This window comes from Altibacter lentus, assembly GCF_000746845.1.
GTDB lineage: Bacteria > Bacteroidota > Bacteroidia > Flavobacteriales > Flavobacteriaceae > Altibacter > Altibacter lentus.
This window is the reverse complement of record NZ_KN050846.1, coordinates 1,169,482-1,227,152: the sequence shown is the minus strand read 5'-3', so window position 1 is coordinate 1,227,152 and position 57,671 is coordinate 1,169,482. Positions and strand designations below refer to the sequence as shown.

Annotated in this window: 35 protein-coding genes (2 of these 35 only partly in view); 23 read left to right on the top strand and 12 right to left on the bottom strand. The window is 43.6% G+C overall.

Annotated features, from left to right (window positions below):
- The 10 genes from JS40_RS15355 to JS40_RS05735 form a co-directional block, all read left to right on the top strand.
- Positions 1-6,149, top strand: the 3' portion of a protein-coding gene (locus tag JS40_RS15355) for a DUF7507 domain-containing protein (protein ID WP_152558140.1). Its footprint begins 2,062 nt before the window's first position; the window shows 6,149 of its 8,211 coding nt (coding positions 2,063-8,211); its start codon lies beyond the left edge, outside the window; its stop codon occupies positions 6,147-6,149.
- A gap of 56 nt (positions 6,150-6,205) precedes the next feature.
- Complete coding sequence (locus JS40_RS05775) at positions 6,206-7,159, top strand: PorP/SprF family type IX secretion system membrane protein (protein ID WP_034257555.1); 954 nt, start codon at positions 6,206-6,208, stop codon at positions 7,157-7,159.
- A gap of 17 nt (positions 7,160-7,176) precedes the next feature.
- Positions 7,177-9,078, top strand: coding sequence for an OmpA family protein (locus JS40_RS05770; RefSeq protein ID WP_034259065.1), 1,902 nt, complete (start codon positions 7,177-7,179; stop codon positions 9,076-9,078).
- 394 nt (positions 9,079-9,472) lie between these two features.
- Positions 9,473-21,247: an Ig-like domain-containing protein gene (locus JS40_RS15350; RefSeq protein WP_034259067.1), complete on the top strand. Its 11,775-nt coding sequence runs from the start codon at positions 9,473-9,475 to the stop codon at positions 21,245-21,247.
- Between the two features lie 56 nt (positions 21,248-21,303).
- Positions 21,304-22,257, top strand: coding sequence for a PorP/SprF family type IX secretion system membrane protein (locus JS40_RS05760; protein WP_034257555.1), 954 nt, complete (start codon positions 21,304-21,306; stop codon positions 22,255-22,257).
- 17 nt (positions 22,258-22,274) lie between these two features.
- Positions 22,275-24,176 carry an OmpA family protein gene (locus JS40_RS05755; protein ID WP_034259065.1) on the top strand — a complete coding sequence of 634 codons (1,902 nt, stop codon included), beginning with the start codon at positions 22,275-22,277 and terminating at the stop codon, positions 24,174-24,176.
- 105 nt (positions 24,177-24,281) lie between these two features.
- Complete coding sequence (idi, locus tag JS40_RS05750) at positions 24,282-24,800, top strand: isopentenyl-diphosphate Delta-isomerase (protein WP_034262137.1); 519 nt, start codon at positions 24,282-24,284, stop codon at positions 24,798-24,800.
- A complete protein-coding gene (locus JS40_RS05745; RefSeq protein ID WP_034259064.1) occupies positions 24,797-25,204 on the top strand; it encodes a 6-pyruvoyl trahydropterin synthase family protein in 408 nt (135 codons plus the stop codon). The genes idi and JS40_RS05745 overlap by 4 nt, the downstream gene beginning before the upstream one ends.
- A complete protein-coding gene (locus JS40_RS05740) occupies positions 25,167-26,174 on the top strand; it encodes a type I phosphomannose isomerase catalytic subunit (protein ID WP_233273941.1) in 1,008 nt (335 codons plus the stop codon). The genes JS40_RS05745 and JS40_RS05740 overlap by 38 nt, the downstream gene beginning before the upstream one ends.
- A 42-nt stretch (positions 26,175-26,216) precedes the next feature.
- Positions 26,217-26,483 (top strand): hypothetical protein, encoded by a 267-nt coding sequence (locus JS40_RS05735; protein ID WP_034259061.1) that lies wholly within the window; start codon positions 26,217-26,219, stop codon positions 26,481-26,483.
- On the opposite strand, the gene JS40_RS05730 is transcribed toward JS40_RS05735, so the two are convergent.
- From JS40_RS05730 to JS40_RS05720, 3 genes are read right to left on the bottom strand one after another with little or no spacing between them, the layout of a single operon-like run.
- Positions 26,484-27,191 carry a DUF4369 domain-containing protein gene (locus tag JS40_RS05730; protein WP_034259059.1) on the bottom strand — a complete coding sequence of 236 codons (708 nt, stop codon included), beginning with the start codon at positions 27,189-27,191 and terminating at the stop codon, positions 26,484-26,486.
- Positions 27,192-27,240: 49 nt separating this feature from the next.
- Positions 27,241-28,578 (bottom strand): DUF819 family protein, encoded by a 1,338-nt coding sequence (locus JS40_RS05725; protein WP_034259057.1) that lies wholly within the window; start codon positions 28,576-28,578, stop codon positions 27,241-27,243.
- Between the two features lie 42 nt (positions 28,579-28,620).
- Complete coding sequence (locus JS40_RS05720) at positions 28,621-29,550, bottom strand: alpha/beta hydrolase (protein ID WP_034259056.1); 930 nt, start codon at positions 29,548-29,550, stop codon at positions 28,621-28,623.
- 79 nt (positions 29,551-29,629) lie between these two features.
- Between JS40_RS05720 and JS40_RS05715 the strand changes: the two genes are divergently transcribed.
- Positions 29,630-30,403 carry a S1/P1 nuclease gene (locus tag JS40_RS05715; protein WP_034259055.1) on the top strand — a complete coding sequence of 258 codons (774 nt, stop codon included), beginning with the start codon at positions 29,630-29,632 and terminating at the stop codon, positions 30,401-30,403.
- 17 nt (positions 30,404-30,420) lie between these two features.
- Here JS40_RS05715 and JS40_RS05710 read toward each other — a convergent pair whose 3' ends face one another.
- From JS40_RS05710 to htpG, 5 genes are all read right to left on the bottom strand, one after another.
- The gene (locus tag JS40_RS05710; protein WP_034259054.1) at positions 30,421-31,032 is read right to left on the bottom strand and encodes an alpha-ketoglutarate-dependent dioxygenase AlkB family protein; all 612 of its coding nucleotides are present in this window, start codon (positions 31,030-31,032) and stop codon (positions 30,421-30,423) included.
- Position 31,033: 1 nt separating this feature from the next.
- Complete coding sequence (locus JS40_RS05705; RefSeq protein ID WP_034259052.1) at positions 31,034-31,384, bottom strand: DoxX family protein; 351 nt, start codon at positions 31,382-31,384, stop codon at positions 31,034-31,036.
- Positions 31,384-31,596 carry a hypothetical protein gene (locus JS40_RS05700; protein ID WP_034259051.1) on the bottom strand — a complete coding sequence of 71 codons (213 nt, stop codon included), beginning with the start codon at positions 31,594-31,596 and terminating at the stop codon, positions 31,384-31,386. Before JS40_RS05700 ends, JS40_RS05705 begins: the two co-directional genes overlap by 1 nt.
- Positions 31,597-31,701: 105 nt before the next feature.
- Positions 31,702-35,715, bottom strand: a complete 4,014-nt coding sequence (locus JS40_RS14780) for an HYR domain-containing protein (protein ID WP_084677444.1) — start codon at positions 35,713-35,715, stop codon at positions 31,702-31,704.
- Positions 35,716-35,904: 189 nt separating this feature from the next.
- Positions 35,905-37,791, bottom strand: a complete 1,887-nt coding sequence (gene htpG / locus JS40_RS05690; RefSeq protein WP_034259049.1) for a molecular chaperone HtpG — start codon at positions 37,789-37,791, stop codon at positions 35,905-35,907.
- Positions 37,792-37,994: 203 nt separating this feature from the next.
- Here htpG and JS40_RS05685 point away from each other — a divergent pair, with 203 nt between their 5' ends.
- Together JS40_RS05685 and JS40_RS05680 are read left to right on the top strand one after the other, a co-directional pair.
- Complete coding sequence (locus tag JS40_RS05685) at positions 37,995-38,657, top strand: TetR family transcriptional regulator C-terminal domain-containing protein (RefSeq protein ID WP_034259048.1); 663 nt, start codon at positions 37,995-37,997, stop codon at positions 38,655-38,657.
- 1 nt (position 38,658) lies between these two features.
- The gene (locus JS40_RS05680; RefSeq protein ID WP_034259046.1) at positions 38,659-39,966 is read left to right on the top strand and encodes an ABC1 kinase family protein; all 1,308 of its coding nucleotides are present in this window, start codon (positions 38,659-38,661) and stop codon (positions 39,964-39,966) included.
- A 167-nt stretch (positions 39,967-40,133) separates the two neighbouring features.
- On the opposite strand, the gene JS40_RS05675 is transcribed toward JS40_RS05680, so the two are convergent.
- Positions 40,134-42,587: a prolyl oligopeptidase family serine peptidase gene (locus tag JS40_RS05675; RefSeq protein WP_034259045.1), complete on the bottom strand. Its 2,454-nt coding sequence runs from the start codon at positions 42,585-42,587 to the stop codon at positions 40,134-40,136.
- Between the two features lie 139 nt (positions 42,588-42,726).
- Here JS40_RS05675 and JS40_RS05670 point away from each other — a divergent pair, with 139 nt between their 5' ends.
- The gene (locus JS40_RS05670) at positions 42,727-43,734 is read left to right on the top strand and encodes a 3-oxoacyl-ACP synthase III family protein (RefSeq protein ID WP_034259043.1); all 1,008 of its coding nucleotides are present in this window, start codon (positions 42,727-42,729) and stop codon (positions 43,732-43,734) included.
- Between the two features lie 182 nt (positions 43,735-43,916).
- On the opposite strand, the gene JS40_RS05665 is transcribed toward JS40_RS05670, so the two are convergent.
- Positions 43,917-46,355, bottom strand: a complete 2,439-nt coding sequence (locus JS40_RS05665; RefSeq protein WP_034259041.1) for a TonB-dependent receptor — start codon at positions 46,353-46,355, stop codon at positions 43,917-43,919.
- A 398-nt stretch (positions 46,356-46,753) separates the two neighbouring features.
- Between JS40_RS05665 and JS40_RS05660 the strand changes: the two genes are divergently transcribed.
- On the top strand, positions 46,754-47,113 hold the full coding sequence (locus JS40_RS05660; RefSeq protein WP_034259040.1) for a CoA-binding protein: 360 nt from the start codon (positions 46,754-46,756) through the stop codon (positions 47,111-47,113).
- Here the strand turns inward: JS40_RS05660 and JS40_RS05655 are convergent.
- Entirely contained in the window at positions 47,084-48,529 is a 1,446-nt protein-coding gene (locus tag JS40_RS05655; RefSeq protein ID WP_034259038.1) for a sodium:solute symporter, read from the bottom strand. The genes JS40_RS05660 and JS40_RS05655 overlap by 30 nt on opposite strands.
- 125 nt (positions 48,530-48,654) lie before the next feature.
- On the opposite strand from JS40_RS05655, the gene JS40_RS05650 reads away from it, so the two are divergent.
- From JS40_RS05650 to JS40_RS05630, 5 genes are all read left to right on the top strand, one after another.
- Positions 48,655-51,147, top strand: a complete 2,493-nt coding sequence (locus JS40_RS05650) for a T9SS type A sorting domain-containing protein (protein ID WP_034259036.1) — start codon at positions 48,655-48,657, stop codon at positions 51,145-51,147.
- 81 nt (positions 51,148-51,228) lie between these two features.
- Complete coding sequence (gene recR / locus JS40_RS05645; RefSeq protein WP_034259035.1) at positions 51,229-51,849, top strand: recombination mediator RecR; 621 nt, start codon at positions 51,229-51,231, stop codon at positions 51,847-51,849.
- A 3-nt stretch (positions 51,850-51,852) separates the two neighbouring features.
- Positions 51,853-52,968: a glycosyltransferase family 2 protein gene (locus tag JS40_RS05640; protein WP_034259033.1), complete on the top strand. Its 1,116-nt coding sequence runs from the start codon at positions 51,853-51,855 to the stop codon at positions 52,966-52,968.
- A 100-nt stretch (positions 52,969-53,068) separates the two neighbouring features.
- Complete coding sequence (locus tag JS40_RS05635; protein WP_034259032.1) at positions 53,069-54,406, top strand: dihydrolipoamide acetyltransferase family protein; 1,338 nt, start codon at positions 53,069-53,071, stop codon at positions 54,404-54,406.
- Between the two features lie 63 nt (positions 54,407-54,469).
- On the top strand, positions 54,470-55,387 hold the full coding sequence (locus JS40_RS05630; RefSeq protein WP_034259029.1) for a DUF6624 domain-containing protein: 918 nt from the start codon (positions 54,470-54,472) through the stop codon (positions 55,385-55,387).
- Between the two features lie 15 nt (positions 55,388-55,402).
- On the opposite strand, the gene JS40_RS05625 is transcribed toward JS40_RS05630, so the two are convergent.
- Positions 55,403-56,017 (bottom strand): thioredoxin domain-containing protein, encoded by a 615-nt coding sequence (locus JS40_RS05625; protein ID WP_034259027.1) that lies wholly within the window; start codon positions 56,015-56,017, stop codon positions 55,403-55,405.
- Positions 56,018-56,157: 140 nt separating this feature from the next.
- Here JS40_RS05625 and JS40_RS05620 point away from each other — a divergent pair, with 140 nt between their 5' ends.
- The 3 genes in view from JS40_RS05620 to JS40_RS05610 are tightly spaced (each overlapping or abutting the next) and all read left to right on the top strand, a layout consistent with a single transcriptional unit that may run on beyond the window.
- Positions 56,158-56,934: a 3'-5' exonuclease gene (locus JS40_RS05620; protein ID WP_034259025.1), complete on the top strand. Its 777-nt coding sequence runs from the start codon at positions 56,158-56,160 to the stop codon at positions 56,932-56,934.
- On the top strand, positions 56,934-57,545 hold the full coding sequence (locus JS40_RS05615; RefSeq protein WP_034259024.1) for a fumarylacetoacetate hydrolase family protein: 612 nt from the start codon (positions 56,934-56,936) through the stop codon (positions 57,543-57,545). Before JS40_RS05620 ends, JS40_RS05615 begins: the two co-directional genes overlap by 1 nt.
- Positions 57,546-57,671, top strand: partial view of an Hpt domain-containing protein gene (locus JS40_RS05610; RefSeq protein ID WP_034259022.1) — the 5' portion only. Its footprint extends 216 nt past the window's final position; only the first 126 of its 342 coding nucleotides appear in the window; the start codon lies at positions 57,546-57,548; its stop codon lies off the right edge, out of view.

Sequence of the window (57,671 nt, the reverse complement as noted above, 5' to 3'; positions counted from 1 at the left end):
AGGATTCTGAAACTGTTGTTTTATGTCAAAATGCTGAAATATCCATTACAAAAGCGAGTACGAGCGCCACAGGTAATTGTATCAATTTTGAAGAAAATGATATAATAGTATATACTTTCGAAGTTACTAATGAAGGAGATGTAGACATCACGAATGTTGTAGTGACCGATCCTGTTTTGGGTGGTGTCATTGCCGGACCTGCAAATGGTGATATCAATAATGATAACATTTTAAATGTTGGTGAGATATGGAATTATGCGGCAAATTATGCAGTGACTCAAGCAGACGTTGATAATGGTTCTGTAGTTAATATAGCTGAAGTTAATGGTAATACAGCACTGGGAGCAGTTAATGATCCAAGTAATCAGGTAACTGTTTTAATTTGTCAGGCTGCCGACATAGCCATTGTAAAGACAAACGATCAAATCCCCGGACAAGGCAACTGTGTTGATCTGGCGGAAGGCGATACGGTAACTTATACCTTTACGGTCACCAATGAAGGAAACCTGTCGATTGACAATGTAGTGGTGACTGATCCGCTGGCAGGTCTTTCGGCCATTGCCGGACCAAGCGGCGATACAGGAGCCGACGGGATCTTAGGTCTGACGGAAGTATGGACCTATACAGCTACCTATGTAGTGACACAGGCCGATGTGGATGCAGGACAGATCACCAATCAGGCGACGGTCAACGCACTGGCGATGAACCCGGGCAACACTCCGGTGAGCGATCTTTCAGGATCAACCACCACTACGGATGATGCTACGGTGATTCCTATTTGTCAGGCTGCCGACATAGCCATTGTAAAGACAAACGATCAAATCCCCGGACAAGGCAACTGTGTTGATCTGGCGGAAGGCGATACGGTAACTTATACCTTTACGGTCACCAATGAAGGAAACCTGTCGATTGACAATGTAGTGGTGACTGATCCGCTGGCAGGTCTTTCGGCCATTGCCGGACCAAGCGGCGATACAGGAGCCGACGGGATCTTAGGTCTGACGGAAGTATGGACCTATACAGCTACCTATGTAGTGACACAGGCCGATGTGGATGCAGGACAGATCACCAATCAGGCGACGGTCAACGCACTGGCGATGAACCCGGGCAACACTCCGGTGAGCGATCTTTCAGGATCAACCACCACTACGGATGATGCTACGGTGATTCCTATTTGTCAGGCTGCCGACATAGCCATTGTAAAGACAAACGATCAAATCCCCGGACAAGGCAACTGTGTTGATCTGGCGGAAGGCGATACGGTAACTTATACCTTTACGGTCACCAATGAAGGGAATCTGTCGATTGACAATGTAGTGGTCACTGATCCGCTGGCAGGTCTTTCGGCCATTGCCGGACCAAGCGGAGACACAGGAGCCGACGGGATCTTAGGTCTGACGGAAGTATGGACCTATACAGCTACTTATGTAGTGACACAGGCAGATGTTGATGCAGGACAGATCACCAATCAGGCGACGGTCAACGCACTGGCGATGAACCCGGCGAACACTCCGGTGAGCGATCTTTCAGGATCAACCACCACTACGGATGATGCTACGGTGATTCCTATTTGTCAGAATCCTACCATAGCTATCGTTAAAACTCATGATCAGAATCCAACTGGAGGTAATAATTGTATTGATCTTACAGTTGGTCAAGATATAGAATATACGTTCACTGTAACTAATGCCGGAAACGTAAGTCTTTCAGCAATTTCAGTTATCGACCCATTACCTGGATTGTCTGCTATTACTTTTGTAGGAGGAGATGCAGATAATGATACGGAGCTTGATTTAAATGAAACTTGGGTCTATACAGCGACTTATACAGTAACACAGCAGGATATTGATCTAGGCACTATTACCAATCAGGCAACTGCTACAGGAACACCTCCATTTGGCGCGAATGTTAGTGACCTTTCAGGAAGTACTGTTAGTACAGATGATCCGACTGTTATTGAAATATGTACCAATCCTGCTATTGCTATTGTAAAAGCAGCGAGCTATGATGATGGAGGTGATTGTTCCGATCCGGGAGAGCTGATCAACTATACGTTCACTGTCACCAATGAAGGAAATGTAAGCCTGTCAAGCGTTGTTGTGACCGATCCGCTCTTGGGTGGTGTTGTCGCAGGACCCGATTCAGGAGATACCGATAATGACGGCGAGCTGGATGTCACTGAAACATGGATCTACACCGGTAGTTATGCCATCACTCAGGATGACATCGACAATGGAGAGGTGCTTAACCAGGCTACGGCCACGGGTGTTGCACCGGATCAGACTCAGGTGATGGATCTTTCAGGAGCTACGATCACTACCGATGAAGTAACGACCACGACCTTGTGTCAGAATCCTGCTATTGCTATTGTAAAAGCAGCGAGCTATGATGATGGAGGTGATTGTTCCGATCCGGGAGAGCTGATCAACTATACGTTCACTGTCACCAATGAAGGAAATGTAAGCCTGTCAAGCGTTGTTGTGACCGATCCGCTCTTGGGTGGTGTTGTCGCAGGACCCGATTCAGGAGATACCGATAATGACGGGGAGCTGGATGTCACTGAAACATGGATCTACACAGGTAGTTATGCCATCACTCAGGATGACATCGACAATGGAGAGGTGCTTAACCAGGCTACGGCCACGGGTGTTGCACCGGATCAGACTCAGGTGATGGATCTTTCAGGAGCTACGATCACTACCGATGAAGTAACGACCACGACCTTGTGTCAGAATCCTGCTATTGCTATTGTAAAAGCAGCGAGCTATGATGATGGAGGTGATTGTTCCGATCCGGGAGAGCTGATCAACTATACGTTCACTGTCACCAATGAAGGAAATGTAAGCCTGTCAAGCGTTGTTGTGACCGATCCGCTCTTGGGTGGTGTTGTCGCAGGACCCGATTCAGGAGATACCGATAATGACGGGGAGCTGGATGTCACTGAAACATGGATCTACACAGGTAGTTATGCCATCACTCAGGATGACATCGACAATGGAGAGGTGCTTAACCAGGCTACGGCCACGGGTGTTGCACCGGATCAGACTCAGGTGATGGATCTTTCAGGAGCTACGATCACTACCGATGAAGTAACGACCACGACCTTGTGTCAGAATCCTGCTATTGCTATTGTAAAAGCAGCGAGCTATGATGATGGAGGTGATTGTTCCGATCCGGGAGAGCTGATCAACTATACGTTCACTGTCACCAATGAAGGAAATGTAAGCCTGTCAAGCGTTGTTGTGACCGATCCGCTCTTGGGTGGTGTTGTCGCAGGACCCGATTCAGGAGATACCGATAATGACGGGGAGCTGGATGTCACTGAAACATGGATCTACACAGGTAGTTATGCCATCACTCAGGATGACATCGACAATGGAGAGGTGCTTAACCAGGCTACGGCCACGGGTGTTGCACCGGATCAGACTCAGGTGATGGATCTTTCAGGAGCTACGATCACTACCGATGAAGTAACGACCACGACCTTGTGTCAGAATCCTGCTATTGCTATTGTAAAAGCAGCGAGCTATGATGATGGAGGTGATTGTTCCGATCCGGGAGAGCTGATCAACTATACGTTCACTGTCACCAATGAAGGAAATGTAAGCCTGTCAAGCGTTGTTGTGACCGATCCGCTCTTGGGTGGTGTTGTCGCAGGACCCGATTCAGGAGATACCGATAATGACGGGGAGCTGGATGTCACTGAAACATGGATCTACACAGGTAGTTATGCCATCACTCAGGATGACATCGACAATGGAGAGGTGCTTAACCAGGCTACGGCCACGGGTGTTGCACCGGATCAGACTCAGGTGACGGATCTTTCAGGAGCTACGATCACTACCGATGAAGTAACGACCACGACCTTGTGTCAGAATCCTGCTATTGCTATTGTAAAAGCAGCGAGCTATGATGATGGAGGCGATTGTTCCGATCCGGGAGAGCTGATCAACTATACGTTCACTGTCACCAATGAAGGAAATGTAAGCCTGTCAAGCGTTGTTGTGACCGACCCGCTCTTGGGTGGTGTTGTCGCAGGACCCGATTCAGGAGATACCGATAATGACGGGGAGTTGGATGTCACTGAAACATGGATCTACACAGGTAGTTATGCCATTACTCAGGATGACATCGACAATGGAGAGGTGCTTAACCAGGCTACGGCCACGGGTGTTGCACCGGATCAGACTCAGGTGACGGATCTTTCAGGAGCTACGATCACTACCGATGAAGTAACGACCACGACCTTGTGTCAGAATCCTGCTATTGCTATTGTAAAAACGGGAATGTTCGTGGACGGGAACGGAAACGATTGTGCAGATGTAGGTGAAGCGATTGATTATACTTTCACAGTAACGAACGAAGGGAATGTAAGTCTTTCCTTTATTGAAGTGTCAGATCCGTTGTTGGGAGGTTTGATCCCGGGGCCGGATAGTGGAGATGTCGATGCTGATGGTGAATTAGACGTAACTGAAACGTGGATCTACACAGGTAGTTATGCGATCACACAGGATGATATTGATGCGGGAGAGGTGATCAATCAGGCAACAGCTAAAGGTGTTGATACCAACGGCGGTACCGTCTTAGATTTATCAGATGATAACAGTGTGCTTGAAGACGATCCTACAGTAACCCCTCTATGTCAATCACCCGCTATTGCAATTATAAAAGTAGGTGTGTTCAACGATGACGACGGAGATAAGTGTGCGGATGTAGGTGAATCTATTGATTATACATTTAGTGTTAGTAACCTCGGAAACGTAAGTCTGTCAAACGTTGTTGTGACCGATCCGCTCTTGGGTGGCGTTATTGCAGGACCCGATTCAGGAGATACTGATAATGATGGAGAATTAGATGTAACTGAAACTTGGATATATACAGCAGAATATATGATCACACAGCCCGACATTGATGCAGGGCAAGTAACCAACCAAGCTACGACTGAAGCGACAGCTCCAGATAATAGTGTTGTGATGGATCTTTCTGATGAAAGTAGTGTGGATGGTGATGATCCAACGATTACAGATCTTTGTCAAAGTCCTGCCATAGCCATTATAAAAGTTGGAGTCTATAATGACGCCGATGAGGATGGATGTGCCGATGTTGGAGAAACTATTGATTATACATTCTCTGTCACCAATCAGGGTAATGTGAGTCTTTCTAATATAGTGGTGGACGATCCATTACTAGGTGGTTCAATCCCAGGTCCGGATAGCGGAGATACAGATGGTAATGGAGAGTTGGGAGAAACTGAAACGTGGATCTTTACTGCCAGTTATGTAGTGACACAGGACGATATTGAAGACGGAAACGTAACGAATCAAGCGATCGCGTCCGGAGATACTTCAGATGGTGATACAGTTACAGATCTTTCAGATGATGATAGTGTTACTGAAGATGACCCTACCGTGACACAATTATGTCAATTAGCATCGCTTTCAGTAGAGAAATCAGGTGTTTTCAATGACGAGAACGGAAATAATGCTGCCGATGTTGGTGAGACAATCACATACTTCTTCAGCGTTACAAACACAGGCAATGTAACTTTATACAATATTGTATTGACCGATGAGTTGCCGGGTATTGTGATCTCTGGCGGTCCTATTGCACAGTTGAACGTTGGGGAGACCGACAGTGATACCTTTACTGCGGAGTATCCTATTACGCAGGCTGACATAGACGCTGGCGAGGTTATTAATCAGGCTATTGCTACGGGTCAGACCATTGGAGGTTTGGATGTATCGGACACTTCGGATGATCCTAACGATCCTACCAATGTTGATCCTGATGGGGACGGAGAGCCGGATGATCTAACGGTTACGGTGCTTCCTGGAGTTGGTGGTGTTACCTTTGAGATTTATAATGGTGTGACCCCTGATGGAGATGGATTGAACGATTACTTTGTGATCGATGGTATAGAGGATTATCCTGAGAACAATGTTAAGATCTACAACCGTTGGGGTGTTCTTGTTTGGGAGACCGATGGTTATGATGATGGTGACAATGTCTTTAGGGGTGTTTCCAATGGTCGTTCTACCATACGTGAGGAGAAGGAGTTGCCTACGGGTACGTATTATTATGTACTGACCTTCACGGGTGATAATCCTGGAGAGAGCAGTTATGCGGGTTACTTATATATAAACAGATAGTGAATCAAAGAATTCCCGGGAGTGTTAAGGCTTCCGGGATCATAAAATACTTAACTATGAGACACAGTTATTTTACAGTCATGATCTTACTTTTGCTAGGTACCTTTACAGGTAGTGCGCAGCAGGATCCCCAGTACACACAGTACATGTACAATACGCAGGTGGTGAACCCGGGTTATGCGGGTTCTAGAGAGGCCTTGAGTTTTGGGTTGTTATACCGCACCCAGTGGGTTGGTTTGGATGGCGCTCCCAAGACGGGTACCTTTACGGTGAACTCTCCCATTGGTTCTTTGGAGAACATGGGTCTTGGTCTTTCCATTGTACGCGATGAGCTGGGTCCTTCGATCGAGTCGAACGTTACCATTGATTATTCCTATACGATCAACACCTCTGATGATGGTAAGCTTGCCTTTGGTCTTAAGGCTGGTTTGGATCTGTTGGATGTTGATTTTACCAAGCTTAATATCGCCGATCCGGGCGATGTCTTTGAGACCAATATAGACAATAGGATACAGCCACAGATTGGAGCTGGTGTTTACTACCATACCGAGAAGTTCTATGCGGGGTTATCGGTTCCCAACTTTTTAACGACCAAGCACTTTGATGAATCGACCTTGGATGATATTCAAAACGGAGGCTTCAATGGTTCTATTACGGCCGCGGAGCGTTTGCATTATTTCTTGATTGCGGGATATGTGTTCGATCTAAATGAGAACTTGAAGTTCAAGCCTGCCACGTTGGTCAAGGCAGTGAGTGGTGCGCCTTTGCAGTGGGATGTTTCTGCGAACTTTCTTTTGTATGAGAAGGTTACCTTGGGAGCTGCCTATCGTTGGAGTGCTGCTATGAGTGCGATGGTTGGTTTTCAGGCATCGGATGAGATCTTTATTGGTTTTGGGTATGATTACCAGACCACCGACATAGAGGATTTCAGTGACGGGTCTTATGAGCTTATGGTTCGTTTTGATCTGTTTAAGAAACCTGAACGTGTATTGACACCACGATTCTTTTAAATTAAAACATTTGGGGCATGAACACATTATTACAGAAAGTATTATTAGTAGCACTGGTATTTTGTTATACCGGTGCGTCTTTTTCACAGAAGAAGCAAGTAGAGCAGGCCAACAAGGAGTTTGACAAGTATTCGTACATCGATGCTCGTGAGATCTATTTGAAGGTAGTAGAGGATGGTTATACCTCTGCCCAGATCTACAAGAACTTGGGAGATACCTATTATTGGAACAGCGATTACGACAACGCTGCCAAGTGGTACCTTCGTCTTATCAATGAGTACCCGGGTGATGTGGACACGGACTATTACTACCGTGCCTCACAATCGCTCAAGAGTTTGGGTCAGCCTGAGGCTTCCAAGAAGTACATGGATATGTACATTTCCCGTGGGGGAGATCCGGGTATCGTTCGTGCGAGCTCTACGGATTTTTTGGAGTATCAGGTAGAGTTGGAGAAGGTCTCGATCAACACCGATGGGTCTGACTTTGGCCCTTCCTACTATATGGACAAGTTGGTGTATGCCTCTAGTTCACGTACGGAAGGCTCTAAGATCGCCCAGTGGACCGACCAGCCCTTTTTGGATCTTTTTGAGGCCGATATGGACGCTATGGGCAAGCTTTCCAATGCAAGTTCTCTAAGCGGGGATGTTAACACGCCCTATCATGAGTCGACTCCTGCCTTTACCAAGGATGGTAATACGATCTATTTTACGCGTAACAACTATATCGACGGTAAGAAGGGAAAGGACAAGAACAAAACGATCCGTTTGAAGTTATACAAGGCCACCAAGAGTGGTGACAACTACTGGACCAATGTTGTTGAACTTCCTTTCAACAGCAAGGAATATTCTGTGGCCCACCCGGCCCTTAGTCTGGATCAGAAGCGTTTGTACTTCTCCTCAGACATGCCGGGCACGATGGGGATGTCGGATCTTTGGTATGTGGACATACTGGGTGAGGATACCTACGGTACGCCTGTGAATCTTGGTCCTGGGATCAATACCGAGGCCCGGGAGTCGTTTCCCTTTATCAGTGAGCGCAACAACCTGTTCTTCTCCAGCGATGGTCGGGGCGGTCTTGGAGGCTACGATATCTTTATGGCACCCTTGGATGGTGAGACTGTGGGGAAGGTCTCTAATTTAGGGGAACCTGCCAACAGCAGTCAGGATGATTTTGGTTTTATTATTCAGGAAGACAAACGTATTGGTTATATGTCCTCGAACCGTGATGGTGGCCGGGGTAGTATCGACGATGAGATCTATCGTGTACAGGAGAAGTGTGAGGTTGTGATCACCGGCACGGTGTTCGATAAGGATAGCAAGGCGCTATTACCGGGTGCAGAGGTGACGCTTTTGGATGGTAACAATACAGTGGTGGAACAGGTGATCGTTGGTCAGGATGCTGCTTATAGTTTTACGGCCGACTGTGAGAAGCAATATTCGATACGGGGTAGCAAGCCTCAGTATGCTCCTTATGAGAAGGTGATCCTCACGCCCGCCGAATCGGGGAGGGTGGAAGTTCCTGTGCCGTTGGCATTGATCGATCCGTGTCCTCCAAATGATCTAGGTTGTCGATTAAAGCTTGAACCGATCTATTTTGATCTGGACCGTTATAACATTCGTCCCGATGCTGCTGTGGAGCTGGCCAAGATCTTGGCAGCGATGCGTCAGTACCCGGAGCTTGTCATCCACATAGAATCGCATACAGACTCACGTGCTTCGTTCAAGTATAACGAACGACTCTCTGAGAATCGTGCGCAGTCGACCCTAAACTGGTTGGTGGAGCGAGGTATTAGTAAGAGTCGATTAACGGCTAAGGGATATGGGGAGCGGCAGCTCACCAACCGATGTTCGGACGGGGTGGAGTGTACCGAAGAGGAGCACCAGCTCAACCGCCGATCGATGTTCATTATACAGAACTAACAACACTGTCTTACAAGAAACAAAAGCGTTCAAAATCACTTTGAACGCTTTTTGTTTTTAGTCGTTCGTAACTCGATTATTTCCCAAATACTATGCAACTAGAGAAGTTTTAGTTTTTAACAAAGTGAAAAGCGTTCTCACAAAAATTATTTTAAGGGCGCCTTACGTCATGGGGAGCTACGTGTATATACGTAGTTACTTTTCCTACAAAAAAAATCGTTAATAAATTGAATTTTTGGTAGTTCAACGAGAATACATTACTGTTCACCTAAAACATGAATTTTTGTAAGACTTTAACATTTTTTCCTACGTATATTTGATATTCCTAGTAAAGAAATTGATTGCAGTTGGGGCAAGATTTTCTTCGAGAAAAACGTATTAAAATTTAGAGTGTATGCAAAATATTACTTCTTTTTCAGCAAAAAAGAGAATAGCTAATGGGTTGATTTTAACCTTTTTGTTATGTTCTCTTACTTCGGTATTTGGTTATCCAATACCCGATTACGAATCAAAATTTACTCATACAAATAAACAACTGTCGTATGTTGCGTCAAGTTACAATACCTTCAACATGGAGAGTATTGCTTCGATGACAAATGATACATGGTTATTTGAATGTGGTGATGACAAGCGAGTAGATGAATACGGTTTTAATGCAAACTGTAATCAAACTACCACAGCTACCATTCCAAATTCCGGAAGCGTATTTCAGTATGCTGTTGAAATTGTTTATAAAGGAGGAAATCCTGGATCTAGCATACAAGTAAGAGATTCTAACAATGTGAATCACACATTGCAAAGATCGGTTCCTTTTGGTTCTAGTTCCAATATCTGGGTATATCGAAAGATAATCCAGGGAAATACCAACAGTATAACCTACACTAATAGCGATAATAAATGTAATCTCCAATCGGTAGTGATCTATGCGTTTAGAAATGCACCCGGATCACCCGGCAGTTCCGGAGTATTCACTAATAGAAGTGGGTATAACGATATTCAAACCATTAATATTTCCGTTCCTTCATTTCCGGTAGCAAGAGATCTTGTAATAGAGACTCCTATTTCTGAAATGACCACAGATGGAAGATACTTGTTATTAAAAGCTGAAGCTGGTGGCGTAACGGATCAAATTTTCCTGTATGGACCCGATGCGTCTTTGCCTCAAGCATCATGCTGTTTAACGATCCCGTCTTTAATCCTTAGAAATGTTCCCGGTAATGTAACACAAGTGACGCTAACTGTAGACACTCGTAACGGACAAAACGGTCAGAGTGTAAATGGTCAGTCATGGGTGATCGCTGCGGGAGTAAACGTTGATGCTTTATGTGGCAACGATCCAGATATTGCACTTATTAAGACCGGTGTTTTTAATGACTTGAACGGGAACGGTTCTGCTGAAGCTGGCGAGACTGTAAGCTATAATTTTACAGTTACCAATACCGGACAAACTCCTTTAAGTGACATTACAATCACCGATCCTTTGGTTTCGGTATCCGGCTCTTTAGCTTCTTTAGCCCCTGGACAATCCAATAACTCTGCCTTTACTGCTACATATACAATAACAGCCACCGATGTACTTAATGGATTCGTTGAGAACCAGGCTTTGGTGGAAGGATGTTATCAATATGAGCCCGTTGATCCCGATGGGAACTGCGATGGCCAAGTAAATTACCTTGAGCTACAATACTTAGGAAATACCTTCAATGCTCAAGTAAAAGTGGTTGAGCATGACGGTCAAACCGTTTTTAATAGTGTTGTACAACCTGGAGAGCGATTTGAGTTCTTCGGACAAGACCCGCCACAAAATACATTTGGACCGAAAATTGACATCTATATTAATAATGTACATGTTCAGGAAATCCATACTAGCTGTTCACAACCTATTGGGGTAGGTTCGGTTTTTGGTGATTTTGAAGTTACTGCAGGAAGTAGTAGAAATGGTGGTCCTTTTGTGCCCGTGACCGGAAGTGGTTGTGTGGGTATTGCAGACGATCTTTCAGACGATAACAGAAACGATCAGGATGATCCTACCGTGGTTCCCTTACCGGGACCGCCGCCAACAACAAGAGATTGTAACTGTTCGCCCCTATATAAAGACTCAGACTTTAACAACCCTGCACTTGTTTCAGGATCGAACCTGCAAGTGGGTGCTGTGTATAGGTTTTCGAATGTGTTTCCCGGAAACCCTCACGGAACTACCATCGATGCACTTGTTAAAATTGTAGAATTTACAGGTGGGGCTTCCCTTTTGAATATAGATGTGACCTCTTCGGGATTACCTGAAGCATTTCAGCCAAGAATTAATAGTACCAACAATTTAAATCAAAGTGTCCTATTCGACATCACTTTTGTCACGTCTGGTGGAAGCTATGGAGATGAAGTGGATATCTCTTTCTATGCGACACCTTTAGATATCGATGGCGATGGTCAATCAACTCGGGAATATGCCGAGGTTACCTTACCCGACGCTTATTTTGTGAGTAACAATACGGTTTTGGATCTGGCACAAACAGCCACCGTGGTTCGTGGAACTGCGAATACGGTTGTTACAGCTCCAGGAGGAGATGTTTCACTGGATCCTCGATTTACCTTTAGTACCTATTATGAAACAAAATCATCGGTTCAATACCGAATCGGTAAGATTGACGGTAACGATGACCGCTATTACTCGCTTAACATTAGTTGTGCAGAGTATACCGATCCAAATTCAGTAATTGTTACCTATCCTGTGATCTGCGGAAATGTAAGCGATGACAATGGAAATCCGTTACAAAATGTTGAGATTGATGTAACCGGAAATGATGGAAGCGCACAAACGGTTTTTACAGATTCCAACGGAAACTATAAGGCAATTGCTCAAATTCCTGAAGCATTGGTTGATGTAACCTACGAGATACGTGAGAACGATCCTGCAGGCTACATATCAATTTCTGATGTGGATGGTGCAAATGATAACTTAATCACCAGAACTATTGATCTGGAATCTTCCTGTGGAAATGATTTCGTGGATGGTATTGAAGTGGTTCTTACCCTTCAGTCTAAAACAGACATCTTATGTAATGGAGACACAACCGGATCAATCACCGTTGCTGCTTCCGGAGGAATTCCACCCTATACTTATACCTTAAATGGAGGAATACCGCAAAGCTCGCCAACTTTCAATAACCTTGCGGCAGGTGTTTATACAATTGGAGTATCCGATTCTCTTGGAAACACAGATGCTATTAGTGTTACCTTGACGCAACCCGAACCGATTAGTATTCAGATTACAAAAATGAATGCAACAGCTACGGGTGGCTGTATTAACGGACAAGCAACTGCTAATCCGTCGGGAGGTATTCCACCGTATACCTACCAATGGAGTGCGAGTGCCGGAAACCAAACGACTCAAACGGCAACTAACTTACCTGCCGGAACACATACAGTGGTCGTAACCGATGCTAATAACTGTACGCTTCAGCAGGGAGTGGTAATTGACTGTGTTCCAAATTGTGACGCTGTAATTACCGTTGATGAAGTGGTAAATGTATTGTGTACTAACGATATGACAGGTAGTGCTACCGTAAGCGCAAGTTCTGTGATGAATCCGGGAGCTACATTTACCTTTACGTGGAATACCGTTCCTCCTCAAGTAGATGCAGGTGTGAGCACCAGTACTGTTTCAAATTTAGCAGCCGGTGTATATACTGTAAGCGTTACTATTGATGGAACCTTGTGCCAGCCGGTACAACAAAGTGTGACAATCACACAACCTTCCACCGCACTTAATGTAACCGCTACATCCACAGATGAGACCGGTCCAACAACAGGTGACGGAACAGCTACTGCGAATCCAACAGGCGGAACACCTCCTTATACATACTCATGGAGCCCCGGAGGTGCAACAACACAAACAATCACCGGACTTAGTGCCGGAACCTATACCGTTACGGTAACCGATGCGAACGGCTGTACCGCAATGGCTTCAACTACTGTAAATCCAGGATCTTGTCGGGATTTGGCAGCAAACGCCTCATCCACTCCTGTATCATGTAACGGAGGCAGCGATGGAACAGCAACTGTTGGTGTAACAGGTGGATTAGGGCCCTTTACATATTCATGGAGTCCGGGAGGCCAGACGACACAAACTATCACAGGTCTCACCGCAGGAGCTTACACAGTAACTGTGACCGATCAATCTACGTTATGTACAGCGACAGCTACCACAACCGTTAACCAACCAAGTCCGCTGAGTTCCGGTATTGCCGTAACTAATGTGGCTTGTTTTGGAGACGACACAGGATCACTGGATCTTACCGTTACCGGAGGTACACCACCCTATACTTTTGTTTGGAGTCCGAATGGTGAAACTACCGAAGACTTATTCGATCTTACAGCAGGGACGTATTCGGTTGTGATTACCGATGCGAATGGTTGTACAAAGACCGATAGTGCTATGGTGATGCAACCTTCCGAAGCATTATCCATAAACATTACCTCACAAACAGATATATTATGTAGCGCGCCAAGTTCAATAACGGTTGCTGCAAGTGGTGGAACACCACCATATTTATATGCTTTAGATGGCGGAACCCCTCAGGCATCCGGAACTTTTAACGATCTTTCCGAAGGAAGCCATACAATTAGTGTGGTAGATTCGAATGGTTGTAATGCCTCTGTTGCTGTAACTATTCTGAAGAATTGTACAGTTGCAGTAGATGATATCAATGACACTTTTGTAAACACTCCTGTGGATGGAAATGTCCTTACCAATGATTTTGATCTTGAAGGTGATACGCAAACGGTTACTACCACTACGGTAACTACTGTTCGCGGCGTTACTGTAACGATAGATCCTGTTTCCGGAGCTTATACCTACACACCTCCAACCGATTTTGTTGGAGAGGATAGTTTTGTGTATACGATCTGTGATGATGGTAATCCGCAAGCGTGTGATAGTGCTACTGTATATATAGAAGTAGAACCAAGAGATGGATCCGAAAACGATCCGCCGGTGGCTAATGCTGATACAAATGCAACACAGAAAAATGTTCCCGTTGATGGTAATGTTCTTCCTAACGATTATGATCCGGACGGTGACCCAATTACCATAACGACACCAAGTGTTACAACTGCTCAAGGTGTAACAGTGAATATAAATCCGGACGGGAGTTATACCTATAACCCACCATTGGATTATGTAGGTGAGGATACTTTCGAATATACAATATGTGATAACGGAACGCCTGCACTTTGTGATACCGCAACAGTGACCATTCAGGTATTGGATACAACCGATAATATTACTACGGCAGTAGACGACGCATACTTTACACAAATAGGTGTAGCTGTTTCTGAAAATGTTCTAGATAATGATACAGATCCTGAAGGTGATGACCAAACAGTAGATGTTGCCATTAGTCCTTCCGGCGGACCAAGTAATGGTACCGTGGTTTTAAATGCAGACGGAAGCTTTGTTTATACGCCGAATGCCGGATATTTTGGACCCGATAGTTTTATATATTCGATCTTTGACAACGGAACTCCTGTTGCTACAGATTCAGCTACCGTCACTATTTTAATTAGTCCGTTTGTCAATACAACGGTTGCTGTGGATGATATTAATGATACCTTTGTCAATATTCCGGTAAGTGGTAATGTACTAACCAATGATTTTGATCTCGAAGGCGATACTCAAACCGTAACTACTACTACTGTAACAACGGCTCAGGGAGTTATTGTCACGATCGATCCTACCACAGGAGCATATACGTATACACCTCCAACCGACTACATTGGTGAAGATACTTTTGAATATACTATCTGTGATGATGGAAACCCTCAGGCTTGTGATAGTGCTGTGGTTTATATCGAGATCGAACCGGTCGATGGACCAAATAATGATCCCCCGGTAGCGAATGCTGATACGAATACTACGCAAAAGAATGTTCCTGTAGACGGGAATGTACTTCCTAACGATTATGACCCTGACGGAGATCCTATAGTTGTGACGGCCAATACCGATCCTGCCAATGGAACAGTGGTTGTGAACCCCGATGGAACCTATACTTATACACCAAATGCAGATTTTGTAGGAGAGGATACCTTTACCTATACTATTTGTGATAACGGAACACCTGCACTTTGTGATACCGCTACGGTGACTATTCAAGTATTGGATACGACCAATAATATTACCACAGCAGTGGATGATTCATATTATACAACTGTGGGAATTGCAATTAGTGCGAATGTTTTGGACAATGATACCGATCCTGAAGGAGATGATCAAACAGTAGATGTTGCCATTAGTCCTTCCGGTGGACCAAGCAATGGTACTGTGGTTTTAAATGCAGATGGAAGTTTTGTGTATACTCCTAATGCCGGATATAACGGTCCTGATAGTTTTGTATATTCTATTTTCGACAACGGAAGCCCTGTAGCAACAGATTCTGCTACAGTGACTATTCTTGTTGGCTTTATCGGAAACGATATTTTAGCTGTTGACGATATCAATAACACCTATGTTGACCTGCCTGTAAGCGGTAGTGTTGCCACCAACGATGAGAACCCTGACGGTCCTGCGGGCACCGAGGTGTTCACATTGGTAAGTGGTCCTGTCAACGGTAGTTTGGTATTCAATCCTGACGGAAGCTATACCTATACTCCTGATGCGGGATACGAGGGTGAGGACACCTTCGAGTATCAGGTGTGTGATGGAGGAAACCCGATCGCCTGTGATACGGCCACGGTGTACATTGAGGTATTACCTGTAGGTAGTCCTGACAATGAGCCTCCTGTTGCCAATGCCGATACGAACACGACCGAGGTAGATACTCCTGTGAGTGGTAATGTATTGGTGAACGACTTTGATCCTGATGGCGATCCTATTGTTGTTACGGCCAATACCGCTCCTAGCAATGGAACGGTAGTTGTGAATCCTGACGGAAGCTATACCTATACTCCAGACCCTGGATTTGTGGGCGAGGATACCTTTGAATATACTATTTGTGATAACGGAACACCTGCACTTTGTGATACCGCTACGGTGACCATTCAGGTGATCCCTAACAATGGAAACATTACAGTTGCCAATGATGATGCCTATAATGGTTTTATAGATCAGCCTATCAGTGGTAATGTACTTGATAACGACAACGACCCTGAGGGCGATGCTCAAATGGTCGATACAGGGTTAACACCTGTAAGTGGTCCTAGCAATGGTACGTTGGTGATCAATGCCGATGGGACGTTCACCTATACGCCAAATGCCGGCTTTACAGGCACCGATCAGTTTGTGTATGCGATCTTCGACAACGGCGCACCTGTGGCTACCGATCAGGCGACTGTGTACCTAACTGTTGGAGATCCCGGAAATGATGTTTTAGCTGTTGACGATATCAATAACACCTATGTTGACCTGCCTGTAAGCGGTAGTGTTGCCACCAACGATGAGAACCCTGACGGTCCTGCGGGCACCGAGGTGTTCACATTGGTAAGTGGTCCTGTCAACGGTAGTTTGGTATTCAATCCTGACGGAAGCTATACCTATACTCCTGATGCGGGATACGAGGGTGAGGACACCTTCGAGTATCAGGTGTGTGATGGAGGAAACCCGATCGCCTGTGATACGGCCACGGTGTACATTGAGGTATTACCTGTAGGTAGTCCTGACAATGAGCCTCCTGTTGCCAATGCCGATACGAACACGACCGAGGTAGATACTCCTGTGAGTGGTAATGTATTGGTGAACGACTTTGATCCTGATGGCGATCCTATTGTTGTTACGGCCAATACCGCTCCTAGCAATGGAACGGTAGTTGTGAATCCTGACGGAAGCTATACCTATACTCCAGACCCTGGATTTGTGGGCGAGGATACCTTTGAATATACTATTTGTGATAACGGAACACCTGCACTTTGTGATACCGCTACGGTGACCATTCAGGTGATCCCTAACAATGGAAACATTACAGTTGCCAATGATGATGCCTATAATGGTTTTATAGATCAGCCTATCAGTGGTAATGTACTTGATAACGACAACGACCCTGAGGGCGATGCTCAAATGGTCGATACAGGGTTAACACCTGTAAGTGGTCCTAGCAATGGTACGTTGGTGATCAATGCCGATGGGACGTTCACCTATACGCCAAATGCCGGCTTTACAGGCACCGATCAGTTTGTGTATGCGATCTTCGACAACGGCGCACCTGTGGCTACCGATCAGGCGACTGTGTACCTAACCGTTGGAGACCCGGGGAATACTATTTTAGCGATAGATGATATCAACGATACATTCGTTAATTTACCTGTAAGCGGAGACGTAAGTACTAATGATGACAACCTCGACGGTCCTGCGGGTACCGAGGTATTCACATTGGTAAGTGGTCCTGCCAACGGTAGTTTGGTATTCAATCCTGATGGAACATATATTTATACTCCAAATATTGATTACGTAGGAGAAGACTCTTTCGAGTATCAGGTGTGTGATGGAGGAAACCCGATCGCCTGTGATACGGCTACAGTAACAATTGAAATTGTAGACGATCCAATCATAGGGAATGATCCTCCAATTGCAAATAATGACACAAATGTAACCGAAGTGGATGTTCCTGTTTCAGGCAATGTAATTGTTAATGATTACGATCTGGACGGTGATCCTATTGTGGTAACTACCAATACCGCTCCTAGTAATGGAACGGTGGTTGTGAATCCTGATGGAAGCTATACCTATACTCCAGACCCTGGATTTGTGGGCGAGGATACCTTCGAATATACTATTTGTGATAACGGAACTCCTGCACTTTGTGATACCGCTACGGTGACTATTTACATCATTCAGGATTTGAATAATATTACAGTTGCCAATGATGATTCTTATTACACTGAAATGGATCAGCCTATCAATGGTAATGTACTTGATAACGACAACGACCCTGAGGGCGATGCTCAAATGGTCGATACAGGGTTAACACCTGTAAGTGGTCCTAGCAATGGTACGTTGGTGATCAATGCCGATGGTACGTTCACCTATACGCCAAATGCCGGCTTTACCGGCACCGATCAGTTCGTGTATGCGATCTTCGACAACGGCGTACCTGTGGCTACCGATCGGGCGACTGTGTACATCTTAATTGAAGAAACTCCCGCGCCTGCGATCGCGATCGTGAAGACAGGAGAGTTTATGGATGGTAACGGGGATCAGTGTGCAGATCCAAACGAAATGATCAATTATACTTTTACAGTAACAAATGAAGGCAACGTTCCTTTATTCAATGTATCGGTTACTGATCCATTATTGGAAGCACCAAACCCAATAGTACCGATCATTCTAGTCTCAGGAGACGATGGAGATGGTATATTACAAGAATCTGAAACATGGATTTATGAGGCTACTTATTTGCTTACACAAGCAGATATTGATGCCGGTCAGATTACAAATCAAGCAACTGCCGAAGGTACCGATGAAGACGGAACCACTGTAAGCGATCTTTCAGACGATACAAGTGTATTGGAAGATGACCCTACTGTGACCGTAATTTGTCAGAGTCCTGCGATCGCTATCGTAAAAACAGGGATCTTGAATGATGATAACCAGAGTGGGTGTGCAGATCCAGGTGAGAGCTTAGACTACACATTTACTGTGACCAATGAAGGAAACGTGAGTTTATCTAGTATAAGCGTAACAGACCCATTATTGGAAGCGCCAAACCCGGTTGTGCCAATTGTATTGGTGTCCGGAGATGATGGTGACGGAATTCTACAAGTCACTGAAACGTGGATCTACGCAGCGACTTATGCTATTACTCAGGCAGATATTGATGCCGGACAAGTAACGAATCAGGCAACTGCTTCAGGATCGGCTCCGGATACTACTGTGGTTACAGATCTTTCAGACGATACAAGCGTGTTGGAAGACGATCCTACTGTTATAACTGTTTGTCAGAGTCCTGCTATAGCGATCGTTAAAACAGGTACTTTAGTAGATGATAATCAAAGTGGATGTGCAGATCCTGGTGAGAGCCTGAACTATACCTTCACGGTAACAAATGAAGGAAACGTAAGTTTAAATAGTATCAATGTCACTGATCCATTGTTGCAAGCACCAAATCCTGTTGTACCTATTGTACTTATATCCGGAGATGACGGGGATGGTATCCTACAGATTTCTGAAACGTGGGTGTATACCGCAACCTATGCGATCACACAAGCCGATATCGACGCCGGACAGGTTACGAATCAGGCTACTGCCGAAGGTACTGCGCCAGATGCAACTGTAGTGACCGATCTTTCGGACGATGATAGCGTACTGGAGAATGATCCAACGGTAACCGTTGTATGTCAAAACGCAAGTATTGCATTGATCAAGGAAGGAAGTCTTCCTCCAAATCCGGATCAGGGAGGCGGATGTCCGGTAGAAGGTGATATTATTACCTATACTTTCACCGTAGTCAATACCGGTAACCTTACACTGGATAACGTTATGATTACAGATCCACTACCGGGTATTGTCTTGGTAGGAGGTCCAATAACCCTGCCGGTAGGTGCTTCAGATAATACAACATTTACAGCAACCTACGCAGTTACACAAGCGGATGTCGATGCCGGACTGGTAATGAATCAAGCGACTGCTACAGGAGAGACTCCTTCAGGAGGGACAGTAACGGATCTTTCGGATGATACAAGTATCTTGGAAGATGATCCTACTATTGTACAACTTTGTCAGTCTCCATTTATTGGACTCGTGAAGCAAGGTGTCTTTAATGATGAAGATGGAGATAAGTGTGCCGATCCAAAGGAGACTATCAGCTATAGCTTTACGGTGTATAACCTCGGAAATGTGACGCTCACAAACATCTCAATTAGTGATCCGTTGGTGAACGTTCAAGGAGGACCTATTACATTGGCGCCGTTTACATCTGATGGTACTACGTTTACAGCAACTTATTCAATCACACAAGCCGATATTGATAACGGTTTTGTTGAGAACCAAGCGTTGGCTCGTGGGTTCACGCTCCTTGGAGATGAAGTGACCGACCTTTCGGATGATAACAGTGAGTTCGAAGACGATCCAACAACAACAGATCTATGTCAGGAAGCAGGAATCGCTCTTATTAAGGTGGGAACTCCGGTAGATGAGAATGGAAATGGTTGTGTGGATCTTGGAGAAACTATTGTCTATGACTTTGTGGTCACCAACCTTGGGAATGTGATGTTAACCAATGTCATAGTTACCGATCCAATGGTGACTGTGATAGGAGGACCAATTTCTATTGCGGCCGGACAATCAGACACCGAAACATTCTCTGCAGTTTACACTGTCACTCAAGACGATGTGGACGCAGGAGAAGTAAACAATCAGGCGACAGCTTCGGGTGAAGCTCCTAATGGAACAATTGTTACCGATCTGTCGGATGACAACAGCAATTTTGAAGATGATATTACCACTACGGTGTTGTGTCAGGATCCAAAAATGTCTGTCACCAAATCGGGAGTGTTCAATGATGAGAATGGTGATATGATCCCACAAGCAGGGGAGACCATCAGTTATGTTTTCAGCGTTACAAACACAGGCAATGTAACTTTATACAATATTGTATTGACCGATGAGTTGCCGGGTATTGTGATCTCTGGCGGTCCTATTGCACAGTTGAACGTTGGGGAGACCGACAGTGATACCTTTACTGCGGAGTATCCTATTACGCAGGCTGACATAGACGCTGGCGAGGTTATTAATCAGGCTATTGCTACGGGTCAGACCATTGGAGGTTTGGATGTATCGGACACTTCGGATGATCCTAACGATCCTACCAATGTTGATCCTGATGGGGACGGAGAGCCGGATGATCTAACGGTTACGGTGCTTCCTGGAGTTGGTGGTGTTACCTTTGAGATTTATAATGGTGTGACCCCTGATGGAGATGGATTGAACGATTACTTTGTGATCGATGGTATAGAGGATTATCCTGAGAACAATGTTAAGATCTACAACCGTTGGGGTGTTCTTGTTTGGGAGACCGATGGTTATGATGATGGTGACAATGTCTTTAGGGGTGTTTCCAATGGTCGTTCTACCATACGTGAGGAGAAGGAGTTGCCTACGGGTACGTATTATTATGTACTGACCTTCACGGGTGATAATCCTGGAGAGAGCAGTTATGCGGGTTACTTATATATAAACAGATAGTGAATCAAAGAATTCCCGGGAGTGTTAAGGCTTCCGGGATCATAAAATACTTAACTATGAGACACAGTTATTTTACAGTCATGATCTTACTTTTGCTAGGTACCTTTACAGGTAGTGCGCAGCAGGATCCCCAGTACACACAGTACATGTACAATACGCAGGTGGTGAACCCGGGTTATGCGGGTTCTAGAGAGGCCTTGAGTTTTGGGTTGTTATACCGCACCCAGTGGGTTGGTTTGGATGGCGCTCCCAAGACGGGTACCTTTACGGTGAACTCTCCCATTGGTTCTTTGGAGAACATGGGTCTTGGTCTTTCCATTGTACGCGATGAGCTGGGTCCTTCGATCGAGTCGAACGTTACCATTGATTATTCCTATACGATCAACACCTCTGATGATGGTAAGCTTGCCTTTGGTCTTAAGGCTGGTTTGGATCTGTTGGATGTTGATTTTACCAAGCTTAATATCGCCGATCCGGGCGATGTCTTTGAGACCAATATAGACAATAGGATACAGCCACAGATTGGAGCTGGTGTTTACTACCATACCGAGAAGTTCTATGCGGGGTTATCGGTTCCCAACTTTTTAACGACCAAGCACTTTGATGAATCGACCTTGGATGATATTCAAAACGGAGGCTTCAATGGTTCTATTACGGCCGCGGAGCGTTTGCATTATTTCTTGATTGCGGGATATGTGTTCGATCTAAATGAGAACTTGAAGTTCAAGCCTGCCACGTTGGTCAAGGCAGTGAGTGGTGCGCCTTTGCAGTGGGATGTTTCTGCGAACTTTCTTTTGTATGAGAAGGTTACCTTGGGAGCTGCCTATCGTTGGAGTGCTGCTATGAGTGCGATGGTTGGTTTTCAGGCATCGGATGAGATCTTTATTGGTTTTGGGTATGATTACCAGACCACCGACATAGAGGATTTCAGTGACGGGTCTTATGAGCTTATGGTTCGTTTTGATCTGTTTAAGAAACCTGAACGTGTATTGACACCACGATTCTTTTAAATTAAAACATTTGGGGCATGAACACATTATTACAGAAAGTATTATTAGTAGCACTGGTATTTTGTTATACCGGTGCGTCTTTTTCACAGAAGAAGCAAGTAGAGCAGGCCAACAAGGAGTTTGACAAGTATTCGTACATCGATGCTCGTGAGATCTATTTGAAGGTAGTAGAGGATGGTTATACCTCTGCCCAGATCTACAAGAACTTGGGAGATACCTATTATTGGAACAGCGATTACGACAACGCTGCCAAGTGGTACCTTCGTCTTATCAATGAGTACCCGGGTGATGTGGACACGGACTATTACTACCGTGCCTCACAATCGCTCAAGAGTTTGGGTCAGCCTGAGGCTTCCAAGAAGTACATGGATATGTACATTTCCCGTGGGGGAGATCCGGGTATCGTTCGTGCGAGCTCTACGGATTTTTTGGAGTATCAGGTAGAGTTGGAGAAGGTCTCGATCAACACCGATGGGTCTGACTTTGGCCCTTCCTACTATATGGACAAGTTGGTGTATGCCTCTAGTTCACGTACGGAAGGCTCTAAGATCGCCCAGTGGACCGACCAGCCCTTTTTGGATCTTTTTGAGGCCGATATGGACGCTATGGGCAAGCTTTCCAATGCAAGTTCTCTAAGCGGGGATGTTAACACGCCCTATCATGAGTCGACTCCTGCCTTTACCAAGGATGGTAATACGATCTATTTTACGCGTAACAACTATATCGACGGTAAGAAGGGAAAGGACAAGAACAAAACGATCCGTTTGAAGTTATACAAGGCCACCAAGAGTGGTGACAACTACTGGACCAATGTTGTTGAACTTCCTTTCAACAGCAAGGAATATTCTGTGGCCCACCCGGCCCTTAGTCTGGATCAGAAGCGTTTGTACTTCTCCTCAGACATGCCGGGCACGATGGGGATGTCGGATCTTTGGTATGTGGACATACTGGGTGAGGATACCTACGGTACGCCTGTGAATCTTGGTCCTGGGATCAATACCGAGGCCCGGGAGTCGTTTCCCTTTATCAGTGAGCGCAACAACCTGTTCTTCTCCAGCGATGGTCGGGGCGGTCTTGGAGGCTACGATATCTTTATGGCACCCTTGGATGGTGAGACTGTGGGGAAGGTCTCTAATTTAGGGGAACCTGCCAACAGCAGTCAGGATGATTTTGGTTTTATTATTCAGGAAGACAAACGTATTGGTTATATGTCCTCGAACCGTGATGGTGGCCGGGGTAGTATCGACGATGAGATCTATCGTGTACAGGAGAAGTGTGAGGTTGTGATCACCGGCACGGTGTTCGATAAGGATAGCAAGGCGCTATTACCGGGTGCAGAGGTGACGCTTTTGGATGGTAACAATACAGTGGTGGAACAGGTGATCGTTGGTCAGGATGCTGCTTATAGTTTTACGGCCGACTGTGAGAAGCAATATTCGATACGGGGTAGCAAGCCTCAGTATGCTCCTTATGAGAAGGTGATCCTCACGCCCGCCGAATCGGGGAGGGTGGAAGTTCCTGTGCCGTTGGCATTGATCGATCCGTGTCCTCCAAATGATCTAGGTTGTCGATTAAAGCTTGAACCGATCTATTTTGATCTGGACCGTTATAACATTCGTCCCGATGCTGCTGTGGAGCTGGCCAAGATCTTGGCAGCGATGCGTCAGTACCCGGAGCTTGTCATCCACATAGAATCGCATACAGACTCACGTGCTTCGTTCAAGTATAACGAACGACTCTCTGAGAATCGTGCGCAGTCGACCCTAAACTGGTTGGTGGAGCGAGGTATTAGTAAGAGTCGATTAACGGCTAAGGGATATGGGGAGCGGCAGCTCACCAACCGATGTTCGGACGGGGTGGAGTGTACCGAAGAGGAGCACCAGCTCAACCGCCGATCGATGTTCATTATACAGAACTAACAACACTGTCTTACAAGAAACAAAAGCGTTCAAAATCACTTTGAACGCTTTTTGTTTTTAATAACATCCACCTATTTCGTACTTTTGGAAAAAGAAGAAATTGCTATGAAGGAAGAACTAGTCATCCTTGTCAATGAAAAGGATGAAAAGATCGGGTTGATGCCTAAGATGGAAGCACATGAAAAGGCATTGCTCCACAGGGCTTTTTCGGTATTTATCTTTAACAAAAAAAAGGAATTATTGCTACAACAACGCGCGCTTACTAAATATCACTCGCCGGGTCTGTGGACTAATACATGTTGCAGTCATCAACGAGATGGCGAAACGAATTTGGAAGCCGGAAAGAGAAGGTTGTTCGAGGAAATGGGTTTTACTACAACCTTAAAAGAGACCACTTCATTTATCTACAAAGCTCCTTTCGATAACGGATTGACCGAACATGAATACGACCATATATTAATTGGAGAATACGACGGAACTCCAAACATAAATCCAAAGGAAGTAGCATCATGGAAATGGATGTCCTTGGAAAGTGTTCAGGAGGATATCAAAGCGAACCCAGGACAATATACTGCCTGGTTCAAGATCATTTTCGATAAGTTCTATAAACATATAAGCGTATGAGTCTAACGGTATATCGCAAAGCGCATTTTAATGCCGCACATCGCTTGTTCAAGGAAGGATGGAGTGACGCAAAGAATCTTGCCGTTTTCGGGAAGTGCAGTAACCCCAATTATCACGGCCATAATTATGAGCTTGAAGTTGGTCTTACCGGAACTATCGACCCGGAAACCGGTTTCCTAATTGATCTTAAGCTTCTTAAGGATATTATTAAGGAAGAAGTGGAAGATGCCTTTGACCATAAAAACCTCAATCTTGAAGTGCCGGAGTTTAGATCGTTAAATCCAACCGTAGAAAATATAGCCATAGTCATTTGGGAAAAGCTTCGGAAGCGACTGGAATCTCGTTATGAGATCGAAGTAAAACTCTATGAAACACCAAGAAACTTCGTTGTTTACAATGGGTAGCGGGGCTGCCTTATATCCTCTAAAATTTACACCTATACTTAAAGAGAAAGTATGGGGCGGAGGGAAATTGAAAACACTTTTCAGAAAAGAGAAAGACGGGAATATTGGAGAGAGCTGGGAACTTTCCGGGGTGAAAGACAGTGTTTCTCACATACGCAATGGAAGCCAAAAAGGCAATTCACTTTTGGATCTAATAAAAGAACACAAAAGCAACTTGGTGGGTGAAAAGGTTTACGATCATTTTGGAGATCAATTCCCTCTATTGTTCAAATTCATTGATGCAAAGCAAGATCTTTCGGTACAGCTACACCCGGACGACGATCTTGCAAAGTCACGCCATAACAGCTTCGGAAAAACCGAGATGTGGTACATACTTCATTCAGAACCCGATGCACGATTAATTTTGGGATTCAATGAAGCCATGGATGTAGAAAAATATCAAAAGGCACTTTCAGAAAATACTATTACAAGTATCCTTCATTCTGAAAAGGTTCACGAAGGTGACGCTTTTTTTATCCCACCGGGAACAGTACACGCCATTGGGGCAGGGGTGGTGCTCGCCGAGATCCAGCAAACGTCCGATGTCACGTATCGTATCTATGATTGGGATCGGCCCGACACCGACGGGACTTATCGGGAATTACATACAGATTTGGCGGTAGATGCTATCAATTTCGAACCGCATACCACCAAAATTTCTTATTCCGAAGAAAAGAATACACCGGTTCTGCTAAAACGTGTTCCTTATTTTGAAACCAACAAACTGGATCTCTCCGGGACTATGGAGCGTGATCTTTCCGGCATCGACTCATTTACCGTTTATATGTGTGTAAAAGGCAGTGCTATCTTCAAAATGGGCGCGCATACCGAGACCGTCGAGACAGGAGAAACGATCCTAATCCCCGCTGTGGCTACTAACCTTACCATCGTTACTGATAAGGCTATATTTTTAGAGGTTTATATCCCGTAATCTGCAAGTAAGTAGTACTTTTGCATAAAATTATTTATAAAAATGGCAAGTGTACGTATTTTAAAAAGAGACATTAATTATGTGTTAGGCGATATTATTGAAGCTGTCTATATTTGGGAGCTTACCAATCCTGATAAGGACAATAAGAAAGCCGAGGCGATCATCGATGAGGCGATCAACACGTTCGACGAATTGATCGAGAAAGTGAATGCAAAGGATGTCGAGAATAAAAAGAAACATTTTAAAGCGATCAATCAAGAGCTGGAAGATCGCGGTAGAAAATTGATCGATAAAATCAATGCGCTGTAATTAATTTCCAGCCTGTTTCCGCTCAGTAATATAAGACTCTAATTCGATCCCGTATTTAGAGTCTTTTATTTTTGGGGTAAGCGACTTGTAAACAGTATCCAGGTACTTCACATTGGCATCGAACACTTCGTTGAGCATGAGATACGGCGCCAACTCATAATCATTGTTGTTAATGGCAAAATTTACAGTCGCAAGGTATTTACCGGTGACCGTACTTTGTTTGCGTTTTCGTATTACTTCAAGAAGGCTGTCGTTCCCGCTCTGTAAGGCCTTAAACTCTTGCTCGATAAGATCCAAGTTTCTGTCGGCATAACGCTGCTTCAATTTTTTGTATTCTGAAAGTTTTGCTTGGTTTTTAGACCCTGTAATTACAGCACCCGAATTGAAGTTCTTTAAACTTGTGATAATGTTGACCTCTCCCGGTTCTGCAAAGAAAGGTAGTTCTTTGTCCAACAACGATTCATCTTTGATGCGAAGGCTCAATACATATACTTCCGGACTTTCTATAGTTTCTGAAAAACTAAAGATTGCTTCGCCGTCTACGGTAACAGAGTCTACTGCGACAAGGCTGGTGTCCTCTATTTTCTGAAGGAGAATCGTTCCTTTCCGAAGCCCTTTGATTTCTCCGGATAAGTACATTTCATTTGCATCATTATTGCAACTTGTAATGAGGAAAAGAATAGCAAGCAGGGAAAACAAATAGTTCATGAGGCATGATTTTTAAGCGGGCAAAGATGCATTTTTTTTGAAAGAAATCCTACGCCGAAGCCGCCAATTGCATTAAAACCGTACATAAGATCGCACCCACCGTTCCAATGGCATAACCAAACACGGCCAATAAAACGCCCACCGTGGCTAGTGAAGGATGAAACGCCGATGCGACAATGGGTGCAGAGGCCGCGCCACCTACATTTGCCTGACTTCCCACTGCCAAAAAGAAATAAGGAGCCCTAATGAGTTTCGCTACTAAAATGAGCAGCCCTGCATGAAAGAGCATCCAGACCAGACCAATAACAATAAGCATTGTATTGTCGAAGATAAGCGTGAGATCCATTTTCATACCAATGGTTGCTACAAGAATATAGATAAACACACTGCCTAACTTGCTCGCGCCGGCACCTTCATAACTGCGGGCTTTGGTAAATGAAAGCAGTACTCCAATGAGGGTGGTGATGCTAATCATCCAAAAGAAACTGGAGTCTAGGAAGGTAAATACGTTGCGTTTAATGCCCTTTGGTATGTCCGCTACAATATCTGCGAAAAAGGCACTGAGATAATCGGCCCCGAAATGTGCAAAACTCACGGTTCCAAATGCAATGGCACCAAGAATCATTAGGTCGGTGAGGCTGGGATTTCGTTCTACTTTTTTAGTGTAACTAGAAACTTTTTCCTTTAGACTTTCTATAGCACTTGTATCTGCCTTAAGCCATTTATCGATTTTGGCTGATTTCCCAATACCGACCAAGATGATCGCCATCCAGATGTTTGCCACAACAATATCTACAAATACCATCCCACCGTACAAGGCTTGATTGTAGCCATATATCTCCAGCATAGCGGTTTGATTGGCACCACCGCCAATCCAGCTTCCGGCAAGAGTTGAAAGTCCGCGCCAGACAGCGTCGGCTCCTTCGCCTCCCACAGCTTCAGGAGAGATAGTTCCCACAATAAGAACGGCGATAGGTCCCCCAAGTATGATTCCGGCGGTTCCTGTTAAAAACAATATCAACGCCTTCGGTCCCAAATTAAATACTCCTTTCAGGTCTATGCTCAGTGTCATAAGAACCAGCGCGGCCGGCAGCAAATAGCGGCTTGCCATATAGTAGAGGCTGGTACTGTTCTCTGTGACTTCACCGGACTCGGATAAGGTGACCCATTCCGGAGCGATCACTCCAAATGTAGTGAGTAAGGCGGGTATGAAATAGGCCATGAACAAGGCAGGAACTACCTTATAGAAAGTATTCCAAAAACCTTTTTCTTTATGTGAGGTATAGAAAATGATCCCTAATGCGATCATCAATATCCCAAAAACTATGGTGTCACTGGTAAATAGAGGCGTGGTGTCCTTGATAATTTCGGTGGTTGTATCTTGCATGCGCTGTGTTTTGCCGCAAAATACAATTTATTAAGGAAATGATTACTGTTTTACAAAATTGGAAACTATTTCAATAAGCTCGGGCATGACAGGACGATTAAACTCGTTGTATGATTTTTGATTTTCAAGATCATCACCTTCAATCTTTTTAAAGATATGGTTCATCTTAGGGAGGATCACCAATTGTGCACTGGGCTTGGCAGCATGTAATTTTTCGGCTTCGGAAACTTGAACCTGAATATCTTTATCGCCATTGACTATAAGTACCGGGATGTCAAGCTTTGCAATCTCTTCCTGGGGGTCGTATTGCATCCAATCGAAAATAAAGGGCTGTATGGCAGGACGAAAGATTGAAGCGAGTAAAGGACTGTAATTAGTAGCCACACCATTAACACGAAGGTCGTCAAAAGAAGTTCGTGCATTATCTTTAAGTGCCGGATTCTGTTTGGCTATTTGATCCACAATAACGTCGTCGATCTCCTGTCCGGCACCTGCCAGCGAAATAAAACCGTCTGCACCACTTTGTGCAGCTATCATTCCCACGAGAGATCCTTGACTATGACCGGCAATAACTATGGAAGAGAAACGGGCATCGTTCTTGAAATGTGTAAGTACCGAAACAGCATCTTCAATAAAATGAGCAAACCTTATCTTTTTTTCGTCCATAGCTCCCATCTTCATGATCTTTACCAGACGTTTATCGTACCTAAAAGTAGCAATATTATTGGCATACAATCCTTCAGCTAAAAAGCGCAGCGAATTGTTCTTTGAAAGTCCTTGATTGCCATTTCGATCTACAGGGCCGGAACCTCCCAACAGGATCACAAGTGGAATGGGAGAGCTGGTTTCAGGCAATAATAAAGTACCTTCTACCAGGGGAGGGATGCTTATCTCCTCACTAATGTAGTTTATTTCTTGACTAAATGTATTTCCGAAGATAAGGAGGGCAAAGACAATAATGAGCTTATTCATGTTGCTTTTTTGTTTTTTTGAACTCTAAAATTACCATTAAATTGTTTAGCGAAGTATCTTTGTGTAAAATTGTTGTGTTATGAAACCGTGGTTACTTCTCATTATTTTTCTCATGTTTCCCATTATGTCTTCCGCAGCAGACTGGGGTCGCACCGGACACCGGGCGACTGGAGAGATTGCACAAGAATACCTTACAAAAAAGGCAAAACGAGCGATCGAAACCTTATTGGACGGGAAATCCTTGGCACTGGTCTCGACCTACGCCGATGAGATTAAAAGTGACGCACTTTATAAAGAATATGCACCCTGTCACTATGTCAACTTTCCTTTTGACAGCACCTACGATACCCACCCAAAAAGCGATAAGGGCGATCTTTACAAGGCCATCCTTACGTGTGTTGAAATACTAAAGGATACTGAGACACCAAAGGATAAAAAGGCTTTTCACCTTAAGTTACTGGTTCATTTTATGGGCGATCTCCACCAGCCTTTACATGTAGGGATTGCCGATGATCGTGGCGGAAACCAATTTCAGGTACGCTGGTTCGATGAAGGCACCAACCTGCATTCGGTTTGGGATGAGAAGATCCTTGACAGCTATGAAATGTCCTATACAGAATTGGCGGCAAATACCAAACGTTTGTCCAAAGAGGAAGTAGCGAAAATTCGTCGCGGGACGATAAAGGATTGGATGAACGAAAGCCGAGAACTATGTGTACAGGTCTATAATACGACCGCGGCGGGACAAGACCTAGGATATGGCTATATGTACCAATATGTAGACGTGGTGAGAGCACAGCTTCAAAAAGGGGGAATTCGTTTAAGCACTTTATTAAACGATATCTTTGGGTAACGTCAACCCATATTTTTCTACTTGATTTTTCTGAAGGTAAGATTAATCCTGGGAGCGACGGCTTTTTTTGTCTTCGGAATCTGATGTTGCCAGTAATGTTGTGTTGTCCCTTGCATTAGGAAGAGACTTCCCGGTTCCAAGATTATTTTTTGCTTTAGCTCTTTCTGAAATTTGTGCCGAAGGTGAAACATTCTGGGAGCTCCCAGACTCACCGAAGCGATCACGGGATCTGTCCCCAGTTCTTTTTCATCATCACTATGCCAACCATTGCTATCCGTTCCGTCACGATATAAGTTGAGCAATACTGTAGTAAAGACACTGCCACTCACGGTTTCGACCTTCTTTTTTAGGTTATGTAGTGCTTCTGAAAAAGGTTTCGGATACATTGTTATGTTCGAATAGGTGTATTTCTTGTCTTGCTCTCCGTATAAGGCCGTTAGCCGGGGTTGTGGATGGCTTTTTCCGAACACCGTGATGGTTTCTTGAACCCAGTCGGTCTCATTGAGCAGTATTTTAAAATATTCTGAAGCCTCTTCCGAAGAAAGAAAACAGGGATCATACCAAATGTCTGCATCAGGGATCTGAAGCTGTTTTGAATTTCTTTCCTTTTCCGAAGCAAAAAGATTCATACTACACATATTGATAAGCCCAATACATGAGCACGAATTGTAATGGAATTCGTAACCACAACACCCATTTTGGAAGCTTTAGAGCAGCTTTCTCATTTTGAAGCATGTGTATGTGCACCGATAAGAACAGCAGAAGCATTACTATAATACCCCATGCTGCATAAATCTGTGTGTCCGGATTTAATAACATTAACCCCAGTACCATTTCGGCGATACCGCTTACCAGCACCATAGTCGAGGTTGCCGGTAAGTACGGAGGCATGATGCGTTCGTATATTTTCGGACTGCGAAAATGATTGAATCCCGCAATTAGGAGCAGAAATCCGAGTAAGTATTGATGCCAGGGTAACATTAATTATCGTTGTTGGGCAGGTTCGAACTATCCGGAACTAAGAGGGAATCTTTTTTAGCCTCTTCTTGAAGTAAGGAGTCCAGAGAAGGTGCTCCGTCTCCAATTCCACCGTCTGCTTCTACCGGGATCATTACCTCTGCGTCTTTCTTCTTTTTGTCGGTACAGGCGGCTATGGCTATAAGGACAAAGATTGCTAGAATTTTTATTTTCATAGTAGGTTTTTTCTACCTCAAAAGTACTGTTTTAAAATCAAAAAACCCCCTCTCTTTCGAGAAGGGGTTTTCATTTGGTTGGTTAATATATAGGCTTGTGAGTGCTTACTCTTTAATGAGTCGTTTTACAACACTTGCTTGCTCACTTGCGATCTCTACTACATACACTCCGGATGCCAAGGCAGATACATCGATCACTTTCTCCCCTTGCATACCGCGAAGGTCGATGGTGTTGATGCGCTTACCATTGATGTCGTAGATCTTTGCTTTCTCAAGAACGATATTCGACGTATTGGAGATGGTCAAGATATCACGTGCCGGGTTTGGATACATCACAATTGCATTGTCTAACGATGTATCGTTCACACCTAGAACGGTCTCAACAGTCAACTCGAAGGTACACGTAGCTACGTTACCATATTCATCCTCTGCTGTAAGAGTCACGGTATAGACACCATCGGCCAACTGAGTGCCGGCTGCCGGGTCTTGTGTGGTGATCGTTACAGGATCGGTACAGTTGTCTGTTGCAGTGGCTTCACCTGTAGCGAAGTAATCCGGTACAGTATAGAACAAGTTGTCTGCTCCCGGATCTACGGTCTGGTCTGCAGGACAAGTGATCTCCGGTGCCAATTGGTCAACCACGGTAATCACAGAGGTACAAGAAGCAATGTTTCCACTGGCATCACTGGCAAATACGGTAGCCGTAATAGGCGTTCCGATATCAGCACAAGTTACCATGGTCACATCCACTGCCAATACAGTGATACCACACGCATCAAAGGATAACGGTCCTCCTGGTATTTCCACGAAGAAGGCGTCACCATTAGACCCTGGCGATAAGTTGAGCGTCCAGTTGGCCGGATCGAATTGTCCGGTAAACCCTGGCATAAAGTTGCTAACGACTGTTTCGTTACCACCGCCAAAGTTATCATCGGTTACACTTCTAAATCCAAACACATCTCCCGGCGCAAGCGTTACTGATGCACTACCGGACTGGTTTCCGATGCCGTCATCGGTCAACTGTGTATACGTACCATTTACCAAATATCCAAAACTATCGAAGCCTGGAAGGTCGGTGATCGTGTAATCCCAATCAAAACTTACTGTTTCGGCTGTTGCTACTGTCATGGTGAAATCTGTAGTTTCAGAAGGTCCAATAGTTCCTGTGTCACTACCAATCACCATAGCATTGAAGGTGCTAGGAGCCACTCCAAGAAGATCCATAGGATCTACCACAGCAGTTCCATCGGCACCTAATTCAATAGTAGCATCCATACAGATAAGAACAGGATCGGTATCATCGATAACATTCACTGTAGCGATACAGCTAGTTGAATTCCCGCTGTTATCAGTAACAAATACCTCCACTTGGTTCTCTCCTAATTGTGAACAGTCAAAACTAACTGTTGTGTCAACAATTGGAGCGAATGTAATACAGTAGCTGTTCAATGTTCCTGAATCGCCACCTGTATCATCGGTGATGTTCAATGTCCAGTCGCCTGTGATAGACTCACCGGCAAAAACCGTATTGAACAACCCGCCTTCAGCTTGATAATCTGCTGCCGGGGCACCACCTGTCCACATGGTAACATCGTTTCCGGAAGCATCGGTAAATATAAGTGTGGCTGCGGTATCCAATCCGGTGCTGCCACCTCGATCCAACATTACATCGATGGAAGTACCTCCCGGTGATACTAAGGTCACATCTAGGTCACTTGCCCACGTATGTTGAATATCTACTGCGATATTATCTAATGTATAATCGGTTCCTATAACTCCGGCATCTGTTACAGAAGCAATAGAAGGGTTCATAGGTCCGGAAGTTCCTGTTGTAGGTATTGGTTCGGGAGCGTTTCCACACTCTGTAACGGTCATTGCTGAAGCAGGACCACCTACGGTCGCTATCCAGGTGCCACAGTTTTCAGTAACACTTACCAAGAGCATAGAAGCATCGATGGTTGCCATTCCGTTGGCATCTAAGGTTACATCAAAAGGTGGTGCAGTGGAGGATTCATAATCCAACTGGAAGTTATCCACACCGGCACCCCAGTTCCATCCTGAATTTTCATCATCGTATGTAAAACGAACCTGGAAATCGGCATTTGCGAAAGCAGAAACATCGATCACGCCCGACGGACTCGGTGGAATATCCATTCCATCAGCCAAGAACACTTGCTGCCATGCAGCACCGTCCCAAACTTCGGCTCTTAGTAATCCGGAACCTGCAAAGTCACCTAATGCATAATCGAAAGACAGGTCGGCAGTTACAGAAGCTGAAAGATCGTATACCGGAGACAGTAAATGGGCCACATGGTTATCACCTGTGCCACCGGCTGCGTCATCATCAAAGATAGCTGCATTGGTTGTGAAGTCTGCTGTTCCCGGTACGGCTCCTGAACCAAAGGTCCAGTCCTGTAAACCGTTAACGATAACGGTTGTCCATCCTGCCGGGATAGTCGCGCCGTCAAAGTTCTCAGTGACATTGAATACGCCCGGTTCGCCCTCACAGACGATCATAGGAGCTTCGTCATCGGTTACTGTAATATTCTGAGTACACGATACAGAATTTCCACTTGGATCGGTGAAGGTCCAAACTACTGGTGTAGTCCCAACAGGATAGAAGTCTGAAGCATCGGCTGTTCCATTATAGTCATTGGTTAAGGTAGCTCCTTGTCCTAGAGTAATTGTTAACTGGTAAAAATTATTAGCACATAGAGTGGTAGGATTCACAGAAGAATCTGCCAACAGAGTAAAAGTAAGATCATTACCATAGGTTGTAATCCATCCGTTCCAGGTGGCTTCTGCTACTGTAAAAGTATCTGATTGTAAAACACAATCTAGGCCGCCTTGGGCATCGTTGAAGAAAATGGTAGATCCATCTGGACCAAGAAGTTCAAAATCCTCAACGGTAGAATTCCAGTCCCCGTCATAGTCGGCAGTTATACTAACATCTCCACCAACTGAATTACTTAGACCGGTAACGGTTGAAGGCGTATCTAATAAACCGGAAGTTCCCAAAAATTGCGTAACAGGACCGGCTATTACAGGAGCTAATGCAGTTGGACAGTTATCCATAGGCGTTGGTGGCGTAACGGTAACGTTGGCCCCACACATGCCGGCATCGTTGGTTTGTGTAACGTCCGGCGCACAAGCGATGGTCGGCACCTCATTGTCTACCACTGTTACTATAAACTGACAGGTAGAAGAATTACCACATCCGTCTGTAGCCGTAAATTCCACAATGGTATCTCCTACGGGGAACACACTCCCACTGGCAGGACCCATGGTTTGCATTACCGGAACAGGACCGTCTTCGGCATCAATTGCCACGGCATCTGTGAAATTCACAACGGCACCACACACACCGGGATCGGTATTGGCCATAGCATTAGGTGGGCATGCGATGGTAGGGGCATTATTGAACCCAAACTCAAGCATCCCAATGCCTTCAGCTCCACCCGCAGCATCAAATATCTCAACACTGGTTATTACTTCATCTGCAATTAATCCAAAAAAGGAAGTCGCGTTATCTAAAGGACTTATGGTATACGTAGCCAATAATCCACTAGCTCCATAAACGCTAATATCGACAGACGTGCCACCTGCAAGAGAAACGACGTCAAAACCAAAGGCATTGACGTTGCTTGTAAAATTCATGACAAAGGTATCCCCGAAAAAGTTTGCCCCTACCACATCAACATCATTGCCAAATCCGGAGCCTGCTTCGGCATAATACACCCTAGGGCTCGAAGCGGCTGCTCCGTCACTTGTGATATTGAATCCGGACTGTATCTCTCCGGGAGCATAGCAAGGTCCTCCGGCATCGCTAAGAACATCACCGCATCCCGAAATACCGCCGGGTCCACCTGCAAAATCTTCCAAGGTGAGATTAACGTTACATGCCCCTTGAAAGCTTGCTCTATCACTAAACGTACTTGTGATAGCTTTCACAGGTGTCTCAGTAACTATTGAGTAGCTTGAGGTTTCAGTTGTGTTTTTCGGAGTAGGAGTCAACCCTGACTCATACGCATCCGAAAGCGACGAAAATTGTTGCGCACCCATCTGCCACGTAAAACACGTGACAAACAGTGCCATTAAAAACATAGTAATTCTTTTCATAATATTAACATATTTAGAGTTAGTATCTTAAAAATATGCTAATTATTAGGCTTTTGCCACTTTATTAGACCAACGGAACAAAAAATGGTTAAACGGTAAGTCGCCGTAAAATCTTACAAAATTTGTTCGAATGAGGGCATAAAAAAACCGCTCATTTACGGAGCGGTTTTTTTATAGATTCAGAAAAATTTATTTTATCATTTCATAACTGCGCTTAATAAAGGCGGTCATTTCTTCTCCTTTTAAAAGGTTCTTGCTCAACTTTGCCAGGTCCAAGGCTTGTTTTACCAATCGTTCCTTTTTCTTTTGGGTCTTGGTGTTGAGAATCTCCACCACCAACTCATGATTGGTATTTACAACAAGGTTGTACATGTCCGGCATAGTTCCCATCCCAAACATTCCGCCGCCGGTTTGTTGCATTTCTTTCATACGTCGCATGAACTCCGGTTCGGTGATGATAAAAGGATTGGCCTTGCTGTCCATCGCTTCCAATTGTACTGAAAATTTTTCCGAAGGAATCGTCGCAGTCAAGAATTCCTTGAGCGTTTCTTTTTCTTCTTCGGAAAGCTTTGAGATCGCATCCTCGTCTTTTTTGATGAGGTTGTCTACGTGGTCACTGTCCACGCGTACAAATGTCAACTTCTCATTAGACGATTCCATCTTCTGAAGCAAATGCGACACAATAGGCGAATCGAGCAATAATACTTCGTACCCTCGTTCTTTCGCTGCTTCAATATAACTGTGCTGCTCTTCTTCCTTGGAAGCGTAGAGCACCACTAGGTTTTCATCCTTATCCGTTTGGGCATCCTTGATCTTCTCTTTTAATTCTGCCAAGGTATAGTGTTTCCCGTCTACCGTAGGATAAAGTGCAAATTCCTGCGCCTTTTCGAAGAATTTTTCTTCGGTTAGCATTCCGTACTCGATCACGATCTTAATATCGTTCCATTTCTTTTCGAAATCCGCACGATCTGTATTGAACAAACTCTTTAGTTTATCGGCCACTTTACGGGTAATATAGCTGGAGATCTTCTTCACAGCTCCATCTGCCTGTAAATAGCTTCTAGAAACGTTCAACGGAATGTCCGGACTGTCGATGACACCACGGAGCATCGTTAAAAATTCCGGAACGATGCCTTCTACGTTGTCGGTCACGAACACCTGATTCTGATACAGTTGGATCTTATCCTTCTGAATGCTCATGTCGTTGGTCATTTTCGGGAAATACAAGATCCCGGTAAGATGGAACGGGTAATCCACATTTAAATGAATGTTGAACAACGGTTCTTCGAACTGCATAGGATATAGTTCGCGATAAAACTTTTTGTAATCCTCTGCTTCCAGATCGGTAGGTTGTTTGGTCCACGCCGGATTAGGATTGTTGATGATATTATCCACTTCCCGGGTAGGGGCCTTGTCTTCCTCTTTAGCGCCCTCAGGCTTGGGCAAGGTTTCGGTCTTGGTTCCAAATTTAATTGGGATTGGCATGAATTTATTGTACTTCACCAACAGCTCGCGAATGCGGGATTCTTCCAGAAATTCGGTAGAATCCTCGGCAATGTGAAGGATGATCTCTGTTCCCCGTTCTTTCTTCTTCGATTTGGTGATCGAATATTCGGGAGAGCCATCGCAGGTCCAATGCACCGCAGGTTCGTCCTTATAACTTTTGGTGATGATCTCTACTTTGCCGGCCACCATGAAAGCTGAATAAAAACCGAGTCCGAAATGTCCAATGATACCGGCATCTTCCCCGTTCTTATCTTTGTATTTTTCCAAGAATTCTTCCGCCCCCGAAAAAGCGATCTCGTTGATGTATTTTTCAACCTCCTCTTGGGTCATCCCAATTCCTTCGTCAATGATGTGAAGTTGTTTCTTTTCTTTGTCGATCTTCACTTCAATCTTAGGGTTACCGTACTCCACATCGGCCTCACCGATACCGGTGAGATGCTTCAGTTTAAGCGTTGCATCTGTAGCGTTGGAAATCAATTCCCGAAGGAATATTTCATGGTCACTGTATAAAAACTTTTTAATGAGCGGGAAAATGTTTTCTACCGCTACGTTAATCGTTCCTTTACTCATATATGTTCTTTTTTAAAATGTTTATAGCCAACAACTGTTAGTCAAATAAAATACCAATACAGGTCTCCCTGCCACCTTGTCACACCCCTGAAACTTTAACAGAACATTTTGTTTAACAATATTAATTAAAACTTAAACATTAAGTATCTTTGTACTGTGCAACCGGGGGCAATTTTCAGCCCGTCTGCGATACATCTATTAATATGACAGCAAAAAAAACAACAACGATAAAAGCTTCCGAAGAGAAGATCATAGCGGCCTATATGGATATGGTGCTACTCAATGAGACCGAGCCAAAGAGCGTTTATAAGTTCTGTAAACAAAACAATTTTACAGAAGAAGAATTCTATGCATTCTACGGTTCGTTTGAAGGGCTTCAGAAAAAAATATGGGATCGTTTTTTTCACCATTCCATAACATTAATAGAAAAGAGTAAGGACTACGACACCTTGTCGAATCAGGACAAGATGCTCACCTTCTTCTTTACCTTCTTTGAAGTATTGACCGCCAACAGAAGCTATGTTCTTTTCACGCTAAAAGAACAAAAAGACATGATGAAACAATTGTCGCAGTTAAAGGGATTGCGTACACGAATAAAAGGTTTTGCGGCCGGACTTATTACTGAAAAGAACGACGAAAAACAACTTAAGATCTTAAAGAATTCGGTTACTGTATTTTCTGAAGGAGCTTGGATACAAACCCTGTTTCTTATGAAGTACTGGATGGACGATAACTCTCCAAAGTTTGAAAAAACCGATATTGTGATCGAGAAATCTGTTAGGGCCATTTTCGATGTTTTCGATACTACACCTTTAGAAAGTGTCATCGATTTCGGGAAATTTTTGTGGAAAGAACGAATGGCCTAAGATGAAGACAATAGACACCATCCCTACCAACAAGATCCAACGAGCTTCTAAGCTTGTTACCACCGGCGTAAAAGTAGGAGGGAACTACTTAAAATATTACGGTGAAAAGATTATCAACCCCGAACTAAACCGAGATAAGCTCAATGAGAGCAATGCCGAAGATATCTACGACGGACTTAAAAGTTTGAAGGGTAGTGCCCTTAAAGTGGCACAAATGCTCAGCATGGAAAAAAACATCATGCCTAAGGCGTATGTTGAAAAATTCTCTCTGGCGCAGTTTCAAGTTCCACCGTTATCGGCTCCTCTGGTTCGAAAAACATTCATGTCTTATTTTGGTGCCGCTCCGGAAACCTTGTACGATAGTTTCGATGCGGTTTCTGTCGCTGCAGCCAGTATTGGACAGGTGCATAAAGCCACCAAGAACGGGAAGCATCTTGCTGTTAAGATCCAATACCCCGGGGTAGCCGACAGTATAAGCAGTGATCTTGCCCTAGTAAAGCCGGTTGCGATAAAGATGTTCAATTTAAAGGGCAAGGATTCTGAAAAATACTTTAAAGAAATTGAAGGAAAGCTATTAGAGGAGACCGATTATCTTTTGGAAGTGCAACAAAGCAAAGAGATCACCCAAGCCTGTGCTGCTATCCCTAACCTAACATTCCCCATTTATTACGAAGAGATGTCCGGAGAACGTATCATTACTATGGACTGGATGCATGGGGAGCACCTGTCGGAATTTACGAAACGCAACAATCAAAAAGATGTCGCAAACAAGGTGGGTCAAGCGCTGTGGGATTTTTATATGTTCCAGATGCACGTTCTTAAAAAGGTACATGCCGATCCGCATCCGGGGAATTTCTTAGTGGATGCCAACGATACATTGATCGCCATCGATTTTGGTTGTATTAAACAAGTGCCCGAATCGTTCTACGTTCCTTATTTTGAACTGGCAAAACCGGAGAATATCAATAATCCCGAGATCTTTCTTCAAAAGATGTATCAATTGGAGATACTGAAGGAATCCGATTCACCGGAAGAGATACGGTTCTTTTCTGAATTGTTTCACGAATTACTGAGTCTCTTCACGTTGCCGTTTCACGGGGAGCATTTCGATTTTTCAGATACCGAATTTTTCGGAAGGATCGCACGACTTAGCGATAAATACGCAAAAGATACGAGCTTGCGAAAGATGAACGGGAATCGTGGATCGAAGCATTTCTTATATATCAATCGAACTTTTTTCGGTCTGTATAATTTATTGCATGATCTGGGCGCGAATATCCAAGTAAATAATTACAGATCATTTATTTAAGAAAAATTTAACGCAATTTGTTTAATTAAACAGATTAAATATTAAACAGAATTTGTATATTTACAGTATAAATCGTGGGATAATAGAATTAGCTATGAAAAAGTAAATTGTGTCTATTATTTTATTGGTTAGGTTGTTAGAGAAGGGGAGCGTTTACGCTCCCCTTTTTATTTCTTGATCTCTTCCGAAACCTGCAAATCATTCTTATCACGATTCTTTACATAGGTTTCTAACCACGTGTCCTGTTCCCAAAGCAAATGAAGGATGCTTTCTTTGGCTCTATATCCATGGCTTTCTTTAGGTAGCATCACTAATCGAGCGGGGGCTCCCAGGCCTTTTAGGGCGTTGAAATAGCGTTCGCTTTGTAGTGGGTACGTTCCCGAATTATTATCGGCTTCCCCATGTATAAGGAGTAATGGAGTTTTCATTTTATCGGCATGCATAAAGGGAGACATATTATAATAAGTTTCCGGAGAATCCCAATAACTTCGCTCCTCGCTCTGAAATCCGAAGGGAGTCAATGTACGGTTGTAAGCACCACTTCGGGCGATGCCGGCAGCAAACAGATCGCTATGGCTCAATAAATTGGCCACCATAAAGGCTCCGTAGCTATGTCCGCCCACACCCACACGCTCACGATCGATATACCCCATAGCATCCACGGCATCGATAGCAGCTTTTGCATTCCCCACCAATTGCTCCCTGAACGAATCGTTAGGTTCTTCCTCACCTTCTCCCACAATAGGGAAGGCGGCATCGTCCAGAACCACATAGCCTCGGGTTACCCAATAGATGGGACTTCCGTAATACGGATAAATAAATTCATTGGGGTTGGTAGTATTTTGTGAAGCACTGCTCTTGTCTTTGAACTCTCTGGGGTACGCCCACAAGATCATCGGTTTCTTTTCTTTTTTACTTGTGTCGTATCCAACGGGGAGATATAGGGTCCCTTCCAACTCCAAACCATCATCACGTTTGTACGTAATCACTTCTTTGTGTACGTTAGCCAAACTTTTATAAGGGTTTTCAAAATCTGTAACAGGCGTCAAACTATTTTTCTTATAAATGTTTCTGAAATAATAGTTAGGATATTCATTTGGGGATTCTATACGCACCAACAATTTGCCTTTTTTCATGTCCACAGCAGCGCGAAGGGATTCTTTTTTATCGGTATAAGGAGATTGGTACAATCGCTTGGTTTCTTGAGTCTTTAGATCGAACGCATCCACAAACGGAAACTGACCTTTTTCAGAAAATCCTTCGCCAATTAAAAATGCTTCACCGTCTATGATCTCCAAGACATCGCGGTTATATTCATTTTGTTTCATGACAAAATTACCCGGATCGCTGTATTGATCCTGATAATTTCGATCGGAAATGATCACAGGTGTAGATGCCGCATTCGATGGATTGAACAAATAAGTTTTGGTATTACGGTCGTTCCACCAATAATCATAACCCACGGCAGTCTCATCATCTCCCCATGAAATACCGGAAAAACGATTTATGGTCTTAAAGATCTCACGTCCTTTTCCGGTAAATGGTTCTGCCACTTCATATACAACATCTCTATAGGGTACGGACGTTTCAGGATCTCCGCCGTCCATAGCTTCCACCCAATACAGCGTGGCCGGTTTGTCTGCCCGCCAGCTCATATTTCGCTTTCCGGTACGGGTAGCCATGAATCCTTTGGGGCGTACTTCATCTAAGGGTACCTCATTGACTTTTTTTATGAGGTCACCGGAGATGTTATAAACCAGTTCATCATACGGAAATCGATAGTAAGGAACGAGGTATGAAAACGGTCTTTTCAGTTTGGAGATCAATACATAATTACCATTAGGAGAAAAGCTGATACTGCTGTACATTCCGGCCGGCAAGAAGGTTTTTGAAGTGCCGCTCAGAGACACTGTCGTTAATTCTGAAAGGGCCAACTGTTCAAAATTCGCTTCATCGTTTGGATTCTTTAAAAGATCTTGATAGGTTCGGTTTTGTGCTTTTTCACCACTGCTCACAGAGATGGTAGGCCCTTCAGGAACAGCTTCATCCGGGTTGATTAATTCTTTTTTGTTCTTCGGAAGCATTTTTACCAACAACGAAGTGTTGTCCTTAAACCAATTAATAGGATCTCCCATGTTAGCGTTCACCTTTGGCTCTGTAAGTTTGGTAGCAATACTATTCTCTATATCCAGTACCCAGACTTCCACTCCAATTGCGGTGGTATGAAGGAACGCGATCTTCTTTTGGTCCGGTGACCAATTAAAATAAGAGAAACGGCCGTTTTCGGGTAGCCCGGAAACAGTTCTGGAGTTGGTAGCAGTAGCTTTTTTTAGTTCAATATTATTGTAATAATTTGTTCTGCTACCAATATTTGTTTTCGGATTGATACGCAAACCTGCAAGACGCATTTCGCTCTCTGAAAGTTCGGCAATACTCTTATATGCATCCCGGTACAGTAATACCACGTTTTCGCCTTCATCATCCATAAGCACCGAAGGTGCGAGAGGTGCATCGACAAGTTCTAATATTTCTTTAGGAGGCTTTTGGTAGCCTGTGTTTTCTTGAGCTGACACAGGCGCAATAAAAAGGAAGAGAGCGAGAAGAATAGTGAATTTTTGCATGGGATAAAATTTTTCCAAAAGATACTCAAAATATGTATGGAAGCAAGGGGTTATTATGCATGCATATTTTTTCATACGTAAATGTGACGCTTCATTTTGTGCGAATAAGTATCTTGCTACTCTGTTTTAACTTCAGTTTATGTATACTTCAAAAATAACGGGACTAGGGTCCTATGTTCCCGAAAATGTGGTTACGAACGATGACCTTTCAAAAGTAATGGATACAAACGATGCTTGGATACAGGAACGCACCGGCATCAAAGAGCGACGTCATATAAAAAAAGGAGATGGTAACACTACTTCTGTTATGGGCGTTAAAGCGGCTAAGATCGCTTTGGAACGAGCGGCATTAGTGCCAAAGGACATCGATATGATCATTTTTGCCACACTAAGCCCGGATATGTATTTTCCGGGAGGCGGCGTGCAAGTGCAAGAGGCGCTGGGGATGCGAACCGTACCGGCACTTGATGTTCGTAACCAATGCAGTGGTTTTGTCTATGCATTATCGGTGGCCGATCAATTTATTAAAACAGGAATGTACAGACACGTGCTCGTTATCGGCAGTGAAAATCACAGTGGCGGGCTCGATTTTACAACTCGCGGAAGAGGTGTTTCGGTGATATTTGGTGACGGGGCGGGAGCTGCGGTCGTATCGCGCAATGAAACCGGTAACGACGGAATATTATCGACCCATCTGCATAGCGAAGGCAAACATAAAGATGAATTGTCGTTGCAAGGGCCGAGCACTCAATACTGGGTTCCCGAGATCATTGAGAAAAACCCTCAGGAAGATATTCCATACTACCCTTATATGAATGGAACTTTTGTGTTTAAACATGCGGTGGTGCGTTTCTCTGAAGTGATCAAAGAAGGATTGGAGGCAAACAAGCTTTCGGTGAGTGATATTGATATGTTGATCCCGCATCAGGCAAATTTGCGTATTTCCCAGTATATCCAGGAAAAATTCAAACTTCCAAATGATAAGGTCTTCAATAATATCCAAAAATACGGTAATACAACGGCGGCATCCATCCCTATTGCGCTAACGGAAGCCTGGGAACTCGGCAAGATTAAAAAAGGAGATCTGGTCGTTCTGGCTGCCTTTGGCAGTGGTTTTACTTGGGGCAGTGCAATCATTAGATGGTAAAAAAATGTAGCTAAAAAAAGAAAAGCCTTCTGAATATCAGAAGGCTTTATTCACCTAATAGGTTTAAAATTTTAGAAGGCTAATTCAAATAAATTATAAATGAGTATTAGGTTTATTATATAGACTAAAAAAGTGTGCCAAACGTTGCACGAGGGGTCCCACTTTAACGTAATTATAACAGTTTAAAAGATCCCGCCGCTTCCATCTTTCTCACGATCGTCACGATTCTTTCTCGATTTGGCGCGATATTTACCACCACCAAAACGGTAATTAAGTCCAACAAAAATGGTATTGCTTTCCCAGTTGAACTCAACTGATTGACGGTATGGCAGCTCTCCGTCGCCGGCGAACTTCATAGTGTCGAAAATATCGTTGTAATTAATGCTGAAAGTCCCTTGACCATCCCACAGACTGTAGCGAGCTCCAATATTTACGAAGTACATAGGGTCTACATCAAACTGAAGTGTTCTCGCTTTGCCACGGTAAAATCCAAAGGCGGAAAACGTCAATTTTTCAGTAACACTGAAATTATTGAACATTCTAAAGTTCCACGCCATATTATTTACTTCATACGATTCAAGAACAATATCATCTACAGTGGGATTGTCGTCTTGAATAAGACGTTCTGCGATCCCCTTCTGGGTCTGATTGTATAGATCAAAACTCGTATTGAAGTTCCACCATTTGGTTGGTCGATAATTGCTGCTAATCTCAATACCGTACGCTGATGTAGCGTCAAAGTTGTCGTAAGTAAGGATTACCTTATTAAGATCGGTGCGGTCTATAAACAAGGCTCTGTTGATCTCATCTTCGATTGCCCGATAAAAGACTCCTCCTGTGATACTGCCTTTTTCAAGGCTTCGTGTATAATTGGCTTCCATGGAGTTGGTAAACTGAGGCTGTAAATCTGTATTACCAAAAGAGGAGATTAGAGGAGTGCTCCATTCCCTTATTGGATTTACCTGGTCCAGACCGGGACGATCCACGCGTCTGCTATAACTAACTTGAAATTGATTCTTTTCGGTAGGGGTATAAGTGACATATGCAGAGGGATACACCTGTATGTAATCGTTCGTAAACGAGCGAACCGCATTGGTGTCTGCCAGTACCTCTACCGTTTCCACACGCGCTCCTACTTGATAGGACCATTTTTCAAAACTTTTTCCGTAGGTAGCATACGCCGAATAGATATCTCTGGTAAAATCAAAATCGGTGCTTGGCGTGTCCACTAGAATTCCTTGCGAATTAAACGTTTGCCCGGTTGATCTGTAATCGATATTGGTTTCAAATAAACGCGCTTCCAAACCTATTTCCAGTTTCGATGATTCTGAAAGCGGATTGATGTAATCTAAATTTACGGTTAATTGGTCTCTTTCGGTTGCTACAAAATCGACATAGTTATCGATAGGGGAGGCTCCCATGAACATAAAACGAGCAATCTCATCGTTGGTAAAAGTGTTGTAATCTGCTTCCAGCTCTATATTATGACCTTCTTTGGCAAAATCTAATTTGTAGTCGAAATTGTATTGCGAAGAGCGGTTTTCATTATCGTTTAGGAAGTTCTGAGTTTGATTGAGTGCCGGGGTATCGTAGTATACAATATCAGTGATCCCTCGCGTATTGCCGTCAAAGAAATTCTGGTTGGTAAAAAAAGATAAGGTGTTCTTTTCATTCAGGTAAAAGTCGACTCCGGTCTTTACCAGATTTGATTTTCCACTGTCTAGAAATTCGAAGAACTGCCTGTTGTTCTCTTCAGGACGAAAAATGGTTCCGAAATTTTCATTTTTTGAAACGTTGTTACTGAAGTTCCCGTAAAAGTTGAATTTACCATTTCGGTAGTTCGTATTAAAGGCACTATTGAACTTTGCCTGCTCTTCGTAGGTAAGGCCCACGCTCAGGTCCCCGTTAAAACCAATATTCACATTTTTATGAAGAATAATGTTGATGATTCCGCTCATACCTTCAGGATTGTATTTTGCCGAAGGGTTTGTAATAAGTTCTATCTGTTTGATGGAATTGGACGGGATCTGTTTCAAAAGTTGAGCGACCGGTACGTTAGACAGCTTCCCGTCTACCATCACCCGGACGTTCTCGTTTCCGCGTAGCGAAATATTCCCGGTCTGTTGATCTACATTTACTGACGGAAGGTTATTCATAATATCCGATGCTGTCGGGCCCGATGTGGTAAGGTCTTTCCCAACATTAATGACCTTCCTGTCCAGTTTTTGTTCGATGGTAGATCGCTCGGCTACAATGGATACTTCATCCAGAGCTGCGACATTTTCTTCCAGAACTATGGTGCCCATGTCAACCATTCGGTTTTGACGGGTAATTGTAATTTCGGTCTCTACGGTATTATAACCAATAAATTGAATAGAAACGAGACTCTTCCCTTCGGGAATGTCTTCTATGGTAAACACCCCACTATCGTCTGTTACACCTCCCGTAACAATGGTGCCGTCTAAGGTTTTGATCGCTACGGTTACATACGGCAAGGGCTGCTGTAGTAATTTGTCGATCACTTTTCCGGTGATCTTTCCGGGCCGTTCGGTAGTGGGGTCATTGAATGCAGAAGAGGTTATGCCGCAAAGGAGCATAAGCATTAAAAATAACTGTTTCATTTCTTGATTGATTTGTCCTCAATTTGCATTGAGAGTTCGTTAATTGATTGATTGATAGATGTATTTTTTAAAACTTGCTACCTTGTATAACATATATTTAATGTCAAGAAGGGTCGAAAAATTTAAAAAACTATAAATAAGACGCACCGAACAAAATCTTGTTACAGTGTTTTTTGATTTTAACAAAAAAAAACAAGCCCGAAGTCTAGAACCTCGGGCTTGTAACTCTACTGCTATTATTAACACTAACCATCAACGTAAAATTTTCGCAGTAAAGCGAGAAATATTTCTACTCTATAGACGAAGCGTCTCTCGAAATGTTACAGTACTTTACTTTTTTAACGAACTTTTGTGAATTCATAACCCCGAGACATTGTATTTTTCAAAAAAAAGAAGCTATGAAACACACTCTTGTACTTGGCGCCAGTCTTAATCCGTCACGCTATTCCAATTTGGCAATCCATAGATTGGTAACACGCGGACATACCGTAGAAGCTGTAGGCTTGAAAGAGGGTGAGGTAGCAGGTGTGTCGATCACGACACAAAAAGAAGACTTTAAAGACATCGACACGGTTACATTGTACCTTAACCCCAAACGCCAGGAAGAATATTACAACTACATTCTTTCCTTAGCTCCCAAGAGGGTAATCTTCAATCCCGGTACCGAAAACCAAGAATTCTACGCATTGCTTCGGCGTAACGGAATAGAAGTTGAAGTTGCTTGTACCTTAGTGCTTCTGGGTACGAATCAATATTAATCCTAAAAAGGTAAGGGCTCCGTTCAGGATAAGGATAAAGAATAAAAATTCAAATCCGAACCACACATTGCTATAATGATCAATACCATATCCCAGGATAGGTGCCGCAATTGCAACCCAAGGAACCCATTTGTCTTTTACATTCCACCTTGTAAATAACCCAAAAGCATACAGGCCAAGTAGGGGGCCATAGGTGTAGCCTGCAAAAACAAATAGCTTTGCAATTACCGAAGCATCTGCGATCACATATTTAAAAATGATGATCACAGCGATCAGCACTAAGGATATAAGAATGTGTATTCTTTTGCGAATCATCACTTGCTTCGCTTTTTCGTATCGTTTTTCAATCTCGAGAATGTCAATACTAAAAGATGTGGTTAAGGCAGTCAATGCGCTGTCGGCACTGGAATAGGCAGCTGCAATAAGACCCAGGATAAAAAAGATTGCGATGCCAATACCTAATCCGCTTTGCGTTGCAATGGTTGGGAATAGGGTATCCCGTTGCGCATGTATACCATTTTGTTGTGCATATACAGTTAATAGCAGCCCTAGTGCAAGAAAAACAAAGTTTACAATAGTGAGCACTATGGTAAACCAGAACATATTCTTTTGGGCATCCTTAAGGTTCCTGCAGGTCAAGTTTTTCTGCATCATATCTTGGTCTAAGCCGGTCATCACAATGGCAATGAACGCACCGCTTATAAACTGCTTTACAAAGTGATCCCCGCTTTTCCAATCATCAAAGAAAAAGATCTGTGATAAATCACTGTCTGCAATAAACCCAAAGATATTTCCTGCTGAAAGACCTAAATTTTCTGAAACAAAATAGATGGCCACCCCCACTGCAATAAGCATGAACAGGGTTTGTAAAGTATCTGTCCAAACAATGGTTTTGATACCGCTTTTAAAAGTGTAGAGCCAGATCAAGAGGATGGTAATGGTGACCGTTGCCCAAAACGGGACATTCATGGCGTTGAAAACTAACTCCTGAAGGACGATCGCAACTAGATATAATCGAAAACTCGCACCCACCACACGCGACAAAAGGAAAAAGGAGGCTCCGGTTTTATACGAAGCGGTCCCAAATCGGCCTTCTAAGTAGGTATAGATAGAAGTTAGGTTTAAACGGTAGTAGAGGGGCAGGAGTACAGTTCCTATCACGGCATATCCCACGGTATAGCCAAGAACCACTTGAAAATAACTAAATTTTGAAGCTTCTACCCAACCGGGAACCGAAATAAAGGTTACTCCGCTTAAAGAAGCCCCTATCATACCAAAAGCTACAAGATACCAGGGCGATTGTTTGCTTGCTTTAAAGAAGTCTTCATTGCTACCCCCTTTATTCGTGAGATGGGAAATTCCCAAAAGAACACCAAAATAACCAAGAATAAGAAGAAGGATGTGTAATGGCTCCATAGTTTTTAAGACTTAAGTCGTATTGTGTGTAAAAATACAAAGATTGGGTGCCCTACAATTTTATTTTTTTAATACTTTTGAATCCCGTTGAACGTTAACCACTTATCTGCTTAAAAAATTACGCTATGAAATTTAAATTATTACTTATTTCCTTTACATTCATTTTTTCTTTTTCTGAAGTTCACGCTCAAGATTATCTTGAAATGATCGATTCGGAAACATATACCGTTCAAGAGATTGTCGCTGCGGCCGAAGCATATTTCGCCGATAAGGACAAAGGGCGAGGCTCGGGGTACAAACAATTTAAACGTTGGGAATACAACGCTTTGCGATTAATGAACGAAGCAGGATACCTTCCTTCCATCACGCAGCGCTTAGAGGAATTGAAAGCATATAACAAATACCTCAATGAAACGGCGCAATCTAGAATGCCTCTTAACGATAATTGGATCGAAAAAGGTCCCGTAAACTGGAATGCCTCTACTTCCTGGAACCCGGGAGTAGGCCGTGTAACAGGAATTGCGGTAGATGTCTCCAACAACGATCATATCATTATTGGAGCCAATACGGGCGGGGTTTGGAGAACGATCGATGGAGGGCAGAACTGGACACCCCTTGGCGATACCTTTACGAACCTTCGGGTCTATTCGGTGGCAATCGATCCAACCGATTCGAACACCTATTTCTTTGGTTCAGTGAACGGACTTATTTTTAAGTCTACAGATGCGGGCGGCACATGGAATTTATTAGGTGATATAGGAAGTTCTGAAGTAAATAAGATCTTGATCCACCCCACAAATACAAACATAATGTACGCCACAGCCTCCTATTTCGGTATCCGAAAATCTGTGGACGGAGGGCTCACTTGGTCTCAAGCTGTTTCAGACTCCAATGGCTTCGATGTGGAGTTTAAACCAGGCGATCCAAACACCGTATATGCTTCAGGAAGAGGCTTTCATAAATCAACCGATGGCGGACAAACATTTACTACGGTTGGTGGATTCACCAACGGTTATAAAATGATTGGTGTTTCAGCAGCCAACGTAGACCGGGTGTATGTGCTGGAAGAAAGTTCGGGACGTTTTGGCGCCTTTTACAGTTCCAACGATGGTGGAAACTCTTTTACAGAACTGAACCACACAGGAAAGAATTATTTTGGGTACAGTACTACTGCTAACGATAACAGCGGTCAAGCTCCCAGAGACATGGATGTAACGGTGAACCCTAACAATGCCGATGAGGTACATATTGCAGGGGTACTCACTTGGCGCTCGCTCAATGCAGGAACTACATTTACCTGTACAGCCGATTGGATCCCCAACGCAGCGGCAGGTGCCGGAATTGGATACTGTCATGCCGACGTGGATATTATGGAGTTTATTGGCACCACCCTCTACGTGGGTACAGATGGCGGGATCTTTAAAGCAACCGACACTGGAAATCTGAACGCCAATTATTACGAAGATCTAACCGAAGGTATAGGAATCCGACAATTTTATAAAATTGGAATTTCACAAACACAGGATGTTGTCGTAACCGGTGGTTCACAGGATAACGGAACTTCTTTTTTCACCGAAGCCAACGGGTGGATCGATTGGCTGGGTGCCGATGGAATGGAAGGCTTTGTGGATAAAAATAATACCAACGTGATGTATGGCATGATTCAAGGGGGTAGAATGTATCGTACCGATGATGGAGCAAATTCTATCTCCGACCTCCCGGAACCGGGCTCAGGTTCAGGAAACTGGGTCACACCCTTTGAGCAGGATCCTAGCGTCACAAATACAATTTATCTAGGCTACGATCGTGTCTATAAATCATTGAACAAGGGCTTGAGCTGGTCTTCCATTTCTCAGAATTTTGGAAGTAATCTGGAGCATTTAAAGATCGCACCTTCAAATAATCAAGTAATGTATGCTGCCGATAATGGCACCTTGTACCGCACCGAAGATGGCGGTGCTTCCAATTGGATTACGACCACCGCCCCCGGTGGAGCAATCAACAGTATAGCCATTCATCCAACCGACCCAATGAAGATTGCCGTAGCCACTACAAGCGCTAATAAAGTTTATGTGTCTGCAGACGGAGGAGACACATGGCAAGATTACAAGAAGAATTTACCCAATTTTAGTGCACTGGCTATGGTGTGGCATGACAACGGTACCGATGGTCTTTACGTGGGAATGGATTATGGAATTTATTATATCGATGATACTTTTAATGACTGGCAACCATTCTTTAATAACCTACCAAATGTGATCATTAATGAGTTGGAGATCAATACGGTTACCAATGAGATCTATGCGGCTTCCTACGGAAGAGGACTGTGGGTGTCGCCGGTGGCAGATAATGTACTAGGGATAGAAACGGCTTCTTTCCTTGAAGGCAGTAAGCTTTATCCTAACCCTGCAAACCAGGAGATCACACTTTCTATCACCGAAGCACTTGAGACAGACCTGCGGGTATTCGATACTAGCGGGAAGTTAGTCCTGTTCCTGTCGAACGTGTGGGTGGACCGCAATTATACCTTGAATGTTTCGACATTGCAAAGCGGACTTTACTTTATTCGTATTAATTCTGAAAAGGGTACGGTAACTAAGAAATTTATAAAAGTATAACACACGTTCTTGACGTGTAGAATGCTTCAGAAACATCCTTTTTCTGAAGCATTTTTTTTATCTTGCCCTCAATTATAAGCTATGGAGTTTTCTTCGAAATTATTGGAAAATGCAGTCTATGAAATGTCTCAACTTCCCGGTATCGGAAAGCGAACGGCGCTTCGGTTGGTGTTGCACCTATTAAAACAACCGCAAGACCAAACTCGGCGACTTTCAGGAAGCCTTCTGCAAATGCGCGAATCCATTAATTTTTGTAAAAACTGCCACAACATAAGTGATGTGACACTCTGTGAAATCTGTTCCAATCCCAATAGAAATGAACGGCTTGTATGTGTAGTGGAGGATATTCGGGATGTAATGGCAATTGAAAATACTAGTCAATACCGGGGCCACTACCATGTATTAGGAGGAAAGATCTCTCCCATGGATGGTGTTGGTCCCGGGGAACTTACTATCAACAGCTTGGTCGAAAAAGTAAAGACTGGTGTCATCGATGAACTTATCTTCGCCTTGAGTTCTACCATGGAGGGCGATACAACTAATTTTTTCATTTTCAAACAAGTGGAGCCATACAACATCACTACGACCACGATTGCCCGAGGTATTGCAGTAGGGGATGAACTGGAATATGCAGATGAGGTCACCTTGGGACGCAGCATCGTAAACCGAATTCCGTTTGAATCGTCACTTAAAAGCTCTTAGAATTTGAAGGTATCTGTCATTATTCTCAATTACAATGTGCGGTATTTTCTGGAACAATGCATACGCAGTGTAGAACGTGCGCTGGGTAGTATTGAAGGAGAGATCATAGTTATCGATAATAATTCGACCGATGACAGTTGTGCCATGGTAAAACAACGCTTCCCTCGCGTAACGCTTATAGAGAACACAGAGAATGTAGGCTTCAGCAAAGCGAACAATCAAGCAGTAGCTGTAGCACAGGGAGAGTATGTGTGTATCTTGAACCCGGATACGGCGGTGGCAGAAGATACATTTATCAATTCGTTACAGTATTCAGAAAACACAGAGAATATTGGTGCGTTGGGAGTTTATTTGATGGACGGCACAGGTCACTTCTTGCCGGAAAGCAAACGAAACGTGCCAACCCCTGCAGCTTCCCTGTTAAAACTCTTCGGAATAGGAGGAAGGTATTATGCGAAGCATCTTTCCGAAGAAGAGAACGGAAAAGCAGCTATTTTGGTAGGTGCTTATATGTTTATGAAGCGAAGTATCTATAATGAGGTAGGCGGTTTTGACGAGGATTATTTTATGTACGGTGAAGACATCGATCTATCCTTTAAGATTGAAAAAGCAGGGTACCAAAACCACTATCTAGGCAGCACAGAGGTCCTGCATTATAAGGGAGAGAGCACGCAACGGGATGAGGTCTATTACGACAGGTTCTACGGTGCCATGCATATTTTTTATAAAAAACACTTTAAACCCAATCCGTTGTTCAGGTCCTTGATGAATCTAGGAGTTGCGGTTTTTAAGAAAACCCGTCGCTCATCGGGAGAGCGCAGAAAGAGAGTGCAACCGGATCGGGCGTATGTGTTTACCGAGAATTTGTACCTGCTTAAAGGACTTTCAGAAAAATTGGACCTGCCATTGAAATCGGCCTCAAAGGCCATCTTTCAGGAAGAGAATTTTAGTAATTCCATGCTCATTTTCGATGCAGAATATATGCAGTACTCACAGATCTTCGGCATAATGAAGCGTTTCAAGGATAACAACAATCAATTTCGAATTCACCCCCCTAAAAGTCACTTTATCATTGGAAGCGATCAAAGCGATGAAAAAGGAAGTGTCATCGTTTTTTAAGAAAATTGAAACGAGATATCATTGAATTTTAACTAATTTTGCACCTTCATAACGCAATATGCGAGATTAACATTTAAAACTATTTGCAAGACTCTTTACCATGGCAAAATTTGAATTGAAACTACCAAAAATGGGCGAAAGTGTCGCTGAAGCTACAGTGACCAATTGGCTTAAAGAAGTGGGAGACACCATTGAAGCAGATGAAGCTGTTCTTGAGATCGCTACCGATAAGGTGGATAGCGAAGTTCCCAGCGAGGTACATGGAGTTTTGGTAGAAAAGTTGTTTAATGTTGATGATGTTGTGCAAGTGGGACAAACCATTGCTATTATCGAGACCGAAGCAAACGGAGAAATTACTACGAGTAACGGAAATGAGACCGTGAAAGAAGAAAAACCCGCCCCCGAAGTAGTTGCCGCCGTCGAAAAACAGGTGGAAAATGCCAAGGAAACCACACAACCCACTATCGAGAGTACAGGAGATCGTTTTTATTCTCCTTTAGTGAAGAATATGGCCGCGGCCGAAAATATTTCACAAACCGAACTTGATGGTATTAAAGGAACAGGAAAAGACGGCAGAGTGACAAAGAACGATATGTTAAGTTATATCGAGAATCGCACTTCCAAATCTTCGCAGCCTCAAACTGTGGTGGAAGCTAAGAATCCTGCTACGGCTCAAGCTTCGGCAAGTACGGCACCGGCGAAACAAAAAACACCTCTGTCTGTTAACAGTGGAGATGAGATCATAGAAATGACACGTATGGGGAAACTCATTGCGCACCACATGGTCGAAAGTGTGCAAACCTCTGCACATGTACAGTCTTTTATCGAAGCCGATGTAACCAATATCTGGAACTGGCGGAATAAGAAAAAAGATGCATTCCAGCAGCGAGAAGGAGAGAATCTCACCTTCACACCTATCTTTATGGAGGCCGTGGCAAAAGCGTTGAAGGATTTTCCTATGATGAACATTTCGGTAGATGGAGACAGGATCATAAAACGCAAGAACATCAATCTGGGAATGGCAGCAGCTTTGGGTGATGGAAACTTGATAGTTCCTGTAATCAAGAATGCCGATCAGCTGAATTTGGTAGGAATGAGCAAAGCTGTCAATGACCTGGCAAACCGCGCACGATTAAATCAGTTGAAGCCAGATGAGATCCAGGGTGGAACTTACACAGTTACTAATGTGGGAACATTTGGCAGCATTATGGGAACCCCAATTATCAATCAGCCGCAAGTAGGTATACTTGCTTTAGGCGCCATTCGAAAAGTCCCGGCTGTGATCGAAACACCCGAAGGCGACTTCATTGGCATCCGTTACAAAATGTTCTTGTCACATAGCTACGATCACCGTGTGGTGAACGGGGCGCTGGGTGGACAATTCGTTAAGCGTGTGGCCGATTATCTGGAAGGTTGGGACCTCAAGCGGGAGATATAGGTATCTACCATCACTATCAACTTTTTAATTTACTATCTTTAAGCAGGTGTTACTCGCTGCTCAATGAGATATTTTGTATTCCTTCCAATTGCATGGATACTAGTGGGATGTGCCACACATCAAAAATCTGAATGTAATTATATTACCGATTATTATCAGACTATTTATAGGGCTGATATTGAATTCATAGCCAAAAATTATCAAAAGGCTTTTGATCTGTACCAACATGCGTTTAATTCTTGCAGGCCGATAAATACACTTGGTTATAATGAAATCTATACGTTTGCAGAAGTATCCGAAATACTTGGAAAAAGAAAATTAGCTTTAACACACTTAGAGTTAGCTATTAGAAATGGCTTGCCAATTATTACTATAGAGGAGAACGATGCCTTCACAGATCTCTTAAATTCGAAAGAAGGTGAGAAGCTACTTGAAAACTACAATAACATTAGAAGGGAATACATGGCAAGTATAAACCTGCAACTTCGTTCTGAAATCCAGAAAATGATACAGCTGGATCAAAGATATCGCTCGAATAAACACGATTGGAAAAAACAAGATAGCATCGATACAATCAATGCAAGCCGACTTATTGAGATTTTTGAACAATACGGTTATCCTAATGAATCCGTTATTGGTCATAACTCAATTGACATGAAATCTACTACCGTTGATATCATACTTCTACATACCGCTGACTCTATTAGAATAAACTATTTTGTCCCAAAACTTACCGAGTTTATAAAACAAGGAACATGCTCCCCCAATACCTTAGCTCTGATCGTTGATCAATTTTATATGTATAATGACCAACCTCAAATCTACGGAACTATACGTGGAAAAAATTCACGTTACCATACTATGATAAACGATCTGCAGCAAGTGGATAAAAACAGAATCGCTATAGGCTTACCTCCATTAAAATTATCAGAAAAACGAGATAGCTTAAGGAAACAAAAATACAACAAGCGCAGTAATTGAATTCCAATGATTTTCTTAGTCAGAAAGTATTGTGACAATACTTTTTAAGTTATCATACCCAAAGATCACCTCATCCTTGTTCCATATCACGGGCAATCGAATTTTTGTCTCTTCGGTGAGTTGTCGCTCGATGTAGGAAAGGAATTGCCTGTAAATTACCTCCTCTTCATGGATGTCGAACGCGCGATGTGTAATGCGGTTTTCGGTAAGACGGTCAATTAACGTTTCGCAGGCTTCACACGCTTCCGCCGTGAAAATGACCAGTTTTCCTGAAACGATACGCTCGATATCATTCTCCTGTCGCTCGAATACAAGATCTTTGGCGTCTTCCAAGCTGTTCACGATAAGATCGTAGGTGTAATGGCGAGGTTCAGCTTTAAGTTCAATCAAGGTGATCATTGGTACACTGCTGTTAGGCGGGATGTTCTTGATCACAGGTTTGGAGGCACTTCGGCGGTAGCCTTCAGCATTTACCATTAAAAACACATTCAGTGTATCAGCGGTTCGATTTTGAGCCATTAAGACCACTCTCTTTCCCGATTTCTTTTCGGTAATGAGCACCTTTAATCCGTGTGCTTGAGCGATTAGACCGCTCGTGAGGAAAAATAATAAGAATAGTGTTCGTATCATGTAGAAGGCACAAAGGTATTGAGATTTATTTTCTAGGCTCAAGAATCAAACCAAAAAATACAGTACATAAAAGGTACAGGGCGTTAAAAACACAGTCAAAACAAAGATGAATTACTACCTTTGTAACACAAACAAGCTACATGCAATTACAACTTACCAAACCCATTTGTTTTTTTGATCTGGAAACTACCGGTGTGAACGTCGCAACCGATCGAATTGTTGAAATCTCCATACTGAAAGTATTTCCTAATGGCAATAAAGAAAGTCATACATGGCGTGTCAACCCTGAAATGTCGATTCCTCCGGTCGTTTCGGCAATTCACGGTATAACAGACGAAATGGTGGCGAACGAGCCTACGTTTAAAGAACTGGCTCCAAGGGTCTATGCGCTTATCAAGGATAGCGATCTGGGAGGTTTTAATTCCAATCGTTTCGATATTCCGCTTTTAGCCGAAGAACTGCTTCGTGCAGAGATCGATTTCGACTTGAAAAAAGCGCTGTGTGTGGATGTGCAGACCATTTTTCATAAAAAGGAAAAACGCACACTGGAAGCGGCTTATAAGTTCTATTGCGATAAGACCTTAACCGATGCGCACAGTGCCGAAGCAGATACACTTGCTACCTTCGAGGTATTGAAAGCACAACTGGAACGGTATGAAGATCTAGAGAACAACATTGCATCTTTGGCCGAATTTAGCGCACATAAGAGCTTTGCAGATTTTGCAGGATACATTGGGTACGACAAACATGGGGAAGAGATCTTTAGCTTCGGAAAGCACCGCGGTGCCAAAGTTGCCGATGTGCTCGAGAAGGAACCGGGTTACTTTGGTTGGTTGCTCAATGCCGATTTCCCTTTATATACGAAGAAGGTGCTTACCCGGATCAAGCTTCAGAAATTAAACAACAAATTGCAATAATGAAGATCATTTGTATAGGACGCAACTATGCGGCTCATATTGAAGAATTAAATAACGAGAGACCGGAGCATCCCGTAGTATTCTTAAAACCCGATACTGCGATCCTTTTAAAGAAACAACCCTTTTTTATTCCCGAATTTTCAAACGACGTACATCATGAGGTCGAAATCTTGGTCAAAATAAAAAAGATAGGGAAGCATATAGAAAAGAAGTTCGCTCATAAATATTACGATGAGATAGGGTTAGGGATCGACTTTACCGCAAGGGACCTTCAAACACAGCTCAAAGAAAAAGGATTGCCATGGGAAAAGGCCAAGGCTTTTGACGGAGCTGCTGTGATTGGTAATTTTCTTCCGAAGAGCGAGTTTAAAGATGTGGACAATATCCAATTTCATCTAAAGAAAAACGGAACAGTGGTTCAAGAAGGCAATACCGCCTTATTGTTGTGGAAAATTGATGAATTGATAGAATATGTTTCAAAATATTTTACTTTAAAGATTGGAGATATTATATTTACGGGCACTCCTGCCGGAGTTGCAAAGGTGAACCCGAACGATACATTAACCGGATATATTGAAGAAAAGGAAGTGTTTTCTATAAAAGTGAAATAAATGAGCAGACATTATTCAAAAGAGAGTTTAAATGAGATCGCCGGTGGAGATCAAGATTTTATGGGAGTGGTCGCACAGACTTTTTTAGAAGAGATTCCTCCGGACCTGTTGGCCATGGAAGAAGCA

What these genes read in the sequence shown, in the direction of transcription:
- JS40_RS05775 (WP_034257555.1), top strand. Translation starts at nt 6,206, where the DNA reads ATGAGACACAGTTATTTTACAGTCATGATCTTACTTTTGCTAGGTACC.
- JS40_RS05770 (WP_034259065.1), top strand. Translation starts at nt 7,177, where the DNA reads ATGAACACATTATTACAGAAAGTATTATTAGTAGCACTGGTATTTTGT.
- JS40_RS15350 (WP_034259067.1), top strand. Translation starts at nt 9,473, where the DNA reads ATGCAAAATATTACTTCTTTTTCAGCAAAAAAGAGAATAGCTAATGGG.
- JS40_RS05760 (WP_034257555.1), top strand. Translation starts at nt 21,304, where the DNA reads ATGAGACACAGTTATTTTACAGTCATGATCTTACTTTTGCTAGGTACC.
- JS40_RS05755 (WP_034259065.1), top strand. Translation starts at nt 22,275, where the DNA reads ATGAACACATTATTACAGAAAGTATTATTAGTAGCACTGGTATTTTGT.
- idi (WP_034262137.1), top strand. Translation starts at nt 24,282, where the DNA reads ATGAAGGAAGAACTAGTCATCCTTGTCAATGAAAAGGATGAAAAGATC.
- JS40_RS05745 (WP_034259064.1), top strand. Translation starts at nt 24,797, where the DNA reads ATGAGTCTAACGGTATATCGCAAAGCGCATTTTAATGCCGCACATCGC.
- JS40_RS05740 (WP_233273941.1), top strand. Translation starts at nt 25,167, where the DNA reads ATGAAACACCAAGAAACTTCGTTGTTTACAATGGGTAGCGGGGCTGCC.
- JS40_RS05735 (WP_034259061.1), top strand. Translation starts at nt 26,217, where the DNA reads ATGGCAAGTGTACGTATTTTAAAAAGAGACATTAATTATGTGTTAGGC.
- JS40_RS05730 (WP_034259059.1), bottom strand. Translation starts at nt 27,191, where the DNA reads ATGAACTATTTGTTTTCCCTGCTTGCTATTCTTTTCCTCATTACAAGT.
- JS40_RS05725 (WP_034259057.1), bottom strand. Translation starts at nt 28,578, where the DNA reads ATGCAAGATACAACCACCGAAATTATCAAGGACACCACGCCTCTATTT.
- JS40_RS05720 (WP_034259056.1), bottom strand. Translation starts at nt 29,550, where the DNA reads ATGAATAAGCTCATTATTGTCTTTGCCCTCCTTATCTTCGGAAATACA.
- JS40_RS05715 (WP_034259055.1), top strand. Translation starts at nt 29,630, where the DNA reads ATGAAACCGTGGTTACTTCTCATTATTTTTCTCATGTTTCCCATTATG.
- JS40_RS05710 (WP_034259054.1), bottom strand. Translation starts at nt 31,032, where the DNA reads ATGAATCTTTTTGCTTCGGAAAAGGAAAGAAATTCAAAACAGCTTCAG.
- JS40_RS05705 (WP_034259052.1), bottom strand. Translation starts at nt 31,384, where the DNA reads ATGTTACCCTGGCATCAATACTTACTCGGATTTCTGCTCCTAATTGCG.
- JS40_RS05700 (WP_034259051.1), bottom strand. Translation starts at nt 31,596, where the DNA reads ATGAAAATAAAAATTCTAGCAATCTTTGTCCTTATAGCCATAGCCGCC.
- JS40_RS14780 (WP_084677444.1), bottom strand. Translation starts at nt 35,715, where the DNA reads ATGAAAAGAATTACTATGTTTTTAATGGCACTGTTTGTCACGTGTTTT.
- htpG (WP_034259049.1), bottom strand. Translation starts at nt 37,791, where the DNA reads ATGAGTAAAGGAACGATTAACGTAGCGGTAGAAAACATTTTCCCGCTC.
- JS40_RS05685 (WP_034259048.1), top strand. Translation starts at nt 37,995, where the DNA reads ATGACAGCAAAAAAAACAACAACGATAAAAGCTTCCGAAGAGAAGATC.
- JS40_RS05680 (WP_034259046.1), top strand. Translation starts at nt 38,659, where the DNA reads ATGAAGACAATAGACACCATCCCTACCAACAAGATCCAACGAGCTTCT.
- JS40_RS05675 (WP_034259045.1), bottom strand. Translation starts at nt 42,587, where the DNA reads ATGCAAAAATTCACTATTCTTCTCGCTCTCTTCCTTTTTATTGCGCCT.
- JS40_RS05670 (WP_034259043.1), top strand. Translation starts at nt 42,727, where the DNA reads ATGTATACTTCAAAAATAACGGGACTAGGGTCCTATGTTCCCGAAAAT.
- JS40_RS05665 (WP_034259041.1), bottom strand. Translation starts at nt 46,355, where the DNA reads ATGAAACAGTTATTTTTAATGCTTATGCTCCTTTGCGGCATAACCTCT.
- JS40_RS05660 (WP_034259040.1), top strand. Translation starts at nt 46,754, where the DNA reads ATGAAACACACTCTTGTACTTGGCGCCAGTCTTAATCCGTCACGCTAT.
- JS40_RS05655 (WP_034259038.1), bottom strand. Translation starts at nt 48,529, where the DNA reads ATGGAGCCATTACACATCCTTCTTCTTATTCTTGGTTATTTTGGTGTT.
- JS40_RS05650 (WP_034259036.1), top strand. Translation starts at nt 48,655, where the DNA reads ATGAAATTTAAATTATTACTTATTTCCTTTACATTCATTTTTTCTTTT.
- recR (WP_034259035.1), top strand. Translation starts at nt 51,229, where the DNA reads ATGGAGTTTTCTTCGAAATTATTGGAAAATGCAGTCTATGAAATGTCT.
- JS40_RS05635 (WP_034259032.1), top strand. Translation starts at nt 53,069, where the DNA reads ATGGCAAAATTTGAATTGAAACTACCAAAAATGGGCGAAAGTGTCGCT.
- JS40_RS05630 (WP_034259029.1), top strand. Translation starts at nt 54,470, where the DNA reads ATGAGATATTTTGTATTCCTTCCAATTGCATGGATACTAGTGGGATGT.
- JS40_RS05625 (WP_034259027.1), bottom strand. Translation starts at nt 56,017, where the DNA reads ATGATACGAACACTATTCTTATTATTTTTCCTCACGAGCGGTCTAATC.
- JS40_RS05620 (WP_034259025.1), top strand. Translation starts at nt 56,158, where the DNA reads ATGCAATTACAACTTACCAAACCCATTTGTTTTTTTGATCTGGAAACT.
- JS40_RS05615 (WP_034259024.1), top strand. Translation starts at nt 56,934, where the DNA reads ATGAAGATCATTTGTATAGGACGCAACTATGCGGCTCATATTGAAGAA.